This window comes from Nocardia sp. NPDC059240 (assembly GCF_042753865.1).
Lineage (GTDB): Bacteria > Actinomycetota > Actinomycetes > Mycobacteriales > Mycobacteriaceae > Nocardia.
On sequence record NZ_JBHZAC010000001.1, the window covers coordinates 678967 to 736637 of the forward strand.

The window sequence follows — 57671 nt, forward strand, 5'->3', positions numbered from 1 at the left end:
CGAGGTCGTCGCGCGCGTCCGCGTTCCCCCGCCCGCGGCCGAACTCCGTGATGATCGGTGATCCCAACGGCCCCAACAGAACTCCGCTCCATGGCGACAAGCCCACGGCGATCTCGCGCTCGACGGCGTCGAGCACCACGTCGACGAGGGTCACCGGCGGAGGTTTTCGGTCGGTTCCGCTCGACCGCTCTGCCAACAGAATCCGGCCCTCGCTGCCGATGGCCAGCCAATTACGCACCGACCCGTCCCCGATCCCGTACATGCCGCTCCCCCCATGGTGGCCCTGCAGGACCAACTGCACCACAATCGATATCGAGATCACCGCGCGGCTGGAAGATACTGAAATTTCCTCAACTACGTCGCCGGGGGTGGCGAGCCGGAGGTGGGTATTGACTGGCACACGACCAGGCGCGGCGAAGGTGGAGGCGCTCAAAAAGCAGTTCACCACCGAGTTGAACGCGGCGATCCTGCGAGCCGAGCGACAGCACGGGCGGGTCAGCCGCACTCGACTGGCCAAGAACCTCAACATCTCCACCGGCAGCGTCTACGCCTATCTCAACGGCACCACCCTGCCCGGTACCGAGCTCCTCGACCGTCTGCTCGACGAACTCCATGTCGACCGAGAAGACGCCGGACACCTTGCGACCCTGCGTGATTCGGTGGAGATCGCCATCCGCAGCGAGTCCGGGCGTACCCGAGATCGCCTTCCGGCGGCGGCGTCACCGCACCTCCCGCGCGACACCACTCTCCTGACCGGACGAGATGACGAGCTCCGCCTGATCCAGCAGGCCTTGGCTCGGGACGACGGCGACATCGTGTGCGTCGTCTCCGGCATCGGCGGAGTCGGGAAAACCGCGCTCGCCGTGCGCGCCGCGCACACGCTACGCGACGAATTTCCCGACGGGTGTCTGTTCGTCGATCTGCACGGCTACGCCGCGGAGCCGGCCATGCCGGCTGCGGAGGCGGCGGACAAGCTGCTGCGGCAGCTGGGCCTGCCAACCGAATCCATTCCGGCGCAAGCGGATCAGCGCGGCGCACTGCTGCGCGCACACCTGCGCGGCCAGCGGCTGCTCGTCGTCCTCGACAATGTTCGCGACACCGCGCACGTGCTCCCACTGCTACCCGCCGACAGCCGATGCGGGATCCTGATCACCAGCCGCGGCAATCTCAACGCCCTCGATGACGCTGTCCGGATCCGGATCACGCCGCTGTCCGCGCAGGATGCCGTAGCACTGCTCGAAGAACTCGTCGTGGACGTACCACCGGAGCGACTACCGGTCCGCGCCACCTTGGAAAACATCGCCGCACAATGCCATGGACTACCGGTAGCGGTTCGAATCGCGGCGGCAGTGCTGCGCAGTGAAGGATGGCCGATCCCGATCTCCGGCGACGACGCGGCGCCCGAACTCGGCGCATTCCATGACGGCGACCGTGGAATCGAGCAGATCTTCGAGTACTCGACCGCACGCCTGCAGACGGAGGTGTGCGAGACCCTCGCCCTGCTGGGCCTGCATTGCGGCAGGACCTTCGACGCCGACGCGGCTGTGGCCCTCGCCGGAGCCGATCGGGCGGTGCTGCGGCACCTTCGTCAGCTGGTCGAATCCAATCTCCTGGACGTACCGCTGCCGGGCAGATACGCCTTTCACGACCTGTTGCGCGCCTTCGCCATTCAGCTGGCAAACACGACCCTCACCACCGCGGCCGTCGCTCAGGCCCGTGGTCGAATCGTCGAGCACTACCTGGCTCGCGCCGACCTCGCCGATCGGCTGCTCACTCCGCATCGGCATCGCGCGGAGATGATCCCCGCACCGATCCCGCTGCCGCACGAATACGGCGACTACGACGACGCGGAGCAAGGACTGAGCGCCGACCGGGACAACCTGATCGGCGCGGCGCGCATGGCTTTCGAGCGCGGGCTCGATGAACAGTGCTGGCAACTCGCCTTCGCCCTGCGGGGTTTCGCCTTCATCGCCAACGACGTGGATCTCTGGGTCGAAACGCACGAACTCGGGCTGCGGGCCTGCCAGCGCGCGGGAAACCGCTACGCCGAGGCCGTCACTCGGAACAATCTGGGCCTGGCACTGCTCACCCGCGGCGACGACGTCGCCGCCGCACAGAACTACGAGCAGGCCAGAGCGTTGTTCGTCGAGATCGGCGATGCGCACGGCGAGCACACCGCCATCGCACACCGGGCCTGGGTTCACTTTCATCGCGAGGACTTCGAGGCGGCGCTGCGCGACAGCCTGACCGCGCTGAGCTATGTCACCCGTTTCGGTTTGCCGCGCAATGTCGCAATCCTGTTGCGCGACACCGCTCTCATCGAGGTCACCATGGGCAAGTGCCTCGACGCCGTGCCCCGACTGCTGGAGGCCCGCGAGATGTTCGCGTCCTTCGGCCTGTACGTCGACGAGGCGATGACCTGCAATGTCCTCGGCACCGCCTATCGGCTGCTGGGCGCGTCCGGCCAGGCCTGGGAAGCCTTCGAGCAGGCGATCGAACTAGCGGTCACCGCGCACAGTGTGCTCGAGCTCGCCCGCGGCCACGACGGGCTCGGTGAGATCGCCGCCGCACAACAGGATTGGCCGACGGCTCGCGCGCATTGGCAGCAGGCACTCGAGGGTTTCACGCGGCTGCACGACACCGCCCGCGCCGAGACGATCGCTGCCCGACTGCTCGATCTCCCGCAGCCGTAGCCCCCGGCCGGGTCCACCGGCGGCGGCTGTGAGGAGGTGGGGCACCCCTCCCGTCACACCGCCCAGTCGCCGCCGGCGGTCAATGGGGCCGGGCTCCACGGGCCACGCAGCCTTTCGAAACAGCCTGTGTGAGTTGCACTTCTCCACGACACCACGCGGAGATCGGGCAGATCGGCCAGGCTGGAAATAGCTGGAATTCGCTGAATGTGCGTACGCGACAACGCAATACCGCAACCGCACTATGCTGGCGAACGACGCCTCGCGGGGTGCGGTCCGAGGCAGGAGACGGGCGCGACCACAGGCAGGCGGCACTACGAGCGCAGGGGGCTGGATCATGACGGGCGACGATACGATCCCCGATGACGAGCCCGCCGATCTGTCGGCCCTACGCGCCCTCATCGCCGAACTTCGCGCGATGCTGGCGCAATTGCCGCACCATCACCCGCAACGGGCTGCGTACCTGCACGATCTGAGTCTCGCGCTGCACGCCGAGGCACGTCATACCGGCGATATCGAGAAGCTCCGCGAGGCCGTGCACAAAGCCGACGAGGGGGTGGCCGCGACCGCGGATGCGCCGAACGATGATCCGGTGCGCGTGCTTTCGCGGATCAACCATCGAAACATCCTGGCGGCATGGTTCGAATACAGCGATGACGTCGAGGACCTGCGAGCACTGGTGGACGCCGACGAGCGCGTGATCGCGGTCGCCGCGACCGACCATCCCGACCGCGTCGCGATGCTGTATCTGCGGTGGGCGGACCTCGCCGAACTCGGTCAGCGGGTACCCACGCCGGCCCTGCTGGACAAGATCGCCGATGCCGCGCGAACCGCCGTGGCGGCCGTGCCGGTGGACGACCCGGATTGGGCCGCGGCGCAAAAGGATCTCATCGGCGCGCTGCTCGGCCTATACGAGAGATCATCGAAAATCGCGCTCCTGGAGGAAGGTGCCCGAATCGGTCGTGCGACGGTCGTCCGAGTGGCTGCGGACAGCCCCGATCGGCCTGGGCTGTTGTCGGTGCTCTGGCAAGCGATTTCGATGGCCGACCCTCGTTCCAGCGAATCGGCGGCCGTGTTCGACCTCGTCGACGACATCGAGCTGTTGCGCGAGATCGCCGACAGCGCCAGGTCGGATTGGGCGAACACCCCACCCGAACACCCGCAATGGGCCGGCGCCGCACACACTCTGTGCCATGCACTGCGCGTGCTGGCCGAACGCGTGGACGACGAGCGCAGGCTGCTGACAGAGCTGCTGCACACCGCTCGGAAGGCCGCGGGATCACCGGTCGCCGACGACGCGATTCTCCGGGCCCTCGCCCTCGATCAGCTGTTCGCCGCGACAACACTGTTCGACGGCGGCCACCCCGAGGTGTCCGCTGCCGATATCGACCAGGCGGCGCGGGCCACCCTCGCGGTATTTCCCGGCAGCGTGCCCGCGGTGCCGGATCTGCTCGCGGTCAGCCGCGGCCTGCGGACCGTCACCGACTGCGTCTCCGACCCAGCGGCCCTGCGGCGGGCCGAGAGCATGGCGAGGACACTGCTGGCGAACCTGCCCACCGGCGATCCTCGCGGGATCGAACAACGGCAGATACTCAGCTTTCTACGGCAATTCCACTACGAGCAGACACACGAAATACGCACCGCTCAGGAGGCGGTGCAACTGGCGCGCGAGGCATGCACGGCGGCCGCCGATGCCGGTAAGGCAACGCCCGAGCTGTTGCTGACCTTCGGGTGGGCGTTGGAGCAGCTCGTCGAGGCGACCGACGACCAGGCGGTGTTGGCAGAAGCCGTGGACGTGTGGCGCGACATCGTCTCGGCCACAACGGATTCACCGGAGCACCGCGATCATCAGGCGACCTTCGGCGGCTTGACCCGCAAACTACTCCTGCAGCAGCCGAGCGCCGCGCTGATGCGTGAGCTGTGCGCGACTCTCGAAGCCCTCGGACGGGTTGGCGTGGATCTGCTCAGCACCATCGCGGTCACGGCCGTCATGTCCGTACTCGACCCCTCGACGGATATCGATGTCGTACAACAGCAAATACAGTGGGCCCGGCAAGCACTCGATTCCGACGAGCCGAGTCGATCGGACCGAGCGAGCGCGCTCACCACGCTCGCGATATCGCTGACGGCGCTGGCACATCGGACAGCGGATCGGCGCACCTTGAGCGAGGCCCTCGACCTCGCGCGCCAAGCGGTCGCCGTCTGTCCCCTCGACGATCCGGACCGGCCGGCGACCGAGTTCAACCTGGCCTTCGTCCTGGTTTCCTGGTACGACGAGGCCGGCGCTCCCGCCGCCCTGCAAGAGGCCGAACAGATCTGCCGGCAGGCGCTGCGGACCCTGCCCGAGCATGATCTGGGGCATTCGATATATGTCTCGATCGCCGCGGACGTCCTGAAGCGGCTCGCCGAGCGCACCGGTGATCAAGGACTGCTGTGGGAGGCGGGACGCATCGCGCGAGCGGCCGCCGAATCCACACCCGTAGACGACATCGCCCGCCCGAGCGTGGTCGCCAATCTCGGTCGCATCCTTGGTGATTCGTACCAAGCAACCGGCGATCGTTCCGCGGGACGGGAAGCCGTGCGGCTGGCTCGCCAGGCCGTCGAGACCACCCCGGCCGACGCCGTCGGCTACTACGCCCTGCTCGACGCTCTCGGCCACAGCCTGCTGCTTCACCAACGCAGCAATGATCCCCGGAACCTGACCGAAGCCATCGACGCCCGGCGCGCGGCCCTGGACGCCTGCCCGCCCGAGAATGCCGACATCACCCGACTGCAGGTCAACCTTTCCCTCTGTCTCGCACGATCATTCGACCTCACCGGCGACAAACGTGACATCGACGAGGCGATCGAACTGTGCCGACAAGCCATCACCGCGCGGGGCGACGAGAATCCGCTGCGTCGTGCGAGCGATATCTCCATCCTCGCCGACCACCTGCACCACCTGTCCGCGGCGACGTTCGACCTCGCGACTCACAATGACTGCCTGCGACTGCGACGTGAGGCCGTCGCGCTGACACCGAGTGATCACGTGTACTGGGCACAGCGTCACACCTCCCTCGGCGCCGAACTGGCGTATCGCCTGATGGCGACCCAGGACCGCCGGATACTGCCGGAAACACTCACCGTGCTCCGCTGCGCATCGGCGGCCACCATCGCCCCGATCTCCCACCGAATCGCCGCCGCGCGGCTGCTCGAGTTCGCCGAAACCGCCGCGGGCAACGCCGAGAATGCCTTGGCGGCAATCGAACTGGTCGTCGAACTCCTGCCGAACGTGGCCACCAGATCGTTGCAACGATCCGATCGCGAATACACCCTGAGCAGACAGGCGGGCCTGGCCGCGTCCGCCGCGGGCGCCGCGGTGGCCGCGAAGCAGCCGGCGCGCGCGGTGGAGCTACTCGAACACTGCCGCGGCATTCTGCTCGGCGAGGCCATGGACGACCGCCGCGATTTCGCCGAACTGGCCGCGGCGGCACCACAATTGGCGGCCGAATTGGCAGCGGTGCGCGACCGGCTGGTGATGGCCGAGGACGCGGTCCGGGTCGACGGCCGGCAGGTGCTCGACGACGCGGACGCCGCGGAGGTCGACAAGATCGACGATCAGCGCCGGGAACTCGGCGCACGATGGACGGCCCTGCTGGACGAGGCCCGTCGCATGCCCGGCTTCGAACGCTTGCTGCGGCCGCCGGACATCGAGGCACTTCGACGGCAGGCCGCTGTCGACGGCCCCATCGTCATACTGTTCGTCCACCTCCCCCCGGTGGGAGGCCACGCGCTGGTCATTCCGGCCGATCCCGAGGATCCCGTGCGTGCAGTCCCGCTGCCCCAACTCACGCCGCTGGCGCGCATCCAGAAATTGAAGAGTCTCGACGACATCGTGAGTGGTCAGCACAGCAGCCTGGCGGCGCGCACGCGCGCCGAGAATCAGCTGCACGAATTGCTCGAATGGTTGTGGGACGCCATCGCCGACCCGGTACTCACCGAACTGCGCATCGCCGAGCCGACCGGAAAACTGCCACGCGTATGGTGGTGCCCCGTCGGCGATCTCGCCTTCCTACCGATCCAGGCTGCCGGATATCACCGGCAACAGGCAGGCCGAACCGTGCTCGATCGGACGATCTCCTCGTTCGTCACCACGCTGCGCGCGCTCGGACACAACACCGAACACACTGCGGCAGCCGGCAATTCGGCCGTTCTCATCGCCATGCCGGAGACAGACGGCGCCCCAACCCTGCGCGGCGCCGACCGCGAACTAGCGGATATCGCTGCGCTGCTGCCCGATACGCAGATCCTGCGGAGCAGCGCAGCTACCGGCCGATCCGTCGCCGATGCCCTCACCCGCCACCCGATCGCCCATATCGCCTGCCACGCAGTGGACGATCCCGATGAGCCGGGCAACAGCCGACTGCTCCTGCACGACCACCACACGGATCCCTTCACCGTCCGCCGACTCCTGCGCCTGCACCTGAACCACGCCGAACTCGCCTACCTCTCGGCATGCAGCACCACCCGCACCGGTCCCCAGCACGCCGACGAGGCAATACACCTCACCGCCACCATCCACCTGGCCGGCTACCGCCACGTCATCGGAACCCTCTGGCCCGTCAACGACACCGCAGCCGCCGACATCGCCGCCAACTTCTATCGCCGCCTGACCGACAACGGAAAGCACCCAGCCAAGACCGAACTGTCCGCCCACGCCCTCAACGAAGCGATACGCCGCCACCGCGACCGATACCGCTCCGCGCCCACCCGCTGGGCCGCGCACCTACACCACGGCCTGTGACAACGTCATCGGATGAACCCCGAAATCAGCCACGACCTGCTCCAGGGTCAGCCCGTCTGCACGGTTTCGGGCGACCCGCAGCAGCCCCGAACTCGAAGTTCACCCTGATGTGGTCGTCACGCACCGACATGCAAGTGCGCAGCCCAGAAGGACGGTCTGCCGTGGTACTCGTCACGGATGTCGCGGATGGCATCGTGCAGTGCGCGAGCCGGGTGGCACACGGCGTTGTCGTTCGCGGTGAGGGCGGTGTAGAAGCTGTCGGCGATCTGGACGGAGACGCGGTCGTTGGTGGCCCACAAGGTACCGATGACGTTGGGGTATCCAGCGAGTTGGAAAGCGGCGGCCAAGGTGATCGCTTCATCGAGGAGACGCCGGTTGATGGCGAGGGCGGTTTCACACGCCGACAGGTAGGCCAGCTGAGCGCGGTCGAGGTGAATCGAGGCCAGCGCAGCGACGGTCAGCGGATCGCTCGCGTGATCGTGCAGTATCAACTGGCTGCGCGAGGGGTCTGCCGCGTCAATGGTTCCATGGCAGGCGAAGTGAGCGATAGCGCAGTCGGGCAACAGATTCAGGACATTGGCCTTCGTCGGCAGACGGTCGGTGACGGTCGGAACGGTGGGATCAGGCTCGGTCAGGACGATCGAATCAGGCAGGTGCCCAGCGACTTTGAACACCTCGTCGGACACCCCGTGCAAACTGGCGGGCCCATCGGGCGTCGTCGGCATGGCCACGATCAACGCTCTCAGGGACACATCGTGGGCCTGCCGTGGACGTCGGGCATGACGGAGAGCCGCGATGGTGGGCGTGTAGGACGATATGACGCGATCCATCACGGTCCGCCTCACGGCATCGACGCCGTCGGCATGGTGACCGGCGGCATGAATCGGCAAGACGCTCAACGGCCCGCCGGGTATCCACCACACCCGAGGCCACGAGCAGCCCGGCGCGGGTGGGCTGAAGTAGCCCAGCGCATCGAGAACGGGACCGGCGGCGTTGTCCCACAACCATTCCAGAACACCGCTCATCTGTTGTTGGGCCGCCCGCTGCTCCACCAAGGTCGAGGCTCCATCAACCGTGACGGACAGAGCTCGTAAAAACGTGCCGACCCGGTCGAGCACGACATCCATGCCGAGGTTGGGCAGGGCTACGGCACTGATTCCAGCAGAGGTGACCAGCACCGCGTCGCTTCGATAGGCGCTGACGTTGAATACCACGACCGGCCCCTTCGAGGCTTCCGCGTGTAATTCGTCGAGGGACGGTGGCAGGGCGAAAGTGCTCTTATACGAGCGGATCTGGGCCAGCACGTCCTCGAACTCACGCGCCAGCTCGTGCCGGTCCCGCAGCCGGTCCTCGGGCAGCACCGACGCGCCGAATCCCTGCGTCGACGGGTCGGCCGCGGGGCTGTCCGACGTTCGATCGAGCAAGTCCCGCAGCAATAGGAAGCGGTCGGTCAGCTGCGGGTGCTCCTCGGCGAGGTCGGTGATGTCGCTTCGAAGGTGAAGGGCTTGACCGAGCAGCAGGGCTCGGCCCGCTTCGAGCAACTGTAAAGCGATTCCCGGCCTTTCATCCTCGGAGGTGGTGGGATCGCTCAGTGCCATCGCGGCGGCATCGGCGGCCAGGCCGGCGTATCCGCCCAGCGCGTATTGCTGATCGGTCCGTGTCAATTCGCGCAGCGCCACCCGGGGCAAGAGCCGGACGCCGGATGCCAGTAGTCCGGCCGCCCGCGCCGGATGCGATTCAGCGGCGAGTTTGCCTGCCGCACGGGCAATTCGAATACGGGTGGACGGCGCGATCGTATCGGCCTTGACCGCGCTCTCGAAGTTGTCGATCGCCTCGTCGCGATCCGACGACGCGCCGGTCTGCTCGTATCGCAGCCGTAGCGCATTCCCGAGGTTGACGAGCATGGCGGCCCGCCCGGGATGCTCGGCGAGGGTGGGGCCCGCCAAGTACCGAGCTATCCGCATCGCTTCGTCGAGATCAGTTTGTCTCGCTGCCTGTTCGAACCGGACCTGAAGCATGGCCGCGAGGTTGGACAGGTAGCTCGCCCGGCTGAGATGGTCGTCGAGGGTAGCGTCCACCGCCTGCCGGGCCTTTTCTATCGCCTCGTCCAACTCGGCCGGTGTCCCTGTCCGCTTGAATCGGACCTGCAGCGTAATCGCGAGGTTGGACAGATACTTTGCCCGATCAGGATGGTCGGCGGGGGTGGCATCCACCGCCTTGCGCACCAGCTGCACCGCTTCGTCGAGGTCGGGGTGTGTGCCCGTGCGCTCGAACCGGATTCGCGACGCGTTCGCCAGTCCTGACAGCATGGCAGCGCGGCTCGGGTGGTCGGCGGGGGTGGCATCCATCGCCTGCCGGCCCTTTTGTATCGCCTCGTCGAGGTCGGCCAGTGCTCCTGTGCGCTCGAATCGGCTCTTGAGTGTGTTGGCCAGCGTTGCCAGTACGACGGCCTTGTCGGGGTGGTCGGCGGGGATGGCTTCGACCGCCCGCCGCCCCCGGTGTATTGCCGCGTCCAGATCCTCCGATGCGCCCGTGCGTAGAAACCGGCTTTCGAACATGTTCGCGAGGTTGGACAGGTACTCTGCCCGCCGCGGGTTGCCCGTGGGAGTGGCATCCACCGCCAGCCGGCCCAGGACTATCGCCTCGTCCAGATCGGCGGAAGCGCCTGTCCGCTCGGACCGCAGCGCCAGCGTGTTCGCGAGGCCGGCCTGCTTGGCGGCGCGGCTCGGGTGGTCGGCGGGGGTGGCATCCATCGCCTGCCGGCCCTTGCGTATCGCCTCATCGAGGTCGGCCAGTGCTCCCGTCCGCTCGAACCGCCGATGCAGCAAGGCTCCGAGACTGTCACACCTGTCGGCAAGCTTGGGATGGTCATCGGGAGTGGCGTCCGCCGCCTGCCGGGCTAGCTGGATCGCCTCGTCCAGGTCCGCGGGCACACCTGTCCGCTCGAACAGACGCCGCAGCATATTGCCGAGGTTGGAGAGGTATTTCACCCGGGCCGGATGGCGGACAGGAGTGGCATCCACCGCCTCGCGGCCCAGCCGCACCGCCTCGTCCAGATCTGCCAGCGCCCCCGTACGCTCGAACCGCCGATGCAGGTAGGCCCCGAGATTGGCCAGCCTGGCACCCCGGTCGGAGTGGTCGGCGCGGGTGGCGGCCAACGCCTCCCGGCCCACCTCCACCGCCTGCTCCAGGTCGGTCAGCGCGCCCGTACGCTCGAACCGGCGGCTCAGCGCATTTCCCAAACCGGCCAGTGTGGCGGCTCGATCGCGATGGTCGGCAGGGACGCCGTCGGCCGCTTGCCTGGCTAGCTGTATCGCCTCGTCCAGATCCGCCAGCGCGTCGGTCCGCTCGAACCGGGTCTGCAGCGCGACCCCCAGATTAGCGAGATACCTCGTCCGGAAGGGATGGCCGGCCGGGGCGGCTGCCACTGCTTGCCTGCCCACCCGCACTGATTCCTCCAGATCGGCCAGCACCCCCGTCCGACCGAACCGAGTTTGCAGCGCGTTCCCCAACGTGTTGAGCGTGGCGGCCCGGTTGGGGTCATCGGTGGCAGCGGCGGCCACCGCCTGCCGGCACAGTTGCACTGCTTCTTCGAGATCGGCCAGCATTCCTGCCCGCCGATACTGGTCCCAGAGCACCTCGCCGAGAATGGCCATCGTCGCGGCCCGCTCGGGGTGGCCGGCAGGGGTGGCCGCCAAGATACGTCGCCACAGGTCGATCGCGACCGTGCCGAGCTCAACATCGTTCGATGCGCCTACCCGCCCCAACTGACCGGCGGCGCGATACCGGGCGTGGTCGGCAAGGACGGGCAGCAACGGCTCAGGCAAGGGTTCCGCGCCGGCCATGAAACACGGCGTGAGCATTGTCAGCGCGGCACGCCAGTCGGGTTCGTCCAGGCCATCGGGTAGCGCGAGGTAACGGCGCCAGTGCAGCCAGCCCAGCACCAGCCGCGACCGGATATCGCCATCGGTGTCATCCAGCAGGGCGGTCAGCCGTCGCCCTTCGTCGACGGCCTCGGGGTCAAGGATCGGCGCAGGATCCCCCGACGCGGTAACCCGCTCCAGCCGCGCCGAAATAGCAGCCCGCAGGGCCGCGCGGGGTTCACCGCCCGCGCCGCGGGCGCGTTCGTTGTCTACCACCCTGCTCTCCGCCTCGAACCTCGCTCCCTCCACACACAGTAGTGACGCAGCTGCGGATTTACGGGCGGTTGGCAACACGTCCTGAACCAGCAACAGCCCTGCCAACAGAAGTTCCATGAACGAAGGGCGTGTAATCAGAGGCATAGTCCAGCCGCAGAAGAGAACTCCGGCCAGGCCAACATCACTCCATCCAACTAAAGGGAATGAAAATCCGACCGCTGGCACCAGAACCCGCAGGTCAAAAAGTATGCTCCCGCGCGGGCGGGGGTGGGCCCAGCTACGGCGGGCGCGTGGTCGCGGCGTCGCCATGTTCCCCGCGCGTGCGGGGGTCAGCCCGGCCGTCAACTGCGGGCCGGAGGCGGATTTCACGCTCCCGCGTGGAGATGGGCTGCCCAGCGGGATGGTGAGGTCGGGAATTTCTCGCGGGCCGCGCGGATGGCTTGATGCAGCGCGTGGGCTGCGCGCTCGATCTCGAGTGAGCCGTTGCCGGAACCGGTGTGCAGGGTGGTGTAGAACGTCCTGGCGACCTGGACCGCTATGTCGTCGTTGATCGGCCACAGGGTGCCGATGACGTGGCGGTAGCCGGCGAGCTGGAATGTGGAGGTCAGGTGAATGACCTCATCCAGCAGGTGCGGATTGGTGGCGGCGGCGGTTTCGCAGGCCGACAGATAGGCCATCTGGGCGTGGTCGAGGTGAAGGGACGCGAGTGCGGTGACGGTGAGCGGGTCGGTGTCGTGATCGTGCAGTAGCAGTCGGCTGTTGGATGGATCGACCGGATCGCTGATGCCGTGGCAAGCCAAGTGAACCAGGGAACACGTCTGCAACAGCTTTGTGACAGCTGCCTTGGTCGGCAACGAATCGCCGTCTGCGCCATCCGTTTCGACGAGTGCGATCGTGGCCGGCAGGAGGGCGGTGAGCATGCGGGTCTCATCCAGCACCCCCGGTAACCGATGAGGGTGGCCGGGAGTGGTCGGCATCGCCACGATCAAGGCCGGCGCGATCGTGGAATTGGTGGGTGCCGGCCGACGAGCGTGGCGCAGGGCGCCGATGGTGGGGGTGTAGGACGACACAACTCGGTCGATCACGGCCCGGGCAGCAAGATCCGGCGGTTCGGTGTGATATCCGGCCGCGTGGATGGGCAGCAGGCTCATCAGGCCAGCGGGGATCCACCACACGCGAGGTTCGGCCTGATCGGATGGGAATGCCCCGTGGTCTCCGAGAGCCTGTAGGACCGGTTCGGCGGCGACGTCCCATAGCCATTCCAGGACAGCGCATAGTTGCCGTTCGGCCGCACGTCGCGCACTCCACACGGGCGTGTTCAGGGCGTCGAGGGCTTGGTGAAATGCCTCGACATTGTCGATCACGGTGTCGCGCGTGAGATCGGCTAGCGGGACGCTGATGACTGCTCCCGGAGTCACCAGCAGGGCGTCGCTGCGGAATCGGCTGATATTGAGGGCCACAATCGGCCCCTCACCCGCCTGAGCCTGAAGCTGCTCGATCGATTGCGGCCGCGCGAAGAATTCGAATCCTGGTTCGGAGCGAATACGGTTCAGCACCTCGTCGAAGTCGCGTGCGAGCCGGTGACGGTCCGGCACCGCGGCCTCCTGCTCCATGGAAAGCGTAGTGTCGTAAGGTGTTTCGTCGAGGAGCAGTCGCAGCCGCTGGAACTCGGCGGCAAGGCCGGGATGTTGTTCGGCGAGTACGGTGAGATCGCTGCGGCCCTGTAAGGCTCGATTGAGCAGGATCGCACGACCGGTCTCGAGCAACCACAGTGCTTTCGTCGGCCGGTCCTGCGCCGGCACGGATGGATCATTCAGCGCCAAGGCGGCCGCGTCAGCCGCGAGCTCGCTGGACAGGACGAGGGCGTGCTGCTGATCCGACCGTGCCAGTTGCCGAGGCGCCACGTCGGGCAGCAACCGGATCGCCTGCTCCAGTAGGGCGGCAGCCCGACCCGGCTCGGCTTCTCCGATCAGTCCGGCACACGCCGCGGCCGCCCCGATGCGCACCGACGGTGCTGCTCCCGGCACGGTGGCCGCGTGCGCCCACGCCGCGGACGCCTGCGCCAAATCCTCTGGATCCGTACTTCTTTCGAAGCGGGTTTGCAGCGCAAACCCGTGCAAGCTCGCGAACCTCGCGCGATCACGGTGGTCGACGGGGATGAGTTGCACCGCCTGGTTGGACAATTCGATCGCCTCGGACAGATCCTCGGCCACGTTCGCGTGCAGATAGCGCTGGACCAGGATGAACCCGAGATTGTGCGAAACCATCGCTCGGTCGACGTGATTCTTCGGTGTGGCGGCGACCGCACGACGGAGGGCCCCGACGGCCTCGTTCAGATCCGCCGTCGAGCCAACCCTGCTGAATCGTTGACCGAGTGTATTCCCCAGCGCGCCAAGGCGCTTCGCGTAACCGGGGCTACCGGGCAATGTGCCCCGCACGGCCTGTCGATTCACCTCGACGGCTTCGTCCAGATCCGCCACCACGTCGGTCCGCTCGAACATGAGACGCAGATTGACCCCGAGCGTATCCAGATGCATCGCGTGGTCGGGATGATCGATGGGAGTGGCAGCGACGACCAGGCGCGTCACCCTGATTGCCTCCGCCAGATCCGCGATCGCGCCGATTCGCTCGAACCGGGCGCGCAGCGTATTACCGAAGTTGTTGAGACACTTGAGATAGCTGGGATGGTCGGGCGAATAGCCGTGCACTGCTTGTCTACTCACCTCGACTGCCTCGTCCAGATCGGCCACCGCTCCGAGACGTCCGAATCTGGTCCGCAGAGCGAGACCCAAAGTGCTGGAGCACATTGCATGGCTCTGGCTGCCGGCCACCGCCGAATGCACGGCGCGGCCCGCCACGACCACCGCTTCCTCGAGATCGCTCGGGGCACCGATCCGGTCGAACCGGGTGATCAGTAAGGTCGCGAGGTTGTTGAGGATCAACGCACGATCCGGACTGCCGGACTCGATGGCAAGGGCAGTCGAGCGTGCCAGTTCGATCGCCTCGTCGAGGTCCGCCATGGCGTCGAATTGTCCGAATCGGCTGTTCAGTATCAGCCCTAGGGTGTTGCGGTTCACGAGGTGGTCGGGATGTCCGGGTGGCGCGTTTCGGACTGCTCGGCGAGCAATATCTACAGCCTCGGTCAGATCGTCCAGGCCACCGATCCGTTCGAACCTCGAATGCAACGCGATCGCGAGGGTGTTCAAGTAGGTGGCGTGCGCAGGCTCTCCCGCCGCGGTGCCATCCACCGCCTGGCGGGCCACTTCGACCGCTTCGTTCAGATCCGTTACCCCACCGAACCGCTCGTGCCGCCGAATCAAGGCCCTCCCGAGCATGTCCAAACACGCCGAGCGCTCCGGGTAATCAGGAACACAGCAGTCCACCGCGTCACGGTAGAGACCCACTGCCTTGTGGAGATCATCCACGGAACCCTGACGCTCGAAACGATTTTGCAGCGCGAGCCCGAGATTGCCGAGACATCCGGGACGCTCCGGGTCGTCCGCCGGTGTCACCTCCACAATGCGTTGCCACAAGAACACGACGGTATCGATATCCGCCTCGCTGTTTCCCACGTCGAGCGCCTCATCGAGCAAGGTCCAGGCAACATCCCCGACGTGAATCGCGAGAGCGGGCAGGAGCGCAGCGGGCAAGCGATCGAGGTCGACATCCGACATGAATACCGGCGCCAGTAGCTCGATGGACCGGTACAAGTCATCCTCGCCCCGTTCCGGCGGCAGTGCAAAGACGCGGAGCCAATGAAACCAGCCCAGCGACAGCCGGGATTCGATATCGCCGTCACCGTCGCGAAGAAGCGCGGCCAGATCGCTTGCGATCTCTGCTATCTCGGGATCGATTACCGACCCCGAGCCTGCTCGGATTCGCTCCAGGCGTGTGTCCAGAATCGATCGCAGCTCCGCACGTCGCTTGCCGTGCGGATCCCCGAACTCGCTGCCGCCAGTTGCCACCTGCCCCCCCCGAAATTCCCGGCTGTCTACCACGGTACCGGCCGTCACGTTGATGCCAGTCGCAAGGTGCACAGTGATTTTCAGCAGATTCCAGACCTCCGCGCGCGACCGCAGCTGACCTGTTGTGATGGCAATACGAAGGCGCACAGCCCATTCAGCCGGTGCCGATCCCGTTCGTGGACATCGGCCGGGCGGACACACCGGATTGTCGCACTACGAGATCAACACAAAGTGAGGAATGGTATGGACGGCGGATTCCTATGCCTGCTGGTCGTTGTGGGCATTGTGGCACTCCTCGTTTACAACGCAAATCAAAAGGCCAGCAACCGATTCCGAATCGCTTGCGGCGAATGCGGCTATCAGTCAGGATGGATGACCGAATCCGCAGCGCAGGCAAACGCCATACAGCACTACCAGCACCAGCATCCCTCGATACCACCGGGCGGCACAATCCACATTCGAGGACGATAAACCTTGCCGCGAAAGGCAGATCATGCATCCTCCGGTTGGCGAGCACGAGGGCATGATCGCGCCACTCCCGCCAGATCTCCGGCTGCCTGGCCAACGAGCCTTGATCAGGCGTCATACCGTCGGGATGATGCCGGAAGCTGTTGTGGGCCGGATGGATCCGCTGGTCAGATGCCGTGGTGGAGGTGGGCTGCCCAGCGGGTGGGGTTGGTGGGGTGGCGGGCGCGTTCGAGGCGGATGGCCTTGTTGAGGGCTTGGGCCGAGAGGTGCGTTCGGGGCGGGTGGTGGCCGTTGTCGGTGAGACCGCGGTAGAAGTCGGCAGCGATGGCGCCGGCGGCGGCATCATTGATGGCCCAGAGGGTTCCGATGACGTGGCGGTAGCCGGCCAGGTGGACGGCGGCGGTGAGGTGAATCGCCTCGTCGGCGAGGAGTCGGGTGGTGTGGGTTGTGCTGCAGGCCGAGAGGTAGGCGAGGTCCGCGTTGTCGAGGCGTAGGCGCAGCAGGGTGCCGATGGTGAACGGGTTCGTCTCGTAGTCGTGAAACAGGAGGCGGCTGGTGCTCGGTGCGTCAGGGTCGGCGATCGCGTGGCAGGCGAAATGCGCGATCGAATGCCGCGCGAGGCTTTCGGTCACGGATGCTTCGGTTGCCGCGCTACCTCGGAGAATCTGCGAATCATGCAATACCGCAGCGATATTCGCGATTTCGCGATCCGCGCCACACAGGGGCGGGACCCCGGGTGTCTCGGGCATCGCGACCAGGAGCGCGGAGCCGTTCGATCGGGCCGGCGACTCGGCGCTGTGCCCGAGCGCGCGCAGGGAGGTGATGATCGAGGAGGCGGTGCGGTCCAGCACCGTGCGTCCTCCGGGTCGCCGGTGGTGTCCGGCGGACTGGATCGGCAACAGCGCGAGATCACCGATGGGGCACCACCATACGCGGGGAGGATCCTCGGACGGCACGCCGATCCCGAGTTTCGCCAGCACCGGTCCGGTGATCGTGTCCCACAGCCATTCGAGCAGCTTGTGCAACTCCTGTTCGGACCGCGCCCGGTCGGCGAAGCTGCCCCGCTGACCGTCCATGATCTGGTCGAGGCGCTGCAATTGCTCGGTGCGTCCGGCGATGGTGAGTTTGGGCAGCGACACGACCCGGATCTCGATATCCGGATTGTCGGGCACGATGAGGGCGTAACCGCCGGACGGTGGCATTTCTACGAAGACCATCACCAGGGGACCGCCGACCACGTGGCGGCGTAGTACGTCGAAGTCGGGTACGCGCAGGAATCCTTCGAAGCCCGGCAGGCCCCGCACCTGCTCGACCAAGGCGGTCCAGCGGTCGGCAGATGCGCGTCGGCGTTCACCTACTTCGACCACCGCCGGCGAATCCGGGTCGGCGTAGACAAGTCGCGGGTCGCGCCGAACCGCGTCCTCCAGTGCGGTGAGCTGGTTGCGTAGTTCAGTCAGCTCGGAAGCCAATTCCGGTGCGACGGCATCTAGTTCGGTCATGTCTCGGCGATCTTCCATCGCCTCGCCCAGCAGGATCCCGCGACACTGCTCCAGCAGTTCCACCGCACGCCGGGGCCGTCGGGCGGCCACCGCGGCGGCCGCGGCCTGGGCGGCCAGCCCGGCGTGCCGTCCCAATCCGAATTCCCGATCGACGTGAGTCAGTGCGCGCGGCGACAGGCTCGGCAACACATCGACCACGGATTCCATTGCCGCCAAGGCCTTCTCGCGCCGTCCCGACAAGCCGTGGGCGTGCGAGAGCAGCCGGGTGGCCGAGATCCGCACGGCGATCGGCGCATTCGCGGACGCGGATGCCGTACTCAGCACGGTCACCGCCTCGTTCAACCGCTTTCGGTCCCCATCCAGCATCGACCACGTGATGAGCTCGCCGCCGAGCACGGTCTCCCGTTCGGCCCGGGTCCCGTGCCCCCTCGGCGTCAGCGCGATCGCCTTGCGGCGGTGGCGCAGGCATTCGTCGATGACCGTGATGTCCTCGGTCGCATTGAACAGTGTGTGCAGGTGACTGGCGAGCACGGAGAGTTCGTTCGCCCGCTTGATCGGGTGGTCACGTGACCCCACGGCGATCGCGCGCCGGCACAGCCGCACGGCTTCCAGGATTTCGGCCCGGTTGCCGGTGCGATCGAACGATCGCGCCAACGTGATCGACAGGCTCGCCTGCAGATATCCGATGCCGGAGTGTCCGGGCGGGCAGGCGGCGACCGACGCCCGCTTCCTGTCCAGCGCCTCGATCAAATGCCGGGGTTCATCTGTGCGCCCATAGAGCATGGTCAGGTACTCCCCGGCGTCATGAAGCAGTCCGCAGTAGTCCGGATCGTCGGCGGGAACCAGCTCGACGACCTCACGCGCGACCTTCACTGCCTCCTCGATCGCCGCCAATTCCCCTGTCGCCAAGTGCAGATCACGCAACGCCTGGCCATGGCTGATGAGTGCGACCGCGCGGGCGGTATCGTCATCGCCGACGACCGCCACCGCGGCACGGCCCAATCGGATCACCTCGCGCGTGGCCTCGAGGTTGCCGTCGCGATCGGCGAGCCGTTTCAAGGCCATCGCGGCAATAGTGAGATATCCCGACAGCCCAGGCTCGTTGTCTCGCAATGAGGCGAGCTCTTGCTGTGTAATGAGCACCGCCTGCCGCAGCGCGTCGAGATCGTCTGACTCGTCATACATCTGCACGAGAGTCCATGCCGTTGCGAACACGGCGCGAATCCGTTCCGATTCGTTGTCCACGGTTGCCGCCCCCTGTTGCGCTGCCGTTCCGTCAGGCTACCTGCAGGCATTGGCGTTCAGCGGATTTCAGTGTTTTACAGCCTGGGCACCGAGTCCCTTGCGGACGTGGTGTTCTCGATAGGTGCAACGGCGCACATCGGCGGCGACTCGGATCGCGTGGCGGGAGGGGAGCTACGCAACCGCAAGTCGCCGCCGGTCACCCGGCTCCGAGTCTCTCATAGCGCAATGTGTCGAATGAAATCTCGGCTCGGACACAGGAATTCGACCCTGAGAAGTTCCTGACAACTTTGTGACCGACCCCACAGGCGAGTTGATAATGAGAACACCGAAGCACTCGGGGGGATTCTGATCATGGTGCGACGATCTTGGGGCAGCCAATTGTTGTGGTTGCTGCCGATTGCGTTGATGTTGATTCCACTGCTGGCCGGATACTGGACGGAGTCGGGGTGTGGCGGCACGGCGGCATTGCCGGCCGCGCACGCGGATCCACTGCCGCACACCTCGGTGCCCCGTCCCACCGACGTGCTGGTACCCGATTCGAGCACCGTGCCGACGACCGTGCCGACGACCGCACGGGCGCCCCTTCCCGCCGAGGCGACGGCGTCGTGCACGTCCGCGCACGAATTCGGCTGGCCCGCAGCCTTGGCGACGTTCGTGGTGCTCTCCGCCGCTTTGCTGATGCTCTGCGTGTTCACACAGGTCGTCGTTCGGTGGGTCGTCCCCGAACCCGGAGAGCCCGACCACGACCCGGCCGCCGACCACGACCAATCGACCTGGCAGCCCAATGGCGCTGCACAGTCGAATCCCACGACGAATCAAGAACTCCAGGCACACGCGCCCCCGATAGCCGTCCGTCGGCGCGCACTCGCGGTCCACGTCGACGCCGCGCGCGAGAACCCCGAAATCCGCGGAATCCTCAACCAACTGCAGGGCCAGGGTGCCGCCCGCACGCACATCGACGAATCCGGCGGCTATGCCGAATTCGGTGATCTGGTCCTGTGGGTCGACCCGGTCGATCGTCAGGGCGCATTCGCCGCACCCGGCGATCCCGTACTGGCACAGGCGGCGGAACAGCCCAGAAAACGACAGCAAAATCTTGAAGCGGGGTACGGACAATGACAACACCACAACCCGGTATCGGGTTCAATGACGCACTTCCGGTGCAGCAGGCCAAGAGCCGTCTGCTCATCACACTCGTCGTCGACACGTCCTCATCGATGAACGAGCAGGGGCCGGGCGGGGAACGCCGCATCGACGAGCTGAACCGGGCACTCGCGGCCCTGCGCGCGGAGCTGATGAAGGACGATGTCGTTCGCCGTCAGGGCGAGATCGCGCTGGTCACCTTCGGCGCGAACCATGTCGTCGCGGTGGATCCGACCGGCCGGACGCCGGGGCGGGCGAGCGAGCCGTACGCCCCAGTCTCGCAATTCAATCCGCCCGCACTGCAGGCGGGCGGCATCACGCCCATGGTCGAGGGCCTGCAGTACGCCTTCGAGCTGATCGCGGATCGACGCGGCCGGCTGCGCGCCGAGGGGATTCCCCTGTCGAATCGGCCCATCGTCTACCTCATCACCGACGGCGTGCCGACCGATGCCAGCGGCCATCGCTCCGACAACTGGCGCTCGCTCGTGCCGGTGATCCGCAGTCAGGAGGCCGGCAAGCACATGCTGTTCTTCGCGCTCGGCGTGGCCGGCGCGGAGATCGACATGCTGCAGGGGCTCGCACCGAACTCGTCGCACTACCTCGCTCAACTCGAGTTTTCGCAGGTCCTGATGTTGGTTTCGGCGAGCATCGATACCGGAGCGGACCCCACTTCCCGTTCCGCACCGGCTGAGGAGGTCTACGGCCAGGTCCAGACCCGCATCGAACGGATTCGGACGTTCCTCGACGAGAACCATTGATATGACTCATTCGAACAGTGCGAATCGGAGCGGGGTCGGCTGGCGGACCGTCCGGGCATCGGTAATCGGGCCCGGGCACGTGCGACAGCGCATCCCCAATCAAGACAGCTGCGCCGTGCGCGAAATGGCCGATGGATTCTCCGTTTACGCGGTGGCCGACGGCGCAGGATCCAGTAGCCGCTCTGACGATGGGTCGGCGTTCGCGGCGCTGGCCTCCGTGGAAGCCGCGCAGGACGCCTTCGGCGGTCCGGTACCGGCGACGATGGACGACTGGTTCAATGCACTGCACTTCTTCCGGCGGGATTGCCTCAGGTATTTCGACCGCAGCGTCGACATCGCGGTGCGGTCGGTCCTTCGCGAGAAGCCGGGGCAATCCGCTCCGGCCGTCCGCGCCAGTTACGCCACCACCCTGCTCGCCGTCGTCGCCCGCCCACCGTATTTCGCCTATGTGAGCATCGGCGACTGCTTCCTGGTGACCTATCGACACGACGGCAGCCCGCATCTGGTCGTCACCAGCGCTGATCGCGAAAACCTCGGGGTCACCACCTTTCTCACCTCGCCCGGCCGCGAGCCGGCCATGACCAGCGGGATCGTGTTCGACCCGGGCATCGCCGGAATCGCACTGTGCACGGACGGACTGTGCGAGGGCATGCTCACCGTCGAGAACTCCGACGGCAAGCTGGCGTTTCGCGCGCCGGCGGCCTTCGCCCGGTACTTCGAATACTTCCGTGCGCCCGAGGCCCGCGAGGCGGACCTGGGCGCGCGCTTGGAGTCCGAGGAGTTCGCCCGCACCTCCAATGACGACAAAACCATCATCATGGCGGTCGCGCCGGCGCCGGTCCGCGCACCGGAGGTCCGGGCATGAACCACTACCTACCCGACGGCCGCCGCATCACCCTCAAGGAGCCCGCGATCGGAAGCGGCGCAGAGGGATTCGTGTACGCGATCCGAGAGCATCCCGATCTCTGCGCGAAGATCTACCTGGAGAAGCACGATCGCGCCCGGTCCCGGCGGCTGACCGCGCTCATGCGAACGAAACCCGCCCGGTGGGACGGCGACCATGCCGATCACACCCATGTCGCCTGGCCGGTCTCCGAGATTCGCAATGACGACGCGACCGTCACCGGTTTCCTGATGCCGATCGTCGACGGCAAGAAGATCACCACGCTGTTCGATCCCGTGGGCCGCGCCGACGCCGTCGACGATCCGACCTGGCGGGTGCTACTGGCGGTCGCGGCGCGCACGGCCAGGCTGCTGGACATGCTGCACGAGGCCGGGATCGTCGTCGGCGACGTGAGTCCGTCGAACGTGCTGGTGACCCGCACCGGCCATGTCACGCTGATCGATTGCGACGCAGTCCAATTCATCGACCCGAAGAACGACAGGCTGTACCCGAACACCAAGCTGACGCCCGAGTACGCGCCACCGACGGCATCCATTGGCGGGCACGACCGGCTGACCGCGGCCCACGACGATTTCGGGCTGGCCATCATGGTGTGCCAGATGTTGATGGAGGGCGACCACCCCTACGAGGGGGTGCTGACCGACGCCGATCCCGATGCGCCCGATCCGGGCATTCCGGAGAACATCCAGCAGCGCAACAATCGAATCCTGACACCCGACCGCTTCGTCGAGGTCTCGGGTGGACTGCCCGCCACCGTGCTGCCCCCGGAAGTGCGGAAGCTGGCCGAAACATGTTTTGCCGCAGGCTATTCGAATCCAACGGCGCGCCCCACCGCCAGAGAGTGGGCGGAGGCGCTCGATCGCGCCGGATACCAACTCATCGGATGCGAGAAGGACGACAACCACGTCTACCACACGTCGCTGACCGCGTGTCCATGGTGCACCGACATCATTCCGCCGCGGCCCGCCCCGCCGCCTACCCCGCCGACGCCCTCTGTTCCTCTGCCTCCAGTGCACCAGCCCGAACCGGAGAAGCCTTCCCTCTGGGATCAACTCAGTCCTGCGTCACAGACCATCATCAGCGTCGGCGGGTTCATCCTGATGGTCCTTTTCATCGTGTGGCTTGCGAGCCTGCATTGACCGCCGCGGAGATCACCGTCGCCGAAACCAGTTCGGCCTGCCGTACTCTCGGCCCCGGAGTCCGGTACGTGTTGTGGGTGCAGGGCTGTCCGCTGTCCTGCCCCGGCTGCGTCAGTCCGCAGTGGTTGTCCTTCACCGGCGGCACCCGAGTCCCGGTGCCGGCCTTGGCGGCGGAGATCGTCCGCACTGCCCGCGACGGACTGACCATCTCGGGCGGTGAGCCCTTCAGTCAGGCACCGGCACTCGCCGCCCTGATCGCCGAGATCAGACGACAGCGGGATCTGTCGGTCATGTGCTACACCGGCCACACCCTCGCGCATCTGCGCCGTAGCCGTGATCCCGCCGTCCATGAACTGCTCGGATCCCTGGATCTGCTGGTGGACGGTCCGTACATCGCGGCCCGGCACGGTGACTTGCGCTGGCGTGGTTCGGACAATCAGCGCTTGCACGCGCTGACCGATCGTCACGCGGAAGAGCTGACGGGCCCCGACACCAGTGCGGGCCTCGATTTCGCGATCCGCACCGACGGCACGCTGCAATGGCAGGGCGTGCCCGCCGTGCCCCATTTCAAGAACCGATTCGAAGCCGCGCTCGACATCGTCGCGCCCGGCGAGGACAAGGACAGGTGACTGTGCCGTGAGCGGATCTCCGAAATACAGTACAGTGCACGCGAATGCGCAATACGCCCAACGGATCGAAGCCGAACGCCGACGGCGAGAACAGATCCGTCAGGCCGAGCAGGCGCGCCGCGCGCAGCAGGCGCTCGAGGCCGCACGTGCCGCCGTGGCACGACGACTCGCGGCGGTCGTCGCGGCGGCGAACGCGCTGCACAGCCTCCCCGGTGTCGACGCGGCAGAATCCGCACAGTTGCGCGCGGCTCTCGATCAGGCTCGGGCGTTGCTGGACGCGGCTCGGGATCCGCGTACGCTGGTCGGCGCCGACCACGCGGTGACCGACGCCGAGGCGTTGCGCGCGACGGTCGCCACGAACGCCGTGCAGCGCACCAGAAGTACGGGCCGGCAACAACTTACGGTGATTCGCTCGATGCTCGGCGAACTCCGGATCAGTGACCGGTCCACCTTCGACTCGGCGGGCCGCCTGGCCGCCGATCGCGCGGTGGCGACGCTGGAGGGTCTACTGACCAAGGGTGACACTGCGGAGCTCGCCCGGGCCACGAACGTCTGCGCCGAGACAGTCCGCGCGCATCACGCGACGGTGACGGCCGCGGTGGCCGCGCACGCCGAGAAGATTCGTGAAATAGCCGCCACCACGACGGAATTGCGGGCTCGATTGCGCGACCTGTGGCACGCCGTGGAGAAGGCCGGCCTGGAAGTCGGCGGCTTGGCCGTCGCCACCGAGGTGCTCGACGAAATCCAGGCCCTGCTCGACGACGGCGATGTGGACACCGCACTGGCTTTCAGCCGGCAGTTGCCGGCGAGAATAGAGAGCGTCGAACAAGATGTCGACGATGCCATCGACCGTGCCACCGAGCGGCGCGAGATGCTGCGTGAAATCGTCTCCGCGCTACCGGATCTGGGTTTCGCAGTCGATCCCGCGTCGCTGGTCTTCGGCGAGGACGGCAGCGTCGCCGTGCAGGCACAGCCGCGCCGCGGCGAGCCGCTGCTCATCGCGGTACACGACGACGCACAGCAACGGCATCGGGTGAACTATATGCGTGCGGGAGACGAGGACGTCGAGCTCGACGATCGCGCGTGCGACAGCCTGCTGACCGTGGCCGAACAGGTGAATGCCGCACTGCGCCAAGGCGGATTCGACACCGGCGACATCCACTGGGACGAGGGCGCGGCGGGTCCGCGAACCCCGGGTTCGGCCGGGCTGCTGCGGTCGGCGGAGTCCGCGCCGGATTCGCGGGCGACCTCATGACCGCCTCCGCACCGGCCGCAGCCTGGTTCACCAGGATGTATCACGAGGTGCGGCGCAACCGACATCTGGTGCTGCACGGCAATATCGACGACCTGGTGTTGTGGGGCGACGAATACCGTCCCCTCGCCGCCGTGCTGCCGGAGTTTCTGACCGTCGCGGGATATGCCGTCACGACCCGCTACGACCTGATCGACGGTCTGGCCTTCCACGATGCCGCGAGCCGCTCGTTCATCCTCTCCCGGCTCGACACCGCACCGGCCCCGCCACCGCCCGAACCTCCCAGCCCCGACGACTCGGGTCGTACCAGGCAGCTCTCGGCCGCCGAACGCCAATTGCGTACGCAGGCACGCTCATCGACCAATCCCGCGATCCGGACCCCGACCGATCTGCTGGTGGCGACGCGGAGCCTGCTGCTGCAGACCGAGCGTTCCTGCGCGGTGGTGATCGATCAGGCCGATCTGATCTTCGCCCGCGGCATCGCGATGGACGACCACTATCAGGCGAACCTGGCCTGCCTGCGCAAGATGATCACCGAGGCCGGATACACCCGCACCCGCGACGGCATGCCGCTGCGCAATATCGTCATTCTGCTGGCCAATCAGCTGAATGTGATCCCGGAGTGGGTGTTTCGGAACAACCCGAACGTGTCCACGCTCGACGTGCCCCGCCCGAACACGATGGAGCGCACCGACTTTCTGCGCCGCGATCTGCCACGGTACTGGGGCAGCAACGAGCTGAGCCGGGAGCAACTCGATCGGGCCGCGACCACCCTGAGCAACCTGTGCGAGGGCATGACGCTGCTGGACATCGGCTCGCTCGGGTCGACCTCCCAGCTCACCCGGATCGACGCGAATTCGCCACGCCGACTGGTGATGCGCCATCGGTTCGGGCTGCAGAGCGATCCCTGGGAGCAGTTGGATCGCCAGAAGATCCTCGGGGCGGAGAAGCGGATCGCGGATCGGGTGATCGGTCAGGACGTAGCGGTGCGCGCCGTGGCCGATGTCCTCATCAATGCCCGGGTCGGGCTCGACTTCGTCTCCGGCCCCGATGCACCCGCGACCCGGCCCAAGGGCGTGTTCTTCTTCGTCGGCCCGACCGGTGTGGGCAAGACCGAACTCGCGAAGGCGATAGCGGAATTGGTCTTCGACGACGAATCCGCCCTGCGCCGATTCGATATGAGCGAGTACAACCAGGACCACTCCAGTGAGCGGCTGACCGGTGCGCCGCCCGGGTACGTCGGGCATGAGAACGGCGGCACGCTGACCAATTGGATTCTGGAGCGCCCCTTCAGCGTCGTGTTGTTCGACGAGATCGAGAAGGCTCATCCGCGAATCTTCGACAAGTTCCTGCAGATCATCGATGACGGCCGCCTCACCGACGGCCAGGGGCGGACCGCGCATTTCTCGCAGTCGATCGTCATCTTCACCTCGAATCTCGGCTCCGACACCCTCGACGGCGTCGGCGGTTCGGCCACCGAGCCGCCCGAGTACGAGGAGATCCGCGAACACTTCGAAGCGGCTGTGACGCAGTATCTTTCCGAGCAGCTCGGGCGACCGGAACTGCTCGGCCGGCTCGGCGGCGGCATCGTCGTGTTCGATGTCCTGCGCCAAGAGGTCATCAACCGGATCGTGGCGAAATTCCTGACGCAGCTGGGCAATTCGGCCACCGCACGCGGCTATGAACTGGAATTCGACCAGCCCGCCATCCAAGCGGCCGTGTCCGAGCACCTGGCCCGCGAGGGCGCGCGCCTGGGCGCACGCGAGATCCACAGCCCGCTGCTCGAACAGTGGGTCCGGCGGCCGCTGAATCGATGGATCATCGAGAACGAGCCCGCGCCCGGAACTCGGATCCGAGTTTCGGCGGGCGCGGACAGTCCCCCGTTCACCGTCGGTCTGGTCGATCCGCAGCCCGGTTCGGCGGCCCCGGACGCGCCCACCTCACCCGGCTGATCAGATCGGTCGAGTGGGCAGATGCGGCGGCGAGGAATTGGGTTCCGGTCGTTCGTACGGTGGCTGCGCAGTGATCACCCGGAGCAAGTCCTCGGCTCCCTCGACCGTCAGCTCGGACACGATGTAGTAGTCGGCGATGCCCGGCAGCAGGAACAGCGGGATCTCCTCGACCGACCGTCCGGGCAGCACGACGGGCAGCAGTTTGCGTTCCCAGGCCGCCCGGTCGGTGTGCAATCGATCCATCAGCACCGACATCTCCGACTGCATACCGCGATTCGTGAGGTTCTCGACCGGCCCGTCCCCGACGCGCTTGCAGTCCGGCGAGGCGATGACCAGGACGAAATCCGCGGCGGTGATCTGGTCGATGGCCCACCGGAACCAATTGCGCCGCCGATCGAGTTCCCAGCGGTCCATGTGCACGTCCAATCCGCACTGCCTGGCCAGAAATTCGCTGAACCGCAGGACCGCATCGGTGTGGTCGTGATCGTCGTGTGTGTAGGAGACGAACACCCGGGGCGCGCGCGACGGGCGGCCCGCCACGCCGCGTACGCGGGGCGGCACAGAACCGCCGGATCCGTTGGCCTGCACCGGTTCCTGACCGGAGGACACCGTATCTGCCAGTTTCACCACTACTTTCACCGGTTCGGCGGCCGGCTCGTGCAGCCGCGCGTCCGACGAACCGATCACCAGGTCGAACCGGGCGTCGATCGCGACCTCCAATTCCGCACAGCCCGTCGGCACCACGAGGCTCGCCCACGCGGTGTACGACCCGGCTCGCACCCCGGCCGCCGTCGAAGCCATGTGTCGCCAGCGCACCTCGGTGCCGCCGACACCGAACAGATCCACCGTCGGGCGCGTCGCCGGCAACCGCACATCCGTGCCGGGCACGAACGTCAGGAACCGATCCAGCGCATAGGCAGCCGGTTCCTGCGGTTCCAGCACATACCCCGGAATCGCGTCCACGACGGCCACGCGCCCATCGTCGGCCGCCGACAGTTCGATCCCGATCTCGAACCAGGCCGGACCCGGCACTCCGGGCTCCAGCATCAGGTCATAGTTCATCTTGATCAGATACGCGTCCTGACTCCGGAACGTCTCCGGACGCGGCTGCACAGGATGAATCTGCCAGCCCCGCATACGAAGAGCACCGAACGCAATCAAATCCGAAGCCGCGCGCGCGTCGCGCGAGCCACCGTCATCAAGCGAAAGCTGAACCGTAACCGGCACTTCCCCACCAAATGGACTCTCAACCGACATCGCCCGGATCTCCCCTCGTCTGGCCAACGTATCGAACATCCAGAGTAGTGCGGCCGCTCCGCCTCCACCTCGGTGATCAGCCATCGAAATGCTCAGTGCTGGGCGCGATTACGATACTGACGCCACATCAGGTTTCGGCGTTCGGGACGAAATTTGTGGTGTTCGCCGACAGTCATAAGCTCAGAGGTTCACGGACAACTTCTGAGATCTGAGTTCGGCGGTCGTTTTCCAGCCCACCGAGTCCTCGTTTTGAATGCTTTATCGCACAAGCGCTTTCGCCCTCACTGACGTTTTCGATCTCCTTGCCGGATTATGAGCGCTTTGCCAGACTGGTTTCATGTCGAATGCTCCCGTACTGCTCGCAGCGCTCGCCGCAGGGGATGGCGTGCGCATTACCTCGGTTGATGGTGTGCCCGGCAATGTCTGCAATGTCGAGATGCAGCGAATCGTCGATGGCCGCAAGGCCGGCAGCGCGATCTTCAGGTACCACACGGGTACGACGCCGTGGGAGATCGGAGCTGTGCTGTCGCAACAGATTATGGCGGCATCCGGCGCCGACTCGCGGTTCACACCACATGTCCTGGCCGACTGGTCCGCCAGGGAGTATCGCGGCGGATCCGCCGAGGCGGTTCGGTTGCTACAGGGCTTGCTCGGTAGTCGATACGAGCTGTACATGGAGACCTGCCTCGATGCCGCGCTGGCATCCGGAAACCGCCTCGCCGCGGTGATGATGGAGATGGAGAGGCGGGAAGTGCAGGCGAAACCGCTTGCCACGGCGGGCAGCAGCGGGTGCCTGGTTCTTCTGGTCTCCACCGCTGTTGGTGGTCTCATCACGGCTGTCGCCGGCTCGGCATTGATCAACCGGACCCGCCGCCGATAGCTACCATTGATTGCGATTGCCGACCGGAGAAGGTGTGACAGAACACTTTCCGAACTCCAGGGCGGCGCTCTCGAGCGTCGCCGATCGGTCTCATCGACACCACAACGGGGGATTTCATGCCTGAATCCGGTACGACGTGGGGCATCGCCTATACCCAACTCGACGGAGCGCCGGGCTCTCCGTTCGAGTGGCACACTTCGAAATACGCTTGGCCGAATCAGCAGGAAGCGGAGTCCCGGGCGAAATCAGGGTCCCTGATGTTCTCGGAGCCCTCCGACTTCAGGGAACCCCACCCGACCGTCGTAGGTGCCGTCCTTCTGATCGAGCGCTTCTTCGTCTTCGTCGTGTATCCGATCCATGGGGGCGATGAGGCCGGGTCCACCCGCAAGGCGACCGACGGCGTATCGGCCCGCTGGCTCGAGAACCTGCGCCCGACCGACGGCGGAAAGCCCAGCGGCCCGCCAGGTTCCAGCGGCTCACCCCAGATCGCCGCGATGGGCGCCATCCTCGAGGCCGCACAGGCAGGCGGTCACGAGGGCTCGATCAGTCCCGAGATCCGAGCCGCGTATCAAGCGCTGAGGGCACTGATGATCGAAGGCCGCTGGGACGCCTCGGTCGCCGCGCTGATCCGGGACGCCGGGCCTGCCTACCGCGGCGTGGCGTACGCGTTCTTCCGCAACCTCATCGAATACCGATTCACCGGCACCGAACACCGACTGGCCGTCGAGCGATATCTGCGCGGCGTTGCGGGTTTCAGCGGTGCGGCCATGCAGGGCACCGATATCCCCCTGATGGCCAGATTCATCGTCGATCAAACCGGCGACGGTCAGCCGCGTCTGGGCCGCACGAACATCGCGGGCCTCGACCTCGATCGGTATCAGGACGACGCACTCGCCACGGCGATTGCGGTCGGCAGTTTCGAAGGATTGAGTGCCGACGAAATCGCGGTACGGCTCGAAGGTGCGGTCGCCAGATACGCCATGGGGAGGCGATGATTCAGTCCCTACAAGTCTTTGTCATGCCAGCGGCACGGTATGCAGGTTCCAGCCCTCGGACAGCCTTCGATACCAGATGCACCGGCCTGATCCGGGGGAAATCTCGACCATCGTCCGCCGCCAGTCCATGAAGAACCGCCGGCCGGCGGCTCGGGCGTCGATGCCCTCGTGGACGTAGTACACGCAGTACACCACCGCCGGCGGTGCGAAATTCGGATTCACCTCGGGAGAAACCGTTTCGTGTGAGCAGCACGCAATCATCTGGCGACTTCGGTCCACGTGTCGGAGATGCTGGAGCAGTTCTCGCTGGTCGCCGTTGCTGCTCTCCTCCGTGGATACCCAGTCGACCAGGTCGGCGTAGGCCGCCTCCGCCGAGGCATGGACAGCGAATCTGCGGTCGTCAGGACCCGACGACGGCGCCCAATTCAACGCTGCCTTGTGGTGTAGCGAGACTTGGCTCGACCACGGGAAGTCGACCCGCACCCAGCCCCATCCCGGGCCCACCTCGACGACGGGCTCGGGCGGCGGCGGAGGCGGCGGCGGAGGCGGCGGCGGAGGCGGAGGCGGCGTCCCATCGGGCCTGCGAGCCAATGCCAGGCGCCCGACCGTACGGGTATTGCGTTGTTCGGGCCGCGGATATCCCTTGGCAGGCAACACCTTTTCCAGGTGTTCGTGTATCGCGGTGAGGGTCAGCAACTCGACGTCGGGGTCGGTGGGACCGTGACGCAGCAACGCCACCAGTTCACCGGTGTAGGCGGTGTATTCGGCCGAGTCCGGAGCCATGGATGGGCGGTTGGCCGGCGACGAGGTCAACGTGCAGGCGCCCGCCACGCTGATCTGACCCGATACCGCCGAGCTGACATCGGTCATGAGACCGATTGCCCGACCGGAGAAGCAGCAATCCAGGATGAGGACCCGATTATCGGCCCGAGCATGGGCGAGTCGGCTGCGGAACAGCTCGAACGGCAGCGCCGTCCACGACACCATCTCCCGATCGCTGCGAGTGTCGGGCAAGGCCAAATACAGGGCGCCGTCCACGCCGACCAAGCCGTGACCGGCGTAGTAGACCAGCAGCAGATCCTCGGCCTGCCCGGCAACCTCGTTCAGCGCCGCGCCGATGACGCCCCGGTCGGACAAATCGGGAAGCACCACACAATGTTCCGGGGCCAGCGCGGTCGCCCACGAACTGGTGAAGATCTCGGCAAGTGCTGTCAGGTTGTTGCGCACCGCCGGAAGATCGGGAAGGTCGGTGTCAGCGTAGGAACTGGTTCCCAGCAGCAGCGCCCGTGACCTGGCTGCATCGGGTAACCGCACCCTAGCCCTCGAGTGCTTTCCGCAGCAGCTCGGCCACCTCGGGAGCCGGCAGATCGGTCACCGTGATCGTCACGCTGCGATGCGCACCGCGGGTGATCTCGATCTCCGCCGAGGGGCGACGGTGCTTGATCCACACCGTCAGCGACGCCGCCAACGCCGCACCCAATCCCTGTGCCCCGACCGCGACTACCAGCACATCCACGACCGCGCCCATGTCCCCGGGCCGCACCACCGGTTGCTCCACAGATACTCGGCCGCGGAACTCGTCCTCGCGCGATAGCCAAGCCATCAGATCAGTCAGCTCCGACTGAGCGTTCCCACCCACCAACCGAATCCGTGCTGTCATCCCCGCTCCTCCCCCATTCACCAACAGCCACACGCGATTTGCTATCAGCCATCATCACACAACGGTCTTGGAACCACCGCTGATCTGCAGTTCCCACCGGTCACCCAGTGGGGTTCTCTCGAACGGGATAAGGAAGTTCATCGGGACCGAGTCCGGGTCGAGTTCCCGCAGGGCGATGGCCACATCGACGATGTCCTCATCGGACTCGCCCATACCGAAAATCGCGCCGGAACACGGAGACAACCCGGCGGGGCCGGCGCGCGCAAGGGTGTCCGCCCGGTCGGCGAAGGTGGGGTCGCGCAGATCTCGACGTTCGGGTTGTCGGCTTTGATTGCGGCGATGGTGTTTTCGATCCGGACGATGTCGCGTTCACCGGGCCCGCAGCCACTGGCGACGAGGCAGAGGTACCTCGGACTGCGAACCGCGGCGCTGCGAGCAGTAGCCGCAATCCTCCTGGCACAGAACACTTTTCATGTTGATGATCGTGTTCGGCTTGACGCGCATCCCGAAGAACTCACGCCGCACCCGTGAACCCGCAGCGATGACGTCGATCAGCGGTTCCGAACCCGCCGGCAGTGTCAGCCCCTCCGCCCTCGCGGGAGCGACCCTACCTAATCCATTGTCCACCAACCGATTCAACAATCCATTCGTCACACCTCAGCCACCTACCTCGAGATCGAGCACTGTTCAAGTGTGCCCGCGATCAGCACAGACCCCGGGGAACCGTCACGCCCCCGTGTGCAGGTGAGCGGCCCAGAGTGATGGCCGCGGGAGGTAGGCGTCGCGGACTGCACGAACGGCATGATGAAGAGCGCGAGCGGGATCGGGATTGGCTGCGGAAGTGAGTTCTCGATAGAAAACGTCGGATACATCCAGTGCGACTCGATCGTTCACCCGCCACAAGGTGCAGATGACGTGAGGGTATCCGGCGAGCTGGAAGGCCGAGCCGAGGTGGATGGCCTCGTCGAGCAAGCGGACGGCGGTGGAGAGTCCGGTCTCGCAGGCCGAAAGATAAGCCAGCCGAGCATGATCGAGATCGAGCGGGGTCAACGCCGCGACGGTGAAGGGGATCGAGGTGTGGTCGTGCAGCAGCAGACCGCTGCGGGAGGGGTCCTCGGCGTCGCTCCGACCGTGGCAGACGAAGTGGGCGATCGAGCGTGTTTCCAGCAATGCCAACACGTTGGCTCGCGTCGGAGTGGTCAGCGGACCGCTTGCCGCCGTGGATGTTCCGGCCTCGGCCTCGACGAGAGTCACCGTGTCCGGAAGTCGGCCGGCCACGAGACGAGCCTCGTCGAGCGCGTAACGGAGGTGCGCGCTGATGCCCGGTGTCGTGGGCATCGCAACGATCAGCGATCCACCCTCAACGCCGGAGCCGGTCCCGAAATCGCGACGGCGAGCATGGCGTAGTGCGGCGATGGTCGGTGTGTAGGACGAGGTCACCCGATCGATCACGGTACGGGCGTCGGGGTCTACCCGCGTGTGGTGATAGCCGGCAGCATGCATCGGCAGAAGACTGAGCAGTCCCCCGGTAATCCACCAGACTCGTGGTGCGGCACGGTCGGGCGCGATCCGCTGGTGATAGCCCAAGGCATTCAGTACCGGACCGGTCGCGTGATCCCACAACCATTCCAGAGTGCGACTCAGTTCGGCCTCGCCGGCTGCCCTCGCCACCCAGCTGGTGCTGGTTTGAGCGGAATCCAGGGCAGTACGAAACGCAGAGATCCGATCGATGACCGTTGTCAGTTGCAGCCCGGGCAACGCCACGCTGGTGATCTGTTCCGCCGTGAGCAGGATGGCATCGCTGCGGTGACTACTGATGTTGAACACGACGATCGGCCCCTGCTGGGCCTGAGCAACCAACTCCTGGCTCTTGGGCGGCAGCGCGAACGAGGCGAACCCGTCATGCGCCCGTATGCGGGCGAGTAACTCCTCGAACTCGGCCACCAACGTCTGCCGAGCGTCCACGGGGTGCTCGTCCAGCCATAGTTCGGCCGGCTGATCGAGCCGCTCGCGCAACCGAATGAAGCTCGAGGCGAGATCCGGCTGCACCTTTGCCAGATCGGTCAGATCGCTTCGAACCTGCAACGCCTGACTGAGCAGTACGCCACGACCGGCTTCCATCAATTGCACTGCCCGCAGGGCTCTTTCGTGCTGCGGAGTCTCCGGGTCGGCGAGTGCGAGTGCAGCCGCATCCGCTGCGAGCCCCGCATGACGGGCCAAGGCGAACTGCTGGTCGGATCGTTGCAGCTGTCGCGGGGCAACCTGAGCCAGCAGCCCGACCGCGGTCTCGATCAACCGGGCAGCACGATTCGGCTGCGAGGATGCGAACAGGTCAGCACCGATGCGCGCCGCGACCATCCGCACCGAAGGTCTGGCCTGCGTCGCCGTCGCCGCTTGTTCGAGCGCGGTGCCGGCCTCGGCGAGATCGGCTGGTCTGCCTGTCACATCGCACAGCGCGCGCAGCGCCACCCCGAGTGCCAACAGCCGCGACCCACGGGAGGCCTCGTCGATGCCGGTCATCTCCACCGCCGCGCGACCCAGCCGGATGGATTCGTCCAAATCGGCTGCAAGCCCAGTCTTTTCGAATCGTTGCCGCAGGGCGTCGCCGAGGTGAGAGAGATAGTGCGCGCGGTCGGCGTGGCCCGGTTCGCTGGCCTCGACGGTGGACCGGCGCAGATCCACCGCCTCGTCGAGGTCGGCCAACTCACCGGCGCGCCCGAACCGCGTTTCCAGCACGCCTGCCAGACTCGATCGCATTCCCGGCTGATCCGGATGATGGAGTGGAGTCAGGCCGAGGGCATGACGGCCCAGCTCGATCGATTCGTCCAGATCCTCGACCGCGTCGGTGCGCTCATACCGGATCAACAGCATATTTCCGAGGTTGGACAGGTATCTACGCAGGTCGGCATGGTCGGGTGGAGTCAAAGCCACGACATCACGGGCGGCGCGAATGGATTCGTTCAGATCGGTGAGAGTGCCCAAGTGCTGGAACCGGATACGCAACACACTTCCGAGATTCGACAGCCGCGATCGCAGGGCGGCGTGATCGGCCGGAGTTACCTCGACCGCAGACCTGCCCACGCGGACTGCTTCCTCCAGATCCTGCTGGATCCCGTTGTGCTGGAATCGAATTCTCAACGCATTACCGAGATTGGACAACACACGGGGTCTGTCCGGGTTCTCGTCCGCCATCGCGACCGCGGCGGCACGGTTCAGTTCGATCGATTCATCCAGATCATCCAACCGGCCCTGGCGCTCGAACCTGGCTCGATGCGCGCTGGCGAGATTCGATAATCGCAGGCCCCGGTACGGTCCGTCCGGCGGCCCCGCGGCCACCGCTTCTTCATGCGCCCGAATGGATTCATCCAGGTCATCGAGACTGTCGCTGTACTCGAATCGGATGCGCAGGGCATTCCCGAGGCTCGACAGACGACCACCCCGGTTCGGGTCCGCCATCGAGGTGATCTCGAGGGCAGACCGCGCCATCTGCACTGCCTCGTCGATATCGGCCGACATCCCGATCCGCTCGAATCGAATCTCGAGGAATACCCCGAGATTCGACAACCAGCCGGCAAGGTCCGGATCGCCGGGCTCTGCCGTGCCGACTGCCTTGCGGCCGTAGTCGATAGCTGAATCGAGATCGGCCATCACACCGGTACGCGTGAACCGAGTCCCGAACGTGCCCGCGAGGTTCGCCAGGCACGCTCCACGATTCGGATGATCGGAGGGCGCCTCGACCGCGCGCCGCCCTACCCGCACCGCCTCGTCCAGGTCGGCCAGCGCGCCGGCCCGCTCGAAGCGAACTCTCAGTGCCGCACCGAGATTGGACAGCCGCACCACATGGTTGACATCGTCAGCGGGAGTCACGGCCACTATGCCCTGCCACAGCCGAACCACGACATCGGCGAAGTCGTGATCCGACGACACCGACATCTGTTCGAGCAGCCCAAAGGCTGTCGGCGATAGGTTATCGGCAAGCGTCGGCAGCAGGTTCTCCCCGATCATCTCCAAACGTGCCCGGCCGAGGAAAACCGGGACCAGCATGCTGACGGCGATCGACAGCTCGCCGCGCTGCAGGCTCGACGGCACAGCGAGGTATCGGTACCAGTGGAATGCGCCCAGCAGGAAGCGAGAGTCGCCGTCCTCGGGCAGCAGTGTGGCACCGAGCGATCGAGCCGCTACCAGGAGGTCGGATTCGAGCACGTCCGCAGCGGCGCCCTCGACCGTCATCGCCCGCGCGACCACCAATGCGAGTTTTGCTTGCAGGGCGCGCCGATCGATGTGCTGCGGCGCATCGTCTCGATCCAACCGGCCCCCACAACTCCTCGAGTCTCTCTGAGTCAGAGTAGGTCGCAGCTGGGCTTCATCATCCAGAACCCAACATTCCGGCCGCGCTCGAATAGCCGGCGAGGGCTGCCTCGGCGGTGGCGGGCGCGAACGGTTCGACGGCAGTCACCGTGAATTCCCGCAGCCGCAATTGCGGTGCGCCGGTGTCGACGAGAACCCACTCGTGGTGGGTACGCGCGGTCATCGGCTGATCGTTGGGTGCTTGCCTCGACGGCTCCCGCCGTTTCGCACCTGGTGTGGCCAGGTGCATGGACTATGGGACATGGCCGCCCATGCTCGCCGGGTCAGGAGTGAGTCGTCGAGTCGAGGAGGCGGTGTTGTTCGGCTTTGAGGGCGGCGAAGGTTTCGCGGACGTGGGTGATGTAGTCGGAACCGGGGTGGCGAATGAGGGTGCGCTGGTAGGTCGGGGGGCTGGATTTGACGGTGACCTCGAGGGCGCTGACGTGGGCGCAGAAGGTCAGGAGTGGTTCGGGCACACCGGTTTCGGAGAGGAGGTCGGCGCGTTCGACGATGAGGTCACGCATTTTGCGGTTGGCGGGTAGCAGCGCGTGATCGCGCCATTCTCGCCAGATCGGTGAGTCGGCGTCGGGGCGCCGGTCGTGTTCGGTAGGCAGGTGCGTGGCGCGCAGTGCTTCCCAGATGCGCTCGTTCACCTCGACCCAGGCGTGCAGTGGCCCGTAGAGATCACAGAGTTGACTGCTGATTCGTTCGAGGCGGGCCCGGCGCTGTTCCTGCACCAGTTGCCCGCGTTGGTTGAGCAGGAAGGCCAGTACGGCGACGATGATGCTCGCGCTGGCGGTGATGATGGCGGCGGGCACGGTCGGCTCCTGGTCACGATCCTGCAGGACGGGTCGGCAGTACCACCACCGTGGGATTTCGCCGGGGCGGCGCGTTGACGGGGCTGCGGGTGATCACGCGCAGCAGATCCTCCGCGCCTTTGATGCTCAGATCGGAAACCAGGTAGTAATCGCCGATGCCGGGCTGCAGGAACAGCGGGATCTCCGCGATGGAGCGGTCGGGCAGGAGCACGACCGGCAGGAGCTTGCGCCGCCAGGTCTCACGGTCATAGTTCAACCGGTCCATCAGGATCGACATCTCCGATTGCATGCCACGGTTCTCCTCGTTGCCGACCAGTCCGTCGGCAACCCGCTTGCAGCCCGGCGAGGCGATGATCACGACGAAATCAGCGGCGGTGATCTGCTCGATCGCCCACAGATACCAGTCGCGCCGCACATCCAGGTCCCAACGGTCCATGTGCACATCGAAACCGCAATCCGCGGCGAGGAATTCACCGAAACGCAGGACTGCCATGCTGTGGTCGCGGTCGTCGTGGGTGTAGGAGATGAATACCCGCGGCACATGAGGACTGTTCGGAGCCGATCCGGAATCGCTGAGCGGGTCGAGTTGTCCGGCGTACGGGGTCGATTCCCGCAGTGCCAGAACGACTCTGGCCGGCTCGGATGCCGGGGTGTAGATGCGCGCGTACTCGGACGCGACACCCAGGTCGAACCGGGCGTGAATATCGACGGTCAGTTCCGGGCACCCCGAGGGGACCGCGATGGTGGTCCAGCACGTGTAGTTGCCGGGGCGCACACCACCGGTGCCCGTCGTTGTGTAGCGCCAGCGAACCTCCGGTCCTCCGAGACCGAACAGATCCACGATCGGTAGTGTCGCAGGCAGTTTCACGTCGTCGCCGGGGACGAAGGCGAGATAACGGTTGAGCGCGAAGGATCTCTCCGGCTGCGGTTCGAGCACGTACTGCGGAATCGCATCGATGACCACCGCGTCCGCATCCGCGACCGACAGCGCGAATCCGATCTCGAACCACGACGGACTCGGAACTTCGGCCTCCAGCATCAGATCGAAGTTGATCTTCACCAGATACGCGTCCTGACCCTCGAACTCCCCAGGCCCCTGCCGCACCGGGTAGATCTGCCAGCCGCGCATCTGCAAGGCGCCGAAGGAGATTCGGCTCGGCGCACCGAAGTACTTCCTGGTCCCGCCATCATCCAGTTGGAGTGCGACCGAGACCGGCGTAGTCCCCACTCCGGAGCTTTCGGCGATCGACATTGCTCGCGCCCCCTTCATCGTGCAACCCTTCAGACAACCAGGATAGTGAACTCCGGCATCTGCACGGGCCCATCGACGTTCACCGAATTTCAGCGTTTTCCAGTCCCGCTACGGCCCGTAGTGCAGATAGCCGGCCCGGCGGTCGGGATGGTCGCGAAACTGATTCCGGCACTGGTGGATCGCGAGGTTGAGGGCGCGCGCACTGAGCTCAGTGCGGGTCGTGGGGCTGTAGGGGTAGGTGACGACCGAGATGGCTTGCCGGGAGGCAGGCCTGAGAGGAGTCCGCAGGCATCGGATGCAGATCAGTGCGTTCATCGTTGGGCGTCGCAGCTGCCCTGGACCGAGCGATCAGTGGCATGAGCGTGCGTGCTGTCGGGTCGATCGGATACGTTCCCGTGAACCACATCGATGGCCCGGCGAGCAGAGTTGCTCACGGCCCGCCGATTCGGGTTAGTACACAATCAGTCCAGCGTTGAAGGAAGTACCCACCTTGCAGGTCGATGTTGAAGGCGCGATTCGAACTGCGCGCCTGGCAGCCGAGTTCGACTGGACCTGGTATCTGGACAAAGACCTTCCCGGATTCTGTGATGCCGCTGGATGGGACCTCGGCGAATCCACCGAGTACCGCACGGACTTGCGCACGGATCTCCGAGTACAACGCCCTTATGCGTCGGCGGATCGGCAAAAGCGGATGTTCGATGAGGTGTCGGTGCTCGTGAGCGACGAGATCGACCCGTCCATCTCGTGGGCACAGCGGCGGCGGCCCCTGGTGGATGGCTTCGCGGCCGTTGGTAATGGGTTGTTTCCGGCGATGGGTAGTCCCACCCGGGTAGCGCCGGGGGAATCGGCGATGATGAGTTGGGAACGTCCGCTGGTGTGGATCCAGCTGAAGATTGTCTACAACACGATCGTCCTGAGTCTGATCAGTCAGGAGTCGCAAGAGACCGCCGATGGCGAAGCACGATACTTGGCCGGCAACTGGTGAGCCGAAGGTACCGAGATGAACGCAATATGCCTCGACACTTCGTGGCAGAAGTTTTCCGCGGGACTGGCATTGGCGTTGTCGTGTATGCCCTCCGAGTCGTATCTGGTGCTCAATGCCGCAAACGGCCGGTATGCCCGCTTCTATGTGGATACGCCCGTGTTGTGGTGCGAAGTTGTTCACAACGAACAGCTCACCGAGGAATGGCGGATGCCCGAGCAAGTCGAAGCCTTTCTGCAGCATCACAGTTGGGCTGCTCCAGTCGAAGGGCAGTCGGTCAACTGGCATCGATTGGTCGCGTGGCCCGTGCCTTTTCGTGCCTATGAGTTGGTCGCGGAGCAAGTATCCGCAGCGCTGAGTCACGGTGTCAGGGTGGAAGATCCGACCGAGCTCGATATCGATTCCTGGATCCAGAACTCGAACGAAGACTTCAACATCTCGGCCTTGCGCCGTGTCGTCGAAGGCTGACTACGAAGTAGCAATCAGAGTCTGGCTGCCTGAGGGAGGCCGACCGAACCACGAACGCACTCGAGTCGGTGCGGGTTCAGGCGGTCAGGTGGTCAGGTGGTGCTGGATAGGTGTGTTGTGAGGCGTTTGCGGTAGGCGTCGAGGATGACGGCGATGATGATTACTGCGCCGGTGACGATCATGCGTTGGAAGTCGGAGACGCCCATGAGGAGTAGGCCGTTGGTTAGGACGCCTAGTAGGCAGGCGCCTAGGAGGGTGCCGATTACGGAGCCGCGGCCGCCGGAGAGGCTGGCGCCGCCGATGACTACGGCGGCGATGGCGTTGAGTTCGTAGCCCTGGCCGAGGATGGGGCTGGCGACGCCTAGGCGGGCCATGTAGACGACGGCCGCGACGCCGACGCAGAGGCCGCCGATTACGAAGCAGATGACCTTGATCAGGCCGGTTCGGTGGCCGGACAGTCGTACTGCCTCCTCGTTGTTGCCGGTGGCGTAGACCAGGCGGCCGAAGACGGTGCGCGACAGCACGAACCAGGCGAGGGCGACGATCAGGAGTGCGGCCGCGAACACGGCGGGCACGCCGGCGACGGTGGCGGTGCCGAAGTTGGTGAGCGCCTTGGGCAGGCTGTAGATGGTGCGGGCGCCGGTGTACTGCTCGGCGGTGCCGCGGGCGACGTAGAGCATGCCGAGGGTGACGATGAACGACGGCACCCGCCAACGTTCGGTGACGAAGCCGCTGATCAGGCCGCAGGTGGCGCCGATCGCCATGCTGACCGCGATGGCGAGCGGAATCGCCGAGGAGGTGCCGTTCTCCATGGCCTTGCCCGCCACCACCGCGCACAGCGCGATCACCGACCCCACCGACAGGTCGATGCCGCCCACCAGGATCACGAAGGTCATGCCGACCGCGAGGATGGTGTTGAGGGTGATCTGGGTCATGATGTCGCGGACATTGCCGGTGGTGGCGAAATGCGGTGCGGCGGCGAGGAAGAAGCCCGCCAGCGCGACCAGCGCCACCCCGATGCCCGCCTCGCCGAGCACCTGGCTCAGCGCCTGTCCGGTGCGAGTATTGGCCCGCCCCAAGCTGATCGAAGTCATGCTGCACTACCGTTCTTCACGTATCCGGAGTAGGCGAGATGGAGGATGCGCGCGGCGTCGAAATCGGCCCGCGCCACCTCACCGGCGATCCGCCCGGCCGAGAAGACCAGGATCCGATCACAGATGCCGAGCAGTTCCGGCAGGTCGGAGGACACCACGAGCACGCCCTTGCCCGCCCCGGCCAGATCCAGCAGGAGTTGATGGATCTCGTAGCGCGCCCCGACATCGATGCCGCGGGTCGGTTCGTCGACGATGAGCAGGTCGGCGTCGACGGCCAGCCAGCGCCCGAGCACCACCTTCTGCTGATTGCCGCCCGACAGCGAACGCACCAGCTGCTCGGGACCACTGGATTTGATCCGCAGGGTGCCCGACAGCGCTGTGGCGCTCGCGATTTCGACGGCACGACGCAGCAGCCCCGCCCCGCTGACCCGGTCCAGACCGGCCAGGCTGAGGTTGGCCGCGATCGACAGATCCAGCACCAGCCCTTGGGCCTTGCGGTCCTCGGTCAGGAAGCTGATGCCGTGCCGGACCGCGTCCCGCGGGCTCCGGATGCGCACGGCCCGTCCACGAACCCGCACGGTGCCCGCGGCCGGGCGGTCGGCTCCGAAGATCGCCCGCATCGCCTCGGTGCGACCGGATCCGACGAGCCCTGCGACGCCCACCACCTCACCCGCGCGCACGGTCAGCGAGATCGCGGGCGCGCGCGTGGTGACGGCGAGATCGCTGACCTCCAGCAGTTCCGGCCAGACGGGGCGCGCGGTGACCGGCGGGTACTCCGCGGCCAGGTCGCGACCGACCATCATGCGGACGAGTTCGGGAATCGTCAGGTCGGCGACGGCACGGGCGGCGACGCTGGTTCCGTTGCGCAGCACCGTGACTCGATCGCCGATCTCGAAGATCTCGTCGAGGTGATGGGAGATGAAGATGATCGCCACCCCTTCCGCCTTCAGTTGGCGCATCACGGTGAACAGGGTGGCGGTTTCGCGCGGTGTGAGCGTCGCGGTCGGCTCGTCCATGATCAGCAAACGGCATTCGCTCGACAGCGCCTTCGCGATCTCGATCAACTGCATCTGCGCGATGCCCAGCCGCCCCACCGGCAGGTCCGGCGACACGTCGAGACCGATCCGGGCGAGCAGAGCCGCTGCGCGCCTGCGCATTTCACGACGGTCGACCACCCCGAACCGCCGTGGCAACCGTTGCAGGAAGAGGTTCTCGGCCACCGTCAGCCCGGGCAGCAATGCCAGTTCCTGGTGCACGACCCGGATTCCGGCCCGCAGCCCGGCGGCGGCCCCGGCCGGTCGATGCTCGACATCGCCGAGCGTCATCGTCCCCGCGTCCGGTTGTTCCACGCCCGCAAGGCATTTCACGAGGGTCGATTTGCCCGCGCCGTTCTCGCCGATCAGCACATGGATCTCACCGGCCGTCACCGCGAGATCGACGCCGTCCAGTGCCGTCACGCCCGGGTAGCGTTTGACCAGTCCCGTGATGCGCAGCAGCGCATCGGATTCGGAGTTCATTGCTGCTCCCACAGAGTTCGAGGGCACGCCGGGGCGGGAGCCGTCAACACCCACCCCGGCGTGTCCGGAGCCGTCAGGACCCGGCAGTCACGACGGTCATCCGGGTCTTCTGCCAGCCGGTGACGGACTGGCCGCCGATGAGTTTCATAGCCACATCGATGCCGTCGCCGGCCTGTTCGGAGCCGAACTGGTCGAGAGTGGCCAGCACCGGCCCGCTCTGCAGGTAGGGCTTGACGGCCGGAATATTGTCGATGGTCACGACTTTCACGGCGGCCTTGCGTTCCTGAATGACCTTGATCGCGCCGAGCGCCATCGAGTCGTTGGACGCCATCACGCCCTGAATGTCGGGGTGCGCGGTGAGCATATTGCCGAATACCGTGTACGCCTCGTCGGTTTCCCAGTGGGCGGTCTTGGAGTCGAGCAGGTTCAGCTTCGACTCGGCGATGGTATCGTTGAATCCGTTCTTGCGTTGCAGCGCGTTGTCCGCGCCCGGATTGCCTTCCAGGATCACGACTTTCCCGGCCGGCCCGACCGCCTTGGCGAGGACGTCACCGACCTGTTTGGCCCCGGCGCGATTGTCGGGTCCGACCAGCGGCACCTCCACACCGGCGGCCTTCAACGCGTCGGGATCGAGGGCCACGTCGATGTTGACGACCTTGATGCCCGCCTTATCGGCCTTCACCACCGATTGCACCAGCGCCTTGGAATCCGCGGGTGCGATCACGATGGCTTGCACCCCCTGCGTGATGCACTTGTCGACCAGGGCGATCTGACCGTCGACATCGGTTTCGTTCTGGATGCCCGCCGCTTGCAGACTGAGCGTGCCGAGCTGGTCGACATGCGCTTTCGCGCCCGTCTGCATCTGCTGAAAGTATTCGTTGGCAAGGGATTTCATGATCAGGCAAACCGTGGGCTTGCCACCGGTCGCGGTGGCCGGGCCGGCGGTCGTCTGCTCCTGGCCGCAGGCGGAGAGCGTGACCGTGGCCGCCGCCGCGAGCACCGCGGCGAAAACTGTCCTGGTGCGCATGTGGGGTGTACCTACTTTCGACTAGCGGTAATCAGGTGCGATCCTGGATGGCCGAGTCGCCGCCGAGCGGATCCGGGCAACCGCACGATCCGCGGGCGACCAGGGTCGTTTCGTGCACGATTCGGCTGGGGGCGAGGTCCCGATCGGCGATCTTGGCCAGCAACCATTCGACGGCCGAACGTCCCAGACTCTCGAACGGCTGGCGCATCGTGGTGAGTGCGGGCACCGTGTAGGCGCTGCCTTCGATGCCGTCGAAGGCGCAGATCGCGAGATCCTCGGGAATCCGCAACCCGACCTCGGCGGCGGCACGCAGCACACCCAGCGCCTGCTCGTCACTGGCGACGAACAGCGCCTCCGGACGGTCCGGGCCCAGCAACAGGGCACGACCCGTGCGATAGCCTTCGGCCCGCCCGAACGCGGTGTGCACCAGCATCTCCGGCGCGGGCACCCGACCGGCCTCGGTGAGCGCGCGCCGCCAGCCGGCCACCCGGTCCACGGTCGGATGGATGCCGTCGAGACCGGCGATGCAGCCGATCCGCGTAAGTCCGTGGGCGAGTAGATGTCTGGTGGCCTGATACGCGCCACCCTCATTGTCGACGAGCACATGGGTGGCACCCGGCAGTTCGAGTTCCCGATCGAGGATCAACCGCGGCATCGTCGTCCCCGACAGTTCGGCGATCCAACTGCCGGCCCCGTGCGCCGGAGCCACGATCAGTCCGTCCACCTGCCGATCGATGAGGGCACGGATGTGGGTCGACTCCCGCGCATCATCGTCCATGGCATTGCCGAGCAGCAGCGAATACCCGGCCTCGAACGCGACATCCTCGACGGCCCTGGCGAGTTCGGCGAAGAAGGGATTCGAGTTGTCCGGAACCACCAGCCCCAGCGTCATCGTCCGGGACGTCTTCAACGACCGCGCCACCGCATTGGGCCGATATCCCAATTCCTCGATGGCCGCGACGATCCGGGCCCGCGTCGCCGGCGCCACTCCCCTCGGCCCGTCGTTGAGCACATAGCTCACCATGGCCTCTGACGTGCCCGCCAGCTGCGCCACATCGCGCCGCGTCACCATATTCTCGGATCCAATCAACTCGTGTTGATTGGAGAGTATGCAGTGGATCACACCCGGTAGGCAATAGCTATCCAGAGATTTTCCCCAGTGCGCCAACGGAATTGCCACGCGATAGCGCACGGCCGTCGATTCGCCCACTGGGCTGCCGGATATCGGGACGGCGTGTCGCGGCGGCAGGAAGTGACCCGAAGGGGTTCCTCTTCGGCATAATCGGCCCGGCATGGAAGGTTCCGACTGGAAGACTCGGAGGCAGGGAGTGCACAAGTCTCGTTTGATCGCCGGTTCGATTGCCGTGGCGCTGAGCATGACCGCTCCGGCGTTCGCGGCCCAGGCGCACGCCCGGCCCGCCACGGTCAGCGCGGAGGATTGCACGTCCTCACGCGGCGGCAAGATCAAGTACGACGGGGGCCGCCGGGTCTGCCAGAGCAATGACTCCCGCGTGGACGGACTCCCCATCCGCGGATAGCGAGATCCGGTCACCGCGGCTCCTCATCGTTGCCTCACACAGCCGCGCACAGACTGTGCGAGTGACCGAGCATCCCGCGATTACCCCGTTCCTCCGACGATCTCTGCAACTGGCGATCGCCGGGGCGTTGATCACCGCCGGATGCTCGACCGCACCCAACTCGCCCAACTCGCCCGGCACGCCGGGCTTTCCGGCGGGCGGGGTGGCCGACTACCAGTTGGGCGGCCCGTACGCGCCGGCACCGGGCACGAAGATCGTCACCCGCGACAGTACGGCGACCCCCGCCGAGGGCTTGTACAACATTTGTTATGTCAACGCCTTCCAGACCCAGCCCGGGCACCGGGAAGCATGGTTGCGCGACCGGCCCGACCTGGTCCTTTCCGACCGGAACGGCGCACCCCTGATCGATGAGAATTGGCCCGACGAGCTGATTCTCGATACCTCCACGGCGACGAAACGCGGCCGCCTCGCCGATATCCTCCGAAAGGTCATCGCCACCTGTGCCCAGAAAGGGTTCACCGCGGTGGAATTCGACAACCTCGACTCCTACACCCGTTCGCGCGGCGCGCTCACCGCGGCGAACAATCTGCGGCTGGCGACGGTCCTCGCGAAGTCCGCACACAACGCCGGTCTGGCTGTCGGACAGAAGAACTCGGCCGAACTCGGCGAAACCGGCAGGCAGCAAGCGGGTTTCGATTTCGCCGTCGCCGAGGAATGCCTGCGCTTCGGGGAATGCGACCGCTGCACCGCGGTTTACGGCCGATCCGTCATCGACATCGAATACCTCGACAACCTGCCCGCACCCCTCGACAGCGTCTGCACGCAACCGAATCGAGCGGCTTCCACGGTCATTCGGGACCGCGCACTGGTGCCGCGCGGCACCGACGGATACTTCTACCGCGCCTGCTGACGGGCGGAATCGAGTAATTCCAGCTCCAAATACCGAATGGTCCGAAGCATTTCTGAATCCGGGTCCTCGCAACCGAATTCACGCGCGGTCAGCAGACATTCTCGAGACACATCCGGAAGCGGCCGCGTACACTTCCGCGCGAAGTTCGCAGTTCCGAGAGCAAGGCGAAGTGCAATGGTGAATCTCAACTGGACCACAGCCGTGACCACGGGCCCCGACGGAATCCGTACGGAAGAAGCGGGAATACTGTCCGGCGATCTGACAATTCGGACATATTGGTCCGATTCGGAAAATCGTGCACTGGTTACCGTGCAACACAATGCCATTCGCGAGTGGTACACCATGGCCGGCAGCCCCGTACCCGCGACCTCCGAGAGCGCGGCGGAAGCCGTCCACCAGGCCGCCGTGACCGCCGCCCGCGACCAGGGCGCGGCCACCTAGTACGCAGGATCGGTCACCTGCCGGTCCCCGACTCGGGCGCGCCGCGCAGCACCTGGAAACCCGCCCGGGCCACCCAAACCGGGATACGGCGCGCGGCCTGTAGGTGCCGGACTCGGGCCGCGTCCGGCAACTCCTCCCAGGGCAGCGGGGTGGCGTCATCGCAGGATCCCGGTGAATCCGCCTGTCGCGCCGCGATTTTCTCCTCCATCCAGCGGTTGTATTCCAGACCGGCCAGGGATCGGACTTCGGCGTCGTCGAAGGCGAGGTCGAGTGCCGAGTCGAAATGCGGGACCATGAAGCAGCCGATGGCGGCGAGGTTCTCGCCGATGCGCCGGGCCTGGACGCGGTTTCGTTCCCGATCGGGCGGCGGTAGTTCGTCCCAGGCGCGCAGCCGGTGGGCGTCGACGGGCGCGGTGCCGGTGGTCATCGCCTCGTGGACGCGGACCTGATGCGCGACCCGCTCGTTGGTGTCGTGCATCGCCTGGGCCAGTTGCTCGGTGACCTGGCCGGTGACGTAGCCGGTGAGGCTGTCGAGGACTCGATCCTGCGCGGTCAGGCGCACTTTCATGCGCAGGCATTCGTGCAGGACCGCCTGGGCGTCGAGGAAGGTCTGTTCGGATCGGCGGTCACCGGCCCGGCCCAGCACATCCTGGCCGACCATGATCACGATCATGAACACCAGCTGCGCCAAGGACGACAGGAAGGACATGAACAGGAACGGGTACGGGTCGAAGTGCTGAATCCCGGCCACCGCCAACAGGATCCACGCCACCTGGGTGGCGGCGGCCAGATAGAACGCCCAGACGCTGCCCAGTTTGGTGGTCAGCCAGGCCGCGATGCGGTCGTTGAGACTGACGGCTTGGTCGGCGGCCTGCGGCGGGTCCTGCACGCGGTGCTGTTCGATCCACGGATGCGGGCTCGTCTCCAGCAGGCTCAGCCCTCGGCTCAACACCCGATCCTGCCGGTCCAGATGCGCTTGCAGATCCGCCACCTGACGGAAGATCGCTTCGGTGTTCTCGTAGGTCTGTACCGAACGCCGGTCGGCCGCCGCACTCAGCACCCGCTGCCCGACCAGGATGATCAGGCACAGTACGAGTTGCGCGACATTGTTCAAGAACAGCAGGAACGGGAACGGATACGGATCGAGCCGATGCAGCGGCCCCCACCAGGTCCCCAGCGCCATGTATCCGGTGAACGCCACCAGCACCAGATACAGCGCGGGCATCGAGCCCACCGAGCGCGTCACCGCGGCGGCGACGGCATCGTTCACGCCGACCCGCTCGTCGGCCAGCGCCACCGGGGCGTGTGCGTCGTGACTACCGCTGGTCAATCGTGACTCCCTGTCGTTCGACATCATTGCTGCCGCCCCACGGCCGCAACGGGTCCCGGGCACTACCCGGCCACCGTACGCAAGGAAGCCGCGCCGAGGGCGCGGTCCACCCTCCGGCGCGGCGACAGCCCTAACCTCGGAATCCCGAATTTGCCTCGTGCACTGTGCATCTCGCGTCGGCGCGACCGCATTCCCACCCCTGATCTCGCGGCGTCCGCAGCCGCGATTCCTGTGTAATATCTGCGAGCATGAAGTCTGCCGGGTTCGGCCGGCGAGCGACAGTTGGTCGGCGCGACCGATGTTCGAGCCGGTTTCACCGCTCATGAACACCCCCGTTCCATCCCTGGAGTCAGGTCGTTGACAACGCCACCACCCTCGTCCGGCCATCACCGGACCGGCACCGCCACGCGTGAGCAGGCTCCGATACCGCTCCATACCCCCGAGTTCGCGGCCGATCCGCACTCGTTCTACACCGCGATGCGCAGGCAGTTCGGGGCGCTGGCGCCGGTGGAGCTGGCGCCCGGCATTCGCGCCACCCTGGTGATCGGCTATCGCGCGGCGGTGCAGATCAACAACGACCCGGAGCGGTTCCCGGCCGACCCACGCCGCTGGGAGCAGAACATTCCGGGCGATTGCCCCATCCTGCCGATGCTGCGCTATCGACCCGACACCCGGCGCAGCGCGGGCCAGGAGCACGCACGCTACCGCCGGGCCAGTGTCGACAGCATCGATGCGGTCGACCTGCATCAAGTGAATGCCACGATCGACGAGATCGCGACCGCGCAGATCAATACCTTCTGCTTCGACGGCGACGCGGATCTGGTCGGCCAGTACGCCTTTCCGGTGACGGTCGCCTATCTGAATCACGTGGTCGGTTGCCCGGAGGAGATCGCTCGACGGATCGCGGCAGGCATGACCCTGATGGTCGAGGGCGACGCCACCGCCGGCCGTGCGCTGTTCGTCTCCGCGCTCGGGGAACTGGTGAGCCACAAGCGGCGCGTCCCCGGCGACGATGTCACCTCCCGATTGATCACGCACGCAACGGATCTGAGCGATGCGGAGCTGATCGATCAGCTCGTCACGTACTACGACGCCGGAATCGAACCACTCACCAACCTGATCGCCAACACGCTGCTGCTGATGCTCACCGACGAGCGCTACTCGGGCCCGGCCGCATCCACCACCCGCGACGCGTTGAACGAGACGCTGTTCATCGATCCGCCGCTGGCGAACTGCGCCATCACCTATCCGGCGCAGCCGATCGTGGTCGGCAAGGTCTGGCTGCCCGCCGACCAGCCCGTAGTCACCAGCACGGCGGCCTGCAACAACGACCCCGCGATCGTGGGCCGCTACACCGGCGACAACCCGCACCTGGCCTGGGGCACCGGCCCGCATGCCTGCCCCGCGCAGGATCTGGCGTACTCGATCGCGCAGCACGCCATCGATCAGCTCTTCGACCTGTTGCCCGAGTTGCGACTCGGCTGCCCGGTCGAGCAACTCGCCTGGCGGCCGGGCCCTTTCCATCGAGCGCTGGTGAATCTGCCGGTGGCGTTCCCGCCCGCGCGGACGACGTTCTGACGATCGCGGAGCGAAGGACGCTCGTGCACTGCGCAATACCGATGTCCGATTCGTAACCCGTTCGCGGGGAATCGATTCGGACCGATGGCCCGCCGCGGATCCAATGGCGCGTAAATCGGCAGGTGTATCGGTCGAGCCGTACCGCCCTGCCACGCCCGGCGATAACTGCGCGTATCATGCCAGTAGTTTGAAACCTGTTACTGCGGAGCATGTTTGATACTGCACCCGCGGCCCTGGGTTGCTAGGCTCGGCACGCCCGCATCCGGGCAGCAACACAGATCTTTCCCGGCACGTCTCGAACCGTTCCGAAGGCCGTCACATACCGGCCATCGGATTGCTCGAAACATGCTGCTTTCCACCGATTCTCACTGTTCACGTTTCACCGGCTCATCGGAGTTACACGTTGAAGTTGTTCACGTCGTGAAACTGCACGCACCGGAGTTCGCCGCCGACCCGCACCGCGCCCTCGACGAGCTGCGCCGCACGCACGGCCCGGTGGCGCCGGTCGAGCTGGCCGACGGTGTCCCCGCGACCCTGGTACTCGGCTACCGGGAAGCCCTGCGAATTCTGGCCGACCCCGAGCACTTTCCGGCCGATCCACACGCCTGGCAGACCACCGTCGGAGCACAGTGCCCGGTGCTGCCGCTGATGGAATGGGGTCCGGCCGGCTCCCCCACCGCGCACCGCGCCGCCTATGTCGCCGCCATGGCCGGCATCGACCAGTACCGGCTACGCGGCGCGGTCGAGGCCGCCGCGATACCGCTGATCAACAGTTTCTGCGAGGCCGGACAGGCCGATCTGCTGGCCCAGTACGCCCGCCCGCTCACCCTCGACGTGCTCAACGAGCTCATCGGCCTCCCGGCGCCCCTGGCCGCGAAAGCCGGTGCCGCACTGGCCGATCTGACCGAGACCGCCGACGCCACCAGCTCCGATCTCGCCGATCGGCGATTCCAGGAGGTACTGGCCGAGGCCGTCGCGACCGCCCGCGCGCACCCGGGCCGTCAGGTGATCTCCGCGCTCATCGAGCACCCCGCGAACTTCGAGGACAGGGTGATCGTCGAGCAAGTCGCGAAGCTCTACGCCATGGGCGCCGAACCGACCTGGAACCTCATCGTCAACGCCCTGGTACTGATGGCGTCCGACAACTACTTTCACGAGGGCCTGCTCACCGGCTCACTGCAACTGCGCGACGCGATCGACGAGGTGCTCTTCAGCGATCCGCCGATGGCCAACGGCTGCCCCCGCTATCCGCAGCACCCGCAGGTCATCGCCAACGGCTGGCTGCCGGCCGATCAACCGGTCCTGATCGCCATCACCGCGTGCAACAACGATCCCGCGGTCAGCGGCGACCGCACCGGCAACCGTTCACACCTGGCCTGGGGCATCGGCGCGCACGCCTGCCCCGCCCAGTCGGTCGCCGCGATCATCGTCCGTGAAGCCCTCGAACAACTCCTCGACGCCCTGCCCGATATCAAACTGTCCGTTCCGCTGGCCGAATTGGCCTGGCAGCCCAGCGCTTTCCACCGCGCCCCGGTCACGGTCCCGGTGACATTCCCGGTCTCACCGCCGCTGTGACGGGGTTCGGCCGGGCCGCTCAGGCGGTGTAGCCGCCGTCGATGTCGAGGGCTTGGCCGGAGATGAACCCGGCCCGGTCGGAGGCGAGGAACGCGACGGCTTCGGCGATATCGGTCGCGGTTCCGAAGCGGCGCAAGGGAATATTGCGGCGCGCCACCTCGAGGGCGGTCTGATCGAGATCGCCGGAGGTGATCAGGCGCTCGGCCATGCCGTCGGTGAGCATGCCCGGGCCGACACAGTTCACGCGGATGCCGTAGCCGCCCTCCTCGACGGCGAGCGCGCGGGCCACGGCTTCGACCGCCCCCTTGGTACCGGTGGAGAGCCCGTCGCGGACCGGGAAGCGGCGGGTGGCCGCGGTGGTCACCGCGACCACGCTCCCGCGGGAGCGGCGCAGCAGCGGCAGCGTCGCGTGCATGAGGTTGAAGAACGCGGCGGCGTCGGCGTTCAACTGGTCGCGGTACTGCTGCGGGGACACGTTGCTGAGATGGACCATCGGGACGTGCGGTCCGGCGGCGTAGACGACGGTGTGCAGTTCACCGAAACGCTGCTCGAAGCCGGCGACGACGTCGGCGACCGCCTCCGCGTCCGCCAGGTCCACCGCCCAGGAGTCGCACGAACGACCGTGCTGCACAACCTCTTTCGTCAGCGCCTCGGCCGCGTCCCGGTTCGCGCGATAGGTGAAGCCGATCTCGCTGCCCCGCCCCGCCAGCAGGCGCACGATCTCGGCGCCGATTCCACCGGTGCCGCCCGCGATCAGTGCGGCACCGTTCCGTTCCCGGAAGTCATCGATCACAGCATCTCCCAACAAAACCAAGCAATTGCTTGGTAATGGTACCCGGGGGTGGATTCACCGGCGGCGGCGGTAGCGCACCCGGCACGGCTGCTGCAGCTGCACCACCATCTTGGAGTGGTCGTTGCGATAGCTGTCCGACGGCTGCGCGAGCTCGAACTCCCAGTCCCGCAACAGGATCGAGAAGATCGCCTTGAGCTGCATGAGCGCGAACGCCGCACCGACACAGCGATGCCGGCCCGCACCGAACGGGATCCACGTCCAGCGATTGGCCAGATCCTCCTGACGCGGATCCAGGTAGCGGCCCGGATCGAAGGCATCCGGATCCGGGAAGTCCTCGGGCAGGCGGTTCGACACCGCCGGGGTCGCGGCCACCATGTCACCGGGCTCGATCCGGTGCCCGCACACCTCGAACTCGTCGCGGGCGATGCGCATGAGGATGATCAACGGCGGATGCAGCCGCAGCGCCTCCTTCAGCACCGCCTCCAACTGGGGGATCTGCCGCAGCGCATGGTGGCTGACTTCCGAACCGTCGGAGAACAATTCGTCGAGCTCAGCGACCACCGAAGCGAGCACCTCGGGATGCCTCAGCAACTCGATGATCGACCACGCCGCAGTCCCCGAAGTGGTGTGGTGACCGGCGAACATCATCGAGATGAAGATGCCGGTGATCTCACTGGCCGAGAACCGGGGCACCCCGTGCTCGTCCTTGATCGAGATCAGCACATCGAGCATGTCGCGTTCATCCTTGCCCGACGGCGGATTCGCCTCGCGCCCATCCATGATCGACTGCACCAGCTCGACCAGCTGTACGCGCGCCTCGTCGCGGCGGCGGAAACTCTCGATCGGTGCGTACGGGTCGACATAGGCGAGCGCGTCGGTGCCCTGCTCGAGCTCGTGATACAGATGCGCGAAGCGCCCGTCGAGCTCTTCGCGGAACTTCTTGCCGATCAGGCAGGCCGAGGACGTGTAAATGGTCAGCTCGGCGAAGAATTCGAGCAGATCGATCTCGCCGGAGTCCGACCATCCGGCGAGCATCCGATCCACCTCGTGCGCGATGGTCGCCGCGTGCCCGCGCATGTGATCGGCGCGCAGCGCCTGATTGTGCAGCATCTCCTTGCGCCGTTCGGGCGGTGCGTCGAACACCACGCCCTCGCCGAAGATCGGCTTCATGAACGGATACGCCGCGGCCTGATCGAGCTCCTCGTCGGCGGCCCGGAAGAAGAACTCGTTGGCCTCGGCCCCGGTCAGCAGAATGACATTGCGCCCGGCCAGTTCGAAGGACCCGACATCCCCGCATTCCGCGCGCACCCGCCGCATGAGCGCGATCGGATCGGTGCGGAATTCCTCGAGATGCCCGTACTCGTCCGCTCCCCCGGAGACCCGCCGCGGCTTGACCAGCGTCATTGAAAGATCCTCTCCGCACCTGCGCCCAAACCATTCATGGACACGTGTCCGGACATTACTGCGGATCGAAGTCCGGGACAAGGGCGCCGGCCGTCAAACCTCGCCGTCGGAGACCGAAAGCGCCTGGGTCGGGCAGTACTTCACGGCCTGCAGCACGGCGGCGCGCACCTCCGGTCCGGGATCCGGATCGAGGATCTCGACCTGACCGCGCTTGGGGACGGTGAACACCTCGGGCGCCTCGGCCTGACAGGCCGCGTGCCCCTGACACAGATCCAGATCGACCCGAATTCTCATGCCGCACACACCTTTAGAGACACATAGCTGGACATATGTCTGGACGTTATCACCGACACCAGACCAGCGCCACCGCCGGACATGACGTCCGGCGGTGGCTGTGCGGGATCCGGTCTCAGGCCCCCGCGGCCAGGCGCAGCACCAGCACCCCGGCGATGATCGAGCCGAAGGCGAGCACCTTGGGCAGGGTGATCTTCTCCTTGTAGATCAGCGCGCCCAGTACGACGGTGCCGATGGAGCCGATACCGGTCCAGATGGTGTATCCGACACCGACATCCAGCGTGCGCAGCGCCAAGCTCAGGGTGAAGATGCCGCCCGCGGCGGCCAGCAGGGTGAAGACCGAGGGCCACAGGCGGGTGAAACCCTGTGTGGCATTGGTGCCCAGCGCGAAGGCGATCTCGAAGACGACGGCGATCAGCAGGTAGACCCAGGACATGATGGAACTCCTCGAAAAGTGTTCGGATGCAGCGAATGTCACGCGTTGGACGCGACGGGCTCAGGAGACTCGGCGGACGCGGTGGCGAGCTTGTCGGCGATCTTGAGCCCGAGGACTCCCCCGATGATCAGGACGAAGGCCACCGCTTTCGCGGGCGTGATCGCCTCGCGGAACACCACCGACCCGAAGATCACGGTGCCGACGGAGCCGATACCGGTCCAGATGGTGTATCCGACACCGACATCCAGCGTGCGCAGCGCCAAGCTCAGGAAGAAGATGCCGCCGGAGGCCGCGGCGGCGGTCAGCAGCGAGGGGCCCAGCACGGTGAAGCCGTGGGTGGCGTTGGTCGCCAGGGCGAAGACGATTTCGAAGACGGATGCGATGAGCAGGTAGACCCAAGCCATGGGAATCAGTCCCTCGGTAGTTGTATGTATGTGCAAGTACTTCCTACGACCAAGAGCATGCATGTACATGTAAGCTCGTGTCAAGGCCGGTCGCACACACCGTGCGACAGCCCGCCCGGGTCGGAGGAGTGAACAGATGTCATCGCAGGTCGAAGCCACGAACGTCAGCGCCGACGCCACCGCGTGGAATCGCATGCTGCTCGTGCACGCCCATGTCGAGAACCGGCTCTCGGCCGCGCTGCAGCGCCGCCACGGGCTCGGACTCTCGGAATATCGGGCGCTGAGCTTCCTCGATCAGGCCGACAACGACGAACTGCGCATGCAGGAACTGGCCGACAAGCTCGGACTCAATCAGAGCTCGGTCACCCGGCTGGTCGGCCGCCTCAACGCCGCCGAGTTCACCTATCGCGACCTGTGCCCCGATGACAAGCGCGGCGTGTACACCGTGATCACCGGCGCGGGCCGCGACCGGTACCAGCAGGCGCGCGCCACCTACGACGAAACGCTCACCGCCGCACTGGACGACATCGCGGCCACCGATCCGGCCATCGCCGCGGTGGTGGCCACGCTCCGCGAAACCGCCTGACCCGCAACCACTTCGGCACGGCTACCGCAGGACCGCGGCCACCAAGGGACCGCAGCTACCTGGGGACCGCAGCTACCTGGGGACCGCAGCTACCTGGGGACCGCGGCCAAGATGTGCCCGAAGATCTCGTCGACCGCGCCCGCACCGTCGACCGTGGTGACCAGTTTCCGTTCCCGGTACCGCGCGATGATGGGCGGAATGTTGGTGCGGTACAGCGCCAATCGCGCCCGCACCACCTCCGGATCGTCATCGGGCCGGTGCTCGACGGCGAACCGCGCGGCGCAGCGTTCGAGGATCACCTCGTCCGCGACCGCCAGTTCGATCACCTGATCCAGCGCGCGATCGGTCGCGAGCAGCACGTCGAGCGCTTCGGCCTGGGCGAGCGTGCGCGGATACCCGTCGAGCAGGAAACCCCGGGCCGTATCGGGTTCGGCGAGCCGCGCGTCGAGCATCTTCAGCACCAGCTCGTCGGGCACCAGGGCACCGGCGGCCAGCAGCGGTTCGGCCTCACGTCCCAGCGGCGTTCCGGCCGCGACCGCGGCCCGCAGCATCTCGCCGGTGGAGATGTGCGCGATGCCGAGTTCCTTCTTCAGCAGCTCCGCCTGGGTGCCCTTGCCGGACCCGTTGGGTCCCACGATCACCAAACGCATTGCGACGCCTCCCATTCCGTCGAACTTCGAGGGTAGCGGGTCAGACTCCGCCGGTGCCGAGCGAGGACAGGATGTCCGCGGCGCGGTCGACGAACAGCAGGTGGCCCGCGCCCGCCACGATGTGCGTGCTGCTGTGCGGCAGGGCCGCCGCGAGCCGGCGGGCGTCGTCGGCGGGCACGTTGCCGTCGGCGTCGCCGTGCCAGATCTGCACGGGCGCGCTCACCTGGGCCAGCTGGAAACCCCAGTCGCGGGTGAACACCAGCCGGATGTCGGTGGCGAAGCCGCGACTGCCCTGCTCGAAACTTCCGCGCAGGTTGGCTTCCAGTTTGGCGGTCAGTTCGGCGTCGCCCTCGACCCGGTCGCGGTCGACCGCCGCCATCTGCGCGACCAGCCCGGCCACACCCTTGTGCCGGCGGATCACCATCGACATCTCGACCGCCATCGGGTGCACCAGGAACGGTACGCGGCGCAGCACATTCAATCCGCGCCGCCGCCTGCGCGCCACCGGATCCAGGTCGGCCGCCTCGGCCTGCACCTCCACCGGGGCGGGCGCGGACACCAGCGCCACACCCGACACCCGATCCGGCAGGCCCGCGGCGATGGCCAGCGCGTACGGGCCGCCGCCACTCACCCCGATGACGCCGAAGCGGGTCAGTTCGAGGCGGTCGGCCAGCGCGGCGACCGTGGTGACCCAGTCGGCCACCCGCTCCCCCGCCGGTAGCGAGGATTGCGCCATCCCCGGCCGGTCCACCGCGATGACCCGCACCCCGGCGGCGATTCCCGCTTCGTCGAAAGCTTCTCCCTCCAAATGGGTTCCGGGGACGCCGTGGCAGTACAGCACCGGCATTCCGTCCTGCGCACCGTACTCGGCGTAACTCACCCGGCAGTGCGGCAAAGCAATCGTTCGCGACGCGGCAGCACTCACGTCGGTCAGCCTAGGCGAAACCGGCCGCCGACAGGTCAACCAGCCGTGTTCCAGACGCGATCGCGTCGCTGCGGCCCGGCGCGCCGACCGAGCGATCTCCCGGCAACGCCTCATGCAACCTTCTGACCTGCATCGTTGCCGGAGACCGCGAATCTCTGGAGTATCGAAGGGGATCGACACGGATCGGTCGAGAAGTGTTGGGGCAACGTGGCCGACGGTGTCCATGTGGTGAAACTCAATGGGCCGCCCAGTGTGTCGCTATTGCGCCGTGGCAGTGGGCAGGCACACAGTGACAAGGTCAGGCCGCCCCGGTAGCGAATACACGGCAACCGCTATGAGGGGAGGCAGACCTCACGGTTCGCTGCGCGCCCGGCACCGATCCCGTTGGATTTCGGCACGAAAGGATCGAAGGCGATGACAGACCTCATGATCGACCCCGCCGCCGCCCGCACCCAGTTCGCGCGCGACGCCACCCCCGTACCGGCACCCCGGCAGCACACGGGCCCGGCCGCGGTGTGGCAGGAGGCGAAAACCGTGCTGGTGACCCGGGCCATCGGACCCCGCCAACTCGTCACCGTGCCCCGGCTGGTGGTACCGATCGGCGAGAACGGCCTCGCCTTCCGCACCTCGTCCTACTCCGCGGAGGCCGAACAGCTCGCCCAGGACGGGCGGGTGCTGGTGCAGCCCGGCGACTGGCGGGGCACCCCGGCCATGGGCTCCCGGCAACTACAGGGACAGGCTCGCCTGATCAGCGAGGGTACCTTCGTGCCTCGCGTACAGGCCGAACTCGAGGCCAAATACCGGTGGCGCACTTCGTTCGCGCGCATGGCGCATCGCCTGGCCAACGGCTCGGCACCGTACGGCAACCTCATCGTGCTGGTCACCGTCTTCGAACCCGGCCCACTCGCGCTGCCGCCGATCTAGCGCTGCGTGGCCGTATCTGCCTGCACCACAACCGGTTTCACCACAGACCACTGGGTGACCGGTAGGTGCGGACGCCAGGCGGTGAAGCCGCCCAGTGGCTCGGCGCGATAGATCTGCATGCGACGCAACGCTCCACCGTGCTGCTCGGACAAGTGCAGCAGCAGCGCTTCGGACTCGGCCGTCACCGCAGCGGCCACCAGTCGACCGCCCGGACGCAGGCGGTCCCAGCACGCTTCGAACATGCTGTCCTGGGTGAGCCCGCCACCGATGAATATCGCGTCCGGATCCACGGCCTCCGCGAACGATTCGGGAGCCGCGCCGTGCACCTGGATACCCGGGACACCGAGCGCTGCCGCATTGGCGGCAATCTGCTTGCGGCGGCTGTCGATTCGTTCGAAGGTGACGGCCCGGCAGGCCGGATGGGTGCGGCACCATTCGATGGCGATGGTGCCCGAACCGCCGCCGACGTCCCACAGCAGCTCGCCGGGAGCGGGTGCGAGCGCCGACAGGGTGAGCGCGCGCACCTCGGCCTTGGTCAGCTGCCCGTCGCCGCCGTACACCTCATCGGGTAATCCGGGGATCCGGGTCAGCCGCGGCGCGACCGGGTCGGCGACACAGTCGATGGCGATGACATTGAGGGGATCCCCGATCGGCCGATCCCACCGTGCCGCGATCCCGCCGTAGACACATTCGGAGAGGCCGCCCAGCTGTTCCAGCACGGTCACGGCGGAGCCACCGAAACCGTTGCGCACCAGCAGATCCACCACCTGCGCCGGGGTGTGCTCATCGGAGCTGAGCACCAGCACCCGGCGGCCGCCGGCCAATTCCGGAAGCACCGTCTCCGCCCGCCGCCCCACCGCGCTCACCACCGGCGTCTCGTTGAGCGCCCAGCCCAGCCGCGCGCAGGCCAGCGACACCGACGAAACGTGCGGGAACACCCGCAACGACGGCGCGCCGAGCAATGTCGTCAGGGTGACGCCGATGCCGAAGAACATCGGGTCACCACTGGCGAGCACGACC

General features: G+C 66.4%; 46 protein-coding genes (2 of these 46 only partly in view). 20 read left to right on the top strand and 26 right to left on the bottom strand.

The features are described 5' to 3' along the window. Positions 1-433, bottom strand: partial view of a hypothetical protein gene (locus ACFXHA_RS03335; RefSeq protein ID WP_379352433.1) — the start only. 527 nt of this gene lie to the left of the window's left edge; only the first 433 of its 960 coding nucleotides appear in the window; its start codon is at positions 431-433; its stop codon lies off the left edge, out of view. On the opposite strand from ACFXHA_RS03335, the gene ACFXHA_RS03340 reads away from it, so the two are divergent. Both ACFXHA_RS03340 and ACFXHA_RS03345 read left to right on the top strand, forming a co-directional pair. Further along, the gene (locus ACFXHA_RS03340; RefSeq protein WP_379352435.1) at positions 420-2693 is read left to right on the top strand and encodes an NB-ARC domain-containing protein; all 2274 of its coding nucleotides are present in this window, start codon (positions 420-422) and stop codon (positions 2691-2693) included. The two genes, ACFXHA_RS03335 and ACFXHA_RS03340, sit on opposite strands and share 14 nt — an antisense overlap. A 334-nt stretch (positions 2694-3027) precedes the next feature. After that, positions 3028-7473 (top strand): CHAT domain-containing protein, encoded by a 4446-nt coding sequence (locus tag ACFXHA_RS03345; protein ID WP_379352437.1) that lies wholly within the window; start codon positions 3028-3030, stop codon positions 7471-7473. A gap of 116 nt (positions 7474-7589) precedes the next feature. Here ACFXHA_RS03345 and ACFXHA_RS03350 read toward each other — a convergent pair whose 3' ends face one another. The 3 genes from ACFXHA_RS03350 to ACFXHA_RS03360 form a co-directional block, all read right to left on the bottom strand. Beyond that, positions 7590-11729, bottom strand: coding sequence for a tetratricopeptide repeat protein (locus ACFXHA_RS03350; protein WP_379352439.1), 4140 nt, complete (start codon positions 11727-11729; stop codon positions 7590-7592). Between the two features lie 248 nt (positions 11730-11977). Further along, positions 11978-15724, bottom strand: a complete 3747-nt coding sequence (locus ACFXHA_RS03355; protein WP_379352441.1) for a CHAT domain-containing protein — start codon at positions 15722-15724, stop codon at positions 11978-11980. A gap of 488 nt (positions 15725-16212) precedes the next feature. After that, positions 16213-18729 carry a CHAT domain-containing protein gene (locus tag ACFXHA_RS03360; RefSeq protein ID WP_379352443.1) on the bottom strand — a complete coding sequence of 839 codons (2517 nt, stop codon included), beginning with the start codon at positions 18727-18729 and terminating at the stop codon, positions 16213-16215. A 411-nt stretch (positions 18730-19140) separates the two neighbouring features. On the opposite strand from ACFXHA_RS03360, the gene ACFXHA_RS03365 reads away from it, so the two are divergent. Genes ACFXHA_RS03365 through ACFXHA_RS03395 form a run of 7 tightly spaced genes read left to right on the top strand, consistent with a single transcriptional unit; the run spans position 19141 to position 26566 of the window. After that, positions 19141-19908: a hypothetical protein gene (locus ACFXHA_RS03365; protein ID WP_379352445.1), complete on the top strand. Its 768-nt coding sequence runs from the start codon at positions 19141-19143 to the stop codon at positions 19906-19908. Continuing rightward, on the top strand, positions 19905-20690 hold the full coding sequence (locus ACFXHA_RS03370) for a VWA domain-containing protein (RefSeq protein ID WP_379352447.1): 786 nt from the start codon (positions 19905-19907) through the stop codon (positions 20688-20690). Before ACFXHA_RS03365 ends, ACFXHA_RS03370 begins: the two co-directional genes overlap by 4 nt. A 1-nt stretch (position 20691) precedes the next feature. Then, positions 20692-21555, top strand: coding sequence for a protein phosphatase 2C domain-containing protein (locus ACFXHA_RS03375; RefSeq protein ID WP_379352449.1), 864 nt, complete (start codon positions 20692-20694; stop codon positions 21553-21555). Further along, complete coding sequence (locus tag ACFXHA_RS03380) at positions 21552-22733, top strand: hypothetical protein (RefSeq protein WP_379352451.1); 1182 nt, start codon at positions 21552-21554, stop codon at positions 22731-22733. Before ACFXHA_RS03375 ends, ACFXHA_RS03380 begins: the two co-directional genes overlap by 4 nt. Beyond that, a complete protein-coding gene (locus tag ACFXHA_RS03385) occupies positions 22730-23362 on the top strand; it encodes a 4Fe-4S single cluster domain-containing protein (RefSeq protein ID WP_379352453.1) in 633 nt (210 codons plus the stop codon). Before ACFXHA_RS03380 ends, ACFXHA_RS03385 begins: the two co-directional genes overlap by 4 nt. A gap of 7 nt (positions 23363-23369) precedes the next feature. Next, on the top strand, positions 23370-24617 hold the full coding sequence (locus ACFXHA_RS03390) for a hypothetical protein (protein WP_379352455.1): 1248 nt from the start codon (positions 23370-23372) through the stop codon (positions 24615-24617). After that, positions 24614-26566, top strand: coding sequence for an AAA family ATPase (locus ACFXHA_RS03395; RefSeq protein WP_379352457.1), 1953 nt, complete (start codon positions 24614-24616; stop codon positions 26564-26566). The genes ACFXHA_RS03390 and ACFXHA_RS03395 overlap by 4 nt, the downstream gene beginning before the upstream one ends. Here ACFXHA_RS03395 and ACFXHA_RS03400 read toward each other — a convergent pair whose 3' ends face one another. Next, positions 26567-27679 carry an SEFIR domain-containing protein gene (locus tag ACFXHA_RS03400; RefSeq protein ID WP_379352459.1) on the bottom strand — a complete coding sequence of 371 codons (1113 nt, stop codon included), beginning with the start codon at positions 27677-27679 and terminating at the stop codon, positions 26567-26569. Between the two features lie 481 nt (positions 27680-28160). Between ACFXHA_RS03400 and ACFXHA_RS03405 the strand changes: the two genes are divergently transcribed. Both ACFXHA_RS03405 and ACFXHA_RS03410 read left to right on the top strand, forming a co-directional pair. Beyond that, entirely contained in the window at positions 28161-28703 is a 543-nt protein-coding gene (locus ACFXHA_RS03405) for a hypothetical protein (protein WP_379352461.1), read from the top strand. 257 nt (positions 28704-28960) lie between these two features. Continuing rightward, positions 28961-29698 carry a hypothetical protein gene (locus ACFXHA_RS03410; RefSeq protein WP_379352463.1) on the top strand — a complete coding sequence of 246 codons (738 nt, stop codon included), beginning with the start codon at positions 28961-28963 and terminating at the stop codon, positions 29696-29698. Positions 29699-29719: 21 nt separating this feature from the next. On the opposite strand, the gene ACFXHA_RS03415 is transcribed toward ACFXHA_RS03410, so the two are convergent. The 8 genes from ACFXHA_RS03415 to ACFXHA_RS03450 form a co-directional block, all read right to left on the bottom strand. Further along, positions 29720-31012 (bottom strand): caspase domain-containing protein, encoded by a 1293-nt coding sequence (locus tag ACFXHA_RS03415; protein WP_379352465.1) that lies wholly within the window; start codon positions 31010-31012, stop codon positions 29720-29722. A 1-nt stretch (position 31013) separates the two neighbouring features. Next, positions 31014-31358 carry a hypothetical protein gene (locus ACFXHA_RS03420; protein WP_379352467.1) on the bottom strand — a complete coding sequence of 115 codons (345 nt, stop codon included), beginning with the start codon at positions 31356-31358 and terminating at the stop codon, positions 31014-31016. Between the two features lie 54 nt (positions 31359-31412). Next, entirely contained in the window at positions 31413-31571 is a 159-nt protein-coding gene (locus ACFXHA_RS03425; protein WP_379352469.1) for a hypothetical protein, read from the bottom strand. A 156-nt stretch (positions 31572-31727) separates the two neighbouring features. Continuing rightward, positions 31728-32012 carry a hypothetical protein gene (locus ACFXHA_RS03430; protein ID WP_379352471.1) on the bottom strand — a complete coding sequence of 95 codons (285 nt, stop codon included), beginning with the start codon at positions 32010-32012 and terminating at the stop codon, positions 31728-31730. 72 nt (positions 32013-32084) lie between these two features. Continuing rightward, positions 32085-35666, bottom strand: coding sequence for a CHAT domain-containing protein (locus ACFXHA_RS03435; protein ID WP_379352473.1), 3582 nt, complete (start codon positions 35664-35666; stop codon positions 32085-32087). A 58-nt stretch (positions 35667-35724) separates the two neighbouring features. Continuing rightward, positions 35725-35889, bottom strand: a complete 165-nt coding sequence (locus ACFXHA_RS03440) for a hypothetical protein (RefSeq protein WP_379352475.1) — start codon at positions 35887-35889, stop codon at positions 35725-35727. Between the two features lie 100 nt (positions 35890-35989). Beyond that, positions 35990-36523, bottom strand: coding sequence for a hypothetical protein (locus tag ACFXHA_RS03445; protein WP_379352477.1), 534 nt, complete (start codon positions 36521-36523; stop codon positions 35990-35992). A gap of 13 nt (positions 36524-36536) precedes the next feature. After that, a complete protein-coding gene (locus ACFXHA_RS03450) occupies positions 36537-37775 on the bottom strand; it encodes an SEFIR domain-containing protein (RefSeq protein WP_379352479.1) in 1239 nt (412 codons plus the stop codon). 472 nt (positions 37776-38247) lie between these two features. Between ACFXHA_RS03450 and ACFXHA_RS03455 the strand changes: the two genes are divergently transcribed. Both ACFXHA_RS03455 and ACFXHA_RS03460 read left to right on the top strand, forming a co-directional pair. Continuing rightward, positions 38248-38760 (top strand): DUF6301 family protein, encoded by a 513-nt coding sequence (locus ACFXHA_RS03455; RefSeq protein WP_379352481.1) that lies wholly within the window; start codon positions 38248-38250, stop codon positions 38758-38760. A 15-nt stretch (positions 38761-38775) separates the two neighbouring features. Further along, positions 38776-39225: a hypothetical protein gene (locus ACFXHA_RS03460; RefSeq protein ID WP_379352482.1), complete on the top strand. Its 450-nt coding sequence runs from the start codon at positions 38776-38778 to the stop codon at positions 39223-39225. 92 nt (positions 39226-39317) lie between these two features. On the opposite strand, the gene ACFXHA_RS03465 is transcribed toward ACFXHA_RS03460, so the two are convergent. The 4 genes from ACFXHA_RS03465 to ACFXHA_RS03480 form a co-directional block, all read right to left on the bottom strand. After that, positions 39318-40319, bottom strand: a complete 1002-nt coding sequence (locus ACFXHA_RS03465; protein WP_379352484.1) for an ABC transporter permease — start codon at positions 40317-40319, stop codon at positions 39318-39320. After that, on the bottom strand, positions 40316-41836 hold the full coding sequence (locus ACFXHA_RS03470) for a sugar ABC transporter ATP-binding protein (RefSeq protein WP_379352486.1): 1521 nt from the start codon (positions 41834-41836) through the stop codon (positions 40316-40318). Before ACFXHA_RS03470 ends, ACFXHA_RS03465 begins: the two co-directional genes overlap by 4 nt. A gap of 73 nt (positions 41837-41909) precedes the next feature. After that, positions 41910-42863, bottom strand: coding sequence for a sugar ABC transporter substrate-binding protein (locus ACFXHA_RS03475; protein WP_379352488.1), 954 nt, complete (start codon positions 42861-42863; stop codon positions 41910-41912). Positions 42864-42894: 31 nt separating this feature from the next. Further along, positions 42895-43935, bottom strand: coding sequence for a LacI family DNA-binding transcriptional regulator (locus tag ACFXHA_RS03480; RefSeq protein ID WP_379352489.1), 1041 nt, complete (start codon positions 43933-43935; stop codon positions 42895-42897). Between the two features lie 256 nt (positions 43936-44191). Between ACFXHA_RS03480 and ACFXHA_RS03485 the strand changes: the two genes are divergently transcribed. The 3 genes from ACFXHA_RS03485 to ACFXHA_RS03495 all read left to right on the top strand — a co-directional run bounded on the left by ACFXHA_RS03485 (position 44192) and on the right by ACFXHA_RS03495 (position 45752). Beyond that, entirely contained in the window at positions 44192-44401 is a 210-nt protein-coding gene (locus tag ACFXHA_RS03485; protein ID WP_379352491.1) for a hypothetical protein, read from the top strand. A gap of 61 nt (positions 44402-44462) precedes the next feature. Next, the gene (locus ACFXHA_RS03490) at positions 44463-45311 is read left to right on the top strand and encodes an endo alpha-1,4 polygalactosaminidase (RefSeq protein WP_379352493.1); all 849 of its coding nucleotides are present in this window, start codon (positions 44463-44465) and stop codon (positions 45309-45311) included. A gap of 309 nt (positions 45312-45620) precedes the next feature. Then, a complete protein-coding gene (locus tag ACFXHA_RS03495; protein ID WP_379352495.1) occupies positions 45621-45752 on the top strand; it encodes a hypothetical protein in 132 nt (43 codons plus the stop codon). Between the two features lie 13 nt (positions 45753-45765). Here the strand turns inward: ACFXHA_RS03495 and ACFXHA_RS03500 are convergent, their stop codons facing one another. Beyond that, on the bottom strand, positions 45766-47082 hold the full coding sequence (locus tag ACFXHA_RS03500) for a DUF1003 domain-containing protein (RefSeq protein ID WP_379352497.1): 1317 nt from the start codon (positions 47080-47082) through the stop codon (positions 45766-45768). Positions 47083-47439: 357 nt separating this feature from the next. On the opposite strand from ACFXHA_RS03500, the gene ACFXHA_RS03505 reads away from it, so the two are divergent. Both ACFXHA_RS03505 and ACFXHA_RS03510 read left to right on the top strand, forming a co-directional pair. After that, complete coding sequence (locus ACFXHA_RS03505; RefSeq protein WP_379352499.1) at positions 47440-48660, top strand: cytochrome P450; 1221 nt, start codon at positions 47440-47442, stop codon at positions 48658-48660. A gap of 420 nt (positions 48661-49080) precedes the next feature. Then, positions 49081-50235 (top strand): cytochrome P450, encoded by a 1155-nt coding sequence (locus ACFXHA_RS03510; RefSeq protein ID WP_379352501.1) that lies wholly within the window; start codon positions 49081-49083, stop codon positions 50233-50235. A 19-nt stretch (positions 50236-50254) separates the two neighbouring features. Here the strand turns inward: ACFXHA_RS03510 and ACFXHA_RS03515 are convergent, their stop codons facing one another. From ACFXHA_RS03515 to ACFXHA_RS03535, 5 genes are all read right to left on the bottom strand, one after another. Then, the gene (locus tag ACFXHA_RS03515; protein WP_379353434.1) at positions 50255-51025 is read right to left on the bottom strand and encodes an SDR family NAD(P)-dependent oxidoreductase; all 771 of its coding nucleotides are present in this window, start codon (positions 51023-51025) and stop codon (positions 50255-50257) included. A gap of 57 nt (positions 51026-51082) precedes the next feature. Continuing rightward, positions 51083-52432 carry a cytochrome P450 gene (locus ACFXHA_RS03520; RefSeq protein WP_379352503.1) on the bottom strand — a complete coding sequence of 450 codons (1350 nt, stop codon included), beginning with the start codon at positions 52430-52432 and terminating at the stop codon, positions 51083-51085. A 93-nt stretch (positions 52433-52525) separates the two neighbouring features. Further along, on the bottom strand, positions 52526-52726 hold the full coding sequence (locus tag ACFXHA_RS03525; protein ID WP_379352505.1) for a ferredoxin: 201 nt from the start codon (positions 52724-52726) through the stop codon (positions 52526-52528). Positions 52727-52841: 115 nt separating this feature from the next. After that, positions 52842-53162, bottom strand: a complete 321-nt coding sequence (locus ACFXHA_RS03530) for a DMT family transporter (protein WP_379352507.1) — start codon at positions 53160-53162, stop codon at positions 52842-52844. A gap of 38 nt (positions 53163-53200) precedes the next feature. After that, on the bottom strand, positions 53201-53566 hold the full coding sequence (locus ACFXHA_RS03535) for a DMT family transporter (protein WP_379352509.1): 366 nt from the start codon (positions 53564-53566) through the stop codon (positions 53201-53203). Between the two features lie 136 nt (positions 53567-53702). Here ACFXHA_RS03535 and ACFXHA_RS03540 point away from each other — a divergent pair, with 136 nt between their 5' ends. Beyond that, complete coding sequence (locus ACFXHA_RS03540) at positions 53703-54152, top strand: MarR family winged helix-turn-helix transcriptional regulator (protein ID WP_379352511.1); 450 nt, start codon at positions 53703-53705, stop codon at positions 54150-54152. Positions 54153-54241: 89 nt separating this feature from the next. On the opposite strand, the gene ACFXHA_RS03545 is transcribed toward ACFXHA_RS03540, so the two are convergent. Both ACFXHA_RS03545 and ACFXHA_RS03550 read right to left on the bottom strand, forming a co-directional pair. Next, entirely contained in the window at positions 54242-54802 is a 561-nt protein-coding gene (locus ACFXHA_RS03545; protein ID WP_379352513.1) for an adenylate kinase, read from the bottom strand. A gap of 40 nt (positions 54803-54842) precedes the next feature. After that, positions 54843-55727, bottom strand: a complete 885-nt coding sequence (locus ACFXHA_RS03550; RefSeq protein WP_379352515.1) for an alpha/beta fold hydrolase — start codon at positions 55725-55727, stop codon at positions 54843-54845. 414 nt (positions 55728-56141) lie between these two features. Between ACFXHA_RS03550 and ACFXHA_RS03555 the strand changes: the two genes are divergently transcribed. Next, complete coding sequence (locus ACFXHA_RS03555; RefSeq protein WP_379352516.1) at positions 56142-56651, top strand: hypothetical protein; 510 nt, start codon at positions 56142-56144, stop codon at positions 56649-56651. Here the strand turns inward: ACFXHA_RS03555 and cbiE are convergent. Then, positions 56648-57671 carry the 3' portion of a precorrin-6y C5,15-methyltransferase (decarboxylating) subunit CbiE gene (gene cbiE / locus ACFXHA_RS03560; protein ID WP_379352518.1) on the bottom strand. 251 nt of this gene lie beyond the right edge of the window, so only the last 1024 of its 1275 coding nucleotides appear in the window; its start codon lies off the right edge, out of view — the gene reads right to left on this strand; its stop codon occupies positions 56648-56650. The two genes, ACFXHA_RS03555 and cbiE, sit on opposite strands and share 4 nt — an antisense overlap.

Coding starts and splice junctions, on each gene's coding strand:
- ACFXHA_RS03465 (WP_379352484.1), bottom strand. CDS start 40,319: ATGACTTCGATCAGCTTGGGGCGGGCCAATACTCGCACCGGACAGGCG.
- ACFXHA_RS03460 (WP_379352482.1), top strand. CDS start 38,776: ATGAACGCAATATGCCTCGACACTTCGTGGCAGAAGTTTTCCGCGGGA.
- ACFXHA_RS03470 (WP_379352486.1), bottom strand. CDS start 41,836: ATGAACTCCGAATCCGATGCGCTGCTGCGCATCACGGGACTGGTCAAA.
- ACFXHA_RS03535 (WP_379352509.1), bottom strand. CDS start 53,566: ATGGCTTGGGTCTACCTGCTCATCGCATCCGTCTTCGAAATCGTCTTC.
- ACFXHA_RS03380 (WP_379352451.1), top strand. CDS start 21,552: ATGAACCACTACCTACCCGACGGCCGCCGCATCACCCTCAAGGAGCCC.
- ACFXHA_RS03395 (WP_379352457.1), top strand. CDS start 24,614: ATGACCGCCTCCGCACCGGCCGCAGCCTGGTTCACCAGGATGTATCAC.
- ACFXHA_RS03555 (WP_379352516.1), top strand. CDS start 56,142: ATGACAGACCTCATGATCGACCCCGCCGCCGCCCGCACCCAGTTCGCG.
- ACFXHA_RS03545 (WP_379352513.1), bottom strand. CDS start 54,802: ATGCGTTTGGTGATCGTGGGACCCAACGGGTCCGGCAAGGGCACCCAG.
- ACFXHA_RS03540 (WP_379352511.1), top strand. CDS start 53,703: ATGTCATCGCAGGTCGAAGCCACGAACGTCAGCGCCGACGCCACCGCG.
- ACFXHA_RS03530 (WP_379352507.1), bottom strand. CDS start 53,162: ATGTCCTGGGTCTACCTGCTGATCGCCGTCGTCTTCGAGATCGCCTTC.
- ACFXHA_RS03360 (WP_379352443.1), bottom strand. CDS start 18,729: ATGTATGACGAGTCAGACGATCTCGACGCGCTGCGGCAGGCGGTGCTC.
- ACFXHA_RS03440 (WP_379352475.1), bottom strand. CDS start 35,889: ATGACCGCGCGTACCCACCACGAGTGGGTTCTCGTCGACACCGGCGCA.
- ACFXHA_RS03410 (WP_379352463.1), top strand. CDS start 28,961: ATGTTCTCGGAGCCCTCCGACTTCAGGGAACCCCACCCGACCGTCGTA.
- ACFXHA_RS03475 (WP_379352488.1), bottom strand. CDS start 42,863: ATGCGCACCAGGACAGTTTTCGCCGCGGTGCTCGCGGCGGCGGCCACG.
- ACFXHA_RS03405 (WP_379352461.1), top strand. CDS start 28,161: ATGTCGAATGCTCCCGTACTGCTCGCAGCGCTCGCCGCAGGGGATGGC.
- ACFXHA_RS03425 (WP_379352469.1), bottom strand. CDS start 31,571: ATGGGCGAGTCCGATGAGGACATCGTCGATGTGGCCATCGCCCTGCGG.
- ACFXHA_RS03480 (WP_379352489.1), bottom strand. CDS start 43,935: ATGGTGACGCGGCGCGATGTGGCGCAGCTGGCGGGCACGTCAGAGGCC.
- ACFXHA_RS03375 (WP_379352449.1), top strand. CDS start 20,692: ATGACTCATTCGAACAGTGCGAATCGGAGCGGGGTCGGCTGGCGGACC.
- ACFXHA_RS03520 (WP_379352503.1), bottom strand. CDS start 52,432: ATGACGCTGGTCAAGCCGCGGCGGGTCTCCGGGGGAGCGGACGAGTAC.
- ACFXHA_RS03525 (WP_379352505.1), bottom strand. CDS start 52,726: ATGAGAATTCGGGTCGATCTGGATCTGTGTCAGGGGCACGCGGCCTGT.
- ACFXHA_RS03420 (WP_379352467.1), bottom strand. CDS start 31,358: ATGACAGCACGGATTCGGTTGGTGGGTGGGAACGCTCAGTCGGAGCTG.
- ACFXHA_RS03345 (WP_379352437.1), top strand. CDS start 3,028: ATGACGGGCGACGATACGATCCCCGATGACGAGCCCGCCGATCTGTCG.
- ACFXHA_RS03450 (WP_379352479.1), bottom strand. CDS start 37,775: ATGTCGATCGCCGAAAGCTCCGGAGTGGGGACTACGCCGGTCTCGGTC.
- ACFXHA_RS03370 (WP_379352447.1), top strand. CDS start 19,905: ATGACAACACCACAACCCGGTATCGGGTTCAATGACGCACTTCCGGTG.
- ACFXHA_RS03365 (WP_379352445.1), top strand. CDS start 19,141: ATGGTGCGACGATCTTGGGGCAGCCAATTGTTGTGGTTGCTGCCGATT.
- ACFXHA_RS03350 (WP_379352439.1), bottom strand. CDS start 11,729: ATGGAACTTCTGTTGGCAGGGCTGTTGCTGGTTCAGGACGTGTTGCCA.